Annotated in this window: 31 protein-coding genes and 1 pseudogene (1 of these 32 running past the window's edge); 18 read left to right on the top strand and 14 right to left on the bottom strand. The window is 75.2% G+C overall.

Annotation, left to right across the window (positions count from 1 at the left end; all coding sequences use genetic code 11):
• Nucleotides 1-271, top strand: a pseudogene (locus ACWERV_RS05075) (hypothetical protein); the annotation flags it as partial.
• 184 nt (nt 272-455) lie between these two features.
• Here the strand turns inward: ACWERV_RS05075 and ACWERV_RS05070 are convergent.
• Together ACWERV_RS05070 and ACWERV_RS05065 are read right to left on the bottom strand one after the other, a co-directional pair.
• Nucleotides 456-2,141 carry a carbohydrate binding domain-containing protein gene (locus ACWERV_RS05070; protein WP_452928926.1) on the bottom strand — a complete coding sequence of 562 codons (1,686 nt, stop codon included), beginning with the start codon at nt 2,139-2,141 and terminating at the stop codon, nt 456-458.
• A gap of 242 nt (nt 2,142-2,383) precedes the next feature.
• Entirely contained in the window at nt 2,384-2,764 is a 381-nt protein-coding gene (locus ACWERV_RS05065; RefSeq protein ID WP_452928923.1) for a MerR family transcriptional regulator, read from the bottom strand.
• 54 nt (nt 2,765-2,818) lie between these two features.
• On the opposite strand from ACWERV_RS05065, the gene ACWERV_RS05060 reads away from it, so the two are divergent.
• Nucleotides 2,819-4,003 carry an MFS transporter gene (locus ACWERV_RS05060; RefSeq protein WP_452928920.1) on the top strand — a complete coding sequence of 395 codons (1,185 nt, stop codon included), beginning with the start codon at nt 2,819-2,821 and terminating at the stop codon, nt 4,001-4,003.
• A gap of 9 nt (nt 4,004-4,012) precedes the next feature.
• Here the strand turns inward: ACWERV_RS05060 and ACWERV_RS05055 are convergent, their stop codons facing one another.
• Nucleotides 4,013-4,405, bottom strand: a complete 393-nt coding sequence (locus ACWERV_RS05055; RefSeq protein WP_452928917.1) for an ArsR/SmtB family transcription factor — start codon at nt 4,403-4,405, stop codon at nt 4,013-4,015.
• Between the two features lie 110 nt (nt 4,406-4,515).
• On the opposite strand from ACWERV_RS05055, the gene ACWERV_RS05050 reads away from it, so the two are divergent.
• The 3 genes from ACWERV_RS05050 (at nt 4,516) to ACWERV_RS05040 (ending at nt 9,656) form a co-directional block, all read left to right on the top strand.
• Nucleotides 4,516-5,769, top strand: coding sequence for an MFS transporter (locus ACWERV_RS05050; RefSeq protein WP_452928914.1), 1,254 nt, complete (start codon nt 4,516-4,518; stop codon nt 5,767-5,769).
• A 93-nt stretch (nt 5,770-5,862) separates the two neighbouring features.
• Nucleotides 5,863-7,650 carry an ABC transporter transmembrane domain-containing protein gene (locus tag ACWERV_RS05045; protein ID WP_452928911.1) on the top strand — a complete coding sequence of 596 codons (1,788 nt, stop codon included), beginning with the start codon at nt 5,863-5,865 and terminating at the stop codon, nt 7,648-7,650.
• 239 nt (nt 7,651-7,889) lie between these two features.
• Nucleotides 7,890-9,656 (top strand): ABC transporter ATP-binding protein, encoded by a 1,767-nt coding sequence (locus tag ACWERV_RS05040; RefSeq protein WP_452928909.1) that lies wholly within the window; start codon nt 7,890-7,892, stop codon nt 9,654-9,656.
• A 25-nt stretch (nt 9,657-9,681) separates the two neighbouring features.
• Here the strand turns inward: ACWERV_RS05040 and ACWERV_RS05035 are convergent, their stop codons facing one another.
• Nucleotides 9,682-10,962: an MFS transporter gene (locus ACWERV_RS05035; RefSeq protein ID WP_452928907.1), complete on the bottom strand. Its 1,281-nt coding sequence runs from the start codon at nt 10,960-10,962 to the stop codon at nt 9,682-9,684.
• A 113-nt stretch (nt 10,963-11,075) separates the two neighbouring features.
• Between ACWERV_RS05035 and ACWERV_RS05030 the strand changes: the two genes are divergently transcribed.
• A complete protein-coding gene (locus ACWERV_RS05030; protein ID WP_452928904.1) occupies nt 11,076-11,273 on the top strand; it encodes a hypothetical protein in 198 nt (65 codons plus the stop codon).
• A 129-nt stretch (nt 11,274-11,402) separates the two neighbouring features.
• Here ACWERV_RS05030 and ACWERV_RS05025 read toward each other — a convergent pair whose 3' ends face one another.
• From ACWERV_RS05025 to ACWERV_RS05015, 3 genes are all read right to left on the bottom strand, one after another.
• Nucleotides 11,403-12,614 carry an RICIN domain-containing protein gene (locus ACWERV_RS05025; RefSeq protein WP_452928902.1) on the bottom strand — a complete coding sequence of 404 codons (1,212 nt, stop codon included), beginning with the start codon at nt 12,612-12,614 and terminating at the stop codon, nt 11,403-11,405.
• 93 nt (nt 12,615-12,707) lie between these two features.
• Entirely contained in the window at nt 12,708-13,964 is a 1,257-nt protein-coding gene (locus ACWERV_RS05020; RefSeq protein ID WP_452928900.1) for a ricin-type beta-trefoil lectin domain protein, read from the bottom strand.
• A 229-nt stretch (nt 13,965-14,193) separates the two neighbouring features.
• A complete protein-coding gene (locus ACWERV_RS05015) occupies nt 14,194-15,240 on the bottom strand; it encodes a LacI family DNA-binding transcriptional regulator (protein ID WP_452928897.1) in 1,047 nt (348 codons plus the stop codon).
• A gap of 420 nt (nt 15,241-15,660) precedes the next feature.
• Here ACWERV_RS05015 and ACWERV_RS05010 point away from each other — a divergent pair, with 420 nt between their 5' ends.
• Both ACWERV_RS05010 and ACWERV_RS05005 read left to right on the top strand, forming a co-directional pair.
• Nucleotides 15,661-17,904 (top strand): CBM35 domain-containing protein, encoded by a 2,244-nt coding sequence (locus ACWERV_RS05010; RefSeq protein ID WP_452928896.1) that lies wholly within the window; start codon nt 15,661-15,663, stop codon nt 17,902-17,904.
• A gap of 42 nt (nt 17,905-17,946) precedes the next feature.
• On the top strand, nt 17,947-18,921 hold the full coding sequence (locus ACWERV_RS05005; protein WP_452928894.1) for a carbohydrate-binding protein: 975 nt from the start codon (nt 17,947-17,949) through the stop codon (nt 18,919-18,921).
• A 43-nt stretch (nt 18,922-18,964) separates the two neighbouring features.
• Here ACWERV_RS05005 and dmpI read toward each other — a convergent pair whose 3' ends face one another.
• Both dmpI and ACWERV_RS04995 read right to left on the bottom strand, forming a co-directional pair.
• Nucleotides 18,965-19,153 carry a 4-oxalocrotonate tautomerase DmpI gene (gene dmpI, locus ACWERV_RS05000; RefSeq protein ID WP_398189234.1) on the bottom strand — a complete coding sequence of 63 codons (189 nt, stop codon included), beginning with the start codon at nt 19,151-19,153 and terminating at the stop codon, nt 18,965-18,967.
• A 109-nt stretch (nt 19,154-19,262) separates the two neighbouring features.
• The gene (locus ACWERV_RS04995; protein ID WP_452928893.1) at nt 19,263-20,210 is read right to left on the bottom strand and encodes a LysR family transcriptional regulator; all 948 of its coding nucleotides are present in this window, start codon (nt 20,208-20,210) and stop codon (nt 19,263-19,265) included.
• A 132-nt stretch (nt 20,211-20,342) separates the two neighbouring features.
• On the opposite strand from ACWERV_RS04995, the gene ACWERV_RS04990 reads away from it, so the two are divergent.
• Nucleotides 20,343-20,618 carry a hypothetical protein gene (locus tag ACWERV_RS04990; RefSeq protein WP_452928890.1) on the top strand — a complete coding sequence of 92 codons (276 nt, stop codon included), beginning with the start codon at nt 20,343-20,345 and terminating at the stop codon, nt 20,616-20,618.
• A 19-nt stretch (nt 20,619-20,637) separates the two neighbouring features.
• Here ACWERV_RS04990 and ACWERV_RS04985 read toward each other — a convergent pair whose 3' ends face one another.
• Nucleotides 20,638-21,252 carry a dihydrofolate reductase family protein gene (locus ACWERV_RS04985; protein ID WP_452928887.1) on the bottom strand — a complete coding sequence of 205 codons (615 nt, stop codon included), beginning with the start codon at nt 21,250-21,252 and terminating at the stop codon, nt 20,638-20,640.
• Between the two features lie 178 nt (nt 21,253-21,430).
• Between ACWERV_RS04985 and ACWERV_RS04980 the strand changes: the two genes are divergently transcribed.
• Together ACWERV_RS04980 and ACWERV_RS04975 are read left to right on the top strand one after the other, a co-directional pair.
• On the top strand, nt 21,431-22,225 hold the full coding sequence (locus ACWERV_RS04980) for an SDR family NAD(P)-dependent oxidoreductase (RefSeq protein ID WP_452928884.1): 795 nt from the start codon (nt 21,431-21,433) through the stop codon (nt 22,223-22,225).
• A 95-nt stretch (nt 22,226-22,320) separates the two neighbouring features.
• On the top strand, nt 22,321-23,187 hold the full coding sequence (locus ACWERV_RS04975; protein ID WP_452928882.1) for a sulfurtransferase: 867 nt from the start codon (nt 22,321-22,323) through the stop codon (nt 23,185-23,187).
• A 17-nt stretch (nt 23,188-23,204) separates the two neighbouring features.
• On the opposite strand, the gene ACWERV_RS04970 is transcribed toward ACWERV_RS04975, so the two are convergent.
• The 3 genes from ACWERV_RS04970 to ACWERV_RS04960 form a co-directional block, all read right to left on the bottom strand.
• A complete protein-coding gene (locus tag ACWERV_RS04970; RefSeq protein ID WP_398189252.1) occupies nt 23,205-23,453 on the bottom strand; it encodes a WhiB family transcriptional regulator in 249 nt (82 codons plus the stop codon).
• Between the two features lie 231 nt (nt 23,454-23,684).
• Complete coding sequence (locus ACWERV_RS04965; RefSeq protein WP_452928879.1) at nt 23,685-24,902, bottom strand: serine hydrolase domain-containing protein; 1,218 nt, start codon at nt 24,900-24,902, stop codon at nt 23,685-23,687.
• Nucleotides 24,903-25,106: 204 nt separating this feature from the next.
• Nucleotides 25,107-25,553 (bottom strand): MarR family winged helix-turn-helix transcriptional regulator, encoded by a 447-nt coding sequence (locus ACWERV_RS04960; protein WP_398189258.1) that lies wholly within the window; start codon nt 25,551-25,553, stop codon nt 25,107-25,109.
• An 82-nt stretch (nt 25,554-25,635) separates the two neighbouring features.
• On the opposite strand from ACWERV_RS04960, the gene ACWERV_RS04955 reads away from it, so the two are divergent.
• The 6 genes from ACWERV_RS04955 to ACWERV_RS04930 all read left to right on the top strand — a co-directional run bounded on the left by ACWERV_RS04955 (nt 25,636) and on the right by ACWERV_RS04930 (nt 40,240).
• Nucleotides 25,636-26,055, top strand: coding sequence for an organic hydroperoxide resistance protein (locus ACWERV_RS04955; protein WP_452928876.1), 420 nt, complete (start codon nt 25,636-25,638; stop codon nt 26,053-26,055).
• Nucleotides 26,056-26,385: 330 nt separating this feature from the next.
• The gene (locus tag ACWERV_RS04950; RefSeq protein ID WP_452928873.1) at nt 26,386-27,936 is read left to right on the top strand and encodes a class I adenylate-forming enzyme family protein; all 1,551 of its coding nucleotides are present in this window, start codon (nt 26,386-26,388) and stop codon (nt 27,934-27,936) included.
• A 134-nt stretch (nt 27,937-28,070) separates the two neighbouring features.
• On the top strand, nt 28,071-31,145 hold the full coding sequence (locus ACWERV_RS04945; protein ID WP_452928870.1) for a non-ribosomal peptide synthetase: 3,075 nt from the start codon (nt 28,071-28,073) through the stop codon (nt 31,143-31,145).
• Entirely contained in the window at nt 31,142-31,537 is a 396-nt protein-coding gene (locus ACWERV_RS04940; protein WP_452928867.1) for a phosphopantetheine-binding protein, read from the top strand. The genes ACWERV_RS04945 and ACWERV_RS04940 overlap by 4 nt, the downstream gene beginning before the upstream one ends.
• A complete protein-coding gene (locus tag ACWERV_RS04935) occupies nt 31,534-37,023 on the top strand; it encodes an amino acid adenylation domain-containing protein (RefSeq protein WP_452928864.1) in 5,490 nt (1,829 codons plus the stop codon). Before ACWERV_RS04940 ends, ACWERV_RS04935 begins: the two co-directional genes overlap by 4 nt.
• Nucleotides 37,010-40,240 (top strand): amino acid adenylation domain-containing protein, encoded by a 3,231-nt coding sequence (locus ACWERV_RS04930; RefSeq protein WP_452928861.1) that lies wholly within the window; start codon nt 37,010-37,012, stop codon nt 40,238-40,240. Before ACWERV_RS04935 ends, ACWERV_RS04930 begins: the two co-directional genes overlap by 14 nt.
• 395 nt (nt 40,241-40,635) lie before the next feature.
• Here the strand turns inward: ACWERV_RS04930 and ACWERV_RS04925 are convergent, their stop codons facing one another.
• Nucleotides 40,636-41,982: a condensation domain-containing protein gene (locus ACWERV_RS04925; RefSeq protein WP_452928859.1), complete on the bottom strand. Its 1,347-nt coding sequence runs from the start codon at nt 41,980-41,982 to the stop codon at nt 40,636-40,638.
• Nucleotides 41,983-42,565: 583 nt separating this feature from the next.
• On the opposite strand from ACWERV_RS04925, the gene ACWERV_RS04920 reads away from it, so the two are divergent.
• A protein-coding gene (locus tag ACWERV_RS04920; RefSeq protein WP_452928855.1) for an amidase crosses the window boundary here: on the top strand, nt 42,566-43,663 show its 5' portion. It continues 834 nt past the right edge of the window; 1,098 of the gene's 1,932 nt are visible here — the first part of the coding sequence; the start codon lies at nt 42,566-42,568; its stop codon lies beyond the right edge, outside the window.

The raw sequence follows: 43,663 nt of genomic DNA, 5'->3' as shown, positions 1-43,663 counted from the left end.
CTCCTCCGGCCCCTTCCAGTGGTTCGGCTTCCCCGACCCGCACCGCTGGCGGCGCGACTGGGAGCAGAACGGCATCCTCGGCCCGGACGGCGGCCTCGGCGTCGAGGACGACCTGCTGCGCCCGGACCTGACGACGGGCCGGGCGGCCCCTTCGTCTGGTGAGCATGGTTCCTCCGTGGGGGGAAGACGTGGGGGGACAGGTCGCCGTGCGGGCACTCGCCGGGCCGCCAACTCGCCGCAGCGCCACGGGATTCCACTGTGTCACGAGTGACGCACGGGACACAGGTGGCGTGCATGCGCGAACCCCGTCCGGTCCCGGACACGCCGGTGCCCCCGCACACGGCGGGGGCACCTGAGGAGGAGTGCGCGGCCGGGCCCGGAAGCGGCCCGCGCCCCGGTCCGTGACGCGGAACGTCACGGACCGGGGCGCGCGGCGGGCCTCCCCCGGCGGGGCGTCAGCGTCCCTGGAGGGACCTGACGTTGTCGCCGAAGGTCCAGCCCTTTGAACCGTCCCAGTTGATCGACCAGGTCATCAGCCCCTTCAGCGAGCCGCCGAAGGCGTTCCACGACTGGCCGACCAGGCCGGGCGCCATGTAGCCGCCGCCCGCGCCGGGCTGCGCGGGCAGGCCGGGCACCTGCTTGTCGTACGGCACCTTGACCGTGGTGCCCTGGATGGTCAGCCCGTTGTTGAGGCAGGTGGTCTGGGCGGTGAAGCCCGCGACCGTACCGGCCTCGTAGGAGTCGCCGGAGCAGCCGTACATGCTGCCGTTGTAGTACTGCATGTTCAGCCACCACAGCCGGCCGTTGTCCACGTACTTCTTGACGATCGGCAGGTACGCGCCCCAGATCGAGCCGTAGGTGACGCTGCCGCCGGTGACGTACGCGGTCTCGGGCGCCATCGTCAGGCCGAAGCCCGCGGGCATCTGCGCCAGCACGCCGTCGATGATGCGCTCCAGGTTCGCCTGCGAGGCCGACAGCGTGTTGATGGTGCCGCTGCCGGACAGGCCGGTCTCGATGTCGATGTCGATGCCGTCGAAGTTGTACTGCTTGAGGATCGGCACGACGGTCGCCACGAAGCGGTCCGCGACCGCGCTGGACGACAGGTCGATGCCCGCGGCGGCGCCGCCGATGGACATCAGGATCGTCGCCCCGGCCGCCTTGGCCTGGCACATCTCGGCGGGCGTGGCCACCTTGACGCCGGTGTCCATGCCGTCCTGCCACTCGACGGTGCCGTCCGAGAGGATGACCGGGAAGGCGGCGTTGATGACGTTGTAGCCGTGCTGGGCGATCCGGCTGTCGGTGATCGGCGTCCAGCCGAGGCCGGGGTGGACGCCGTTCGCGGCGCCGTCCCAGTTCTCCCAGTAGCCCTGCAGGACCTTGCCGGAGGGCCGGGGCTTGGTGGCGCAGGTGCTGCCCGGCGGGGTGCTGGTCGGCGGTGTCGTCGTGGGGGTGGTCGGGGGAGTGGTGGGCGGTGTGGTCGGCGGCGTGGTCGGGGGCTTCGTGGTGGGCGAGGTCGGCGGGGTGGTCGTCGGCGAGGTGGGCGGCGTCGTACCGGTGCCGCCGGGGCCGCTGAGGCTGAAGTCGTCGGCGTAGTACGTGGGCTGGCCGTACCAGCCGTGCACGTACACCGTCACGGACCTGGTGCTGGCGCCCGTGGTGAAGGTGGTGCTGAGCTGCTGGTAGGAGGACGCGCCCGGGGTCCAGGTGGACGGGTCGGTGCCGCCGGTGCCGGTCGCGCCGATGTAGACGTAGCTGCCCTGGACGTAAGCGCTCAGCGTGTACGCGGAGTTGGGCTGGACGCTCACCGTCTGCGAGCACTGCGCGCTGTCGGAACCGCTCGGGCTGCCCTTCAGTGCGGAACTGCCCGAATGCACCGGGCTGGTGACGGCGGCGCCGCCGCTGCACGTCCAGCCGGACAGCCCGCTCTCGAAGCCGGGGTTGGCCACCAGGTTGGCGGCGGCCGCGCCGGCCGCCGCCCCGGTGCCGACGAGCGCGACGCAGGCGCCCACGACGGCCGCGGCGCTCACCCCGGCGACGGTGCGGTTCACGGCGGCCGAGCGGCGGCCGGTACGGCTGGTGCGCTGCCCGCCGGCCGGCGGTCGGGCCGGCCGGTCGGGGAGGGACGACCTCCGACGGAACATGCTGTGCTCCCTTCTCGCCACGTGCCAAGGGCATGAGCAAGTGAGTGGGGGGAGGGCGTGACGCCCGCTCAGGGTGACGTGGAGACATGCGCGCGTGTGACCGTCGGGATCGTAGGAGCGGCGGCAGGGCGCGTCAATAGGTCTGGACCAAAAGAGGTCTGGACCACGGGCGGAACGCGCCACGCCCGGGACCTGCGGATCGACGTCCCGTCAGGGGCCGCCGGACACGTCTGCGTCGGCCGTCAGGCCGCGGGACGGCCGTTCCGCGGAGCGTCCGGGCCGCTCGCGATGACGGTGTCGAGCAGGCCGCGCGACATCTGGAGGTCGTCGATGGCGGCGGTGATCCGCTCCCGTTCCCTGCGCAGTTCGGCGACCAGGTCGGAGCAGACCGGCACCAGCGCCTCGCCCTCCTCGCGGACGCACGGCAGCACCCTGGCGATGGTCTCCGTGCCAAGCCCCGCGGTCAGCAGCGCGCGGATCTGCCGCACGGTGCCGACGTCCGGCTCGCGGTACACCCGGTAGCCGCTGGGCAGCCGGTCCGGCATGAGCAGCCCCTGCTCCTCGTAGTAGCGCAGCAGCCGCTCGCTGACCCCGGTGCGCCGCACCATCTCGCCGATCCGCACGGTCCGCCTCCCGGGCTTGACTCTCACACCGATGTCAGACTTTAGCGTGACCGCATGAAACGAAGCTCCGTGATCCTCACGGCCCTGTGCGTGTCCGTCTTCGCCGTGGGGACCTCCGAATACCTGGTCGCCGGGCTGCTGCCCCAGGTCTCCGCCGACCTGGGGGTGTCGGTGGGCACCGCGGGCCAGACCGTCACCGTGTACGGGCTCGGGGTCGCCGTGGGCGGCCCGGCCGTCACCCTGCTGACCGCGCGCATACCGCGCAAGGCCCTCGCCCTGGCGCTGATGCTGCTGTTCGCGGCGGGCAGCGCGGTGAGCGCGCTCGCCGGGTCCTACCGGGTCCTGCTGCTCGGCCGCGTGCTGTCCTCGCTGAGCCACGCCGCCTTCTTCGCCCTCGCGCTGGTCGTCGCCAGTCGCGTCGTGCCCGCGCAGAAGGTGGGACGGGCGACCGCCGCCGTCGTCTCCGGGCTGACCGTGGCGACCCTGCTCGGGGTGCCGCTCGGCGCGCTGCTGGGCGAACGGACCTCGTGGCGTGTGCCGTTCGCCGTGCTCACCGGGGTGACGCTGCTCGGCACCGCGCTGCTGGCCGCCGTCGTGCCCCGGCAGGACGCCGAACCGGCCGGGGCCCGCGCCGAGATCAGGGTGCTGGCCCGGCGCCCGGTGCTGCTCGCCGTCGCCACCACCGCCGTCGGCTTCGCGGGGGTGGCCACGGTCTTCACCTACATCGCCCCGCTGCTCACCGACGTCACCGGCTTCGCGCCCTTCACCGTCTCCGTCCTGCTGCTCGCCTACGGGGCCGGGAGCTTCCTCGGCAACCTCGCCGCCGGACGCCTCACCGACCGGGCGCCGGTCGCCACCCTGCGCGGTGTCTTCGCGGCGCTTGCCGTGGTGCTGGCCTGCACGCCCCTCGCGGTCACCCGGCGTCCGACCGCGGTGCTCGCCGTCCTGCTGCTCGGCCTGTTCGCCACCGCCACGATCGCCCCGCTCCAGGGCCTGATCCTGCGGCACGCCGGGGAGGCGCCGACCCTCGCCGTCGCCGTCAACGTCGGCGCCTTCCAGCTGGCCACCGCCGCGGGCTCGGCGATCGGCGGCGCCGTCGTCGCCGCGGGGGCGCTGCGCTGGACGGGTCTCGCGGGCGCGGCGCTCAGCGCGGCGGGCCTGGCCGTCTCCTGCTGGGCGCTGCCGCGGGCGCGTACCGGGCGGGCGCCCGGACCCGGGGCCGTCGCGCCCGCGGGATGAGTCCGCGGCTCAGGTCCCCGGTGGGGTCCAGGCCGCGACGAGGTCGACCAGGCCGGGGAAGCGGGCGTCGAGGTCGGCGACGCGGACGTGGCTGCGGCGTTCCAGGCCGTACTGGCGCTGGCGGGTGACGCCCGCTTCGCGCAGCGCCTTGAAGTGGTGGGTGAGCGACGACTTGGGCCGGTCGAGGCCGAACCAGCCGCAGGAGTGGTCGAAGTCCTCGGACTCCAGCAGGAGTTTGCGGACGATCGTCAGCCGCAGCGGATCGCTGAGCGCGCCGAGCACGGTCTCCAGGCGCAGCTCGTCGACACCCGGCTCCGGGAGCGGTTCGGGCAGGCCGGACGGCTCGGGCAGCACCTTGACGGCGCGTGCGGCCGCCGCGGTCGGGATCGTGGCCGGGGACATGGGCGACTCCTCGTCGGCGCGAACTGCTTGTACGACTTCAATCGTACTGCATGCTAAGTTCGAATCGACTCGTACTGCTGGAGACCAGCAGCACAACGGGAGGAGCAGTCATGTCCGAAACCCGGACCGGATCCGTCCAGGCCGCCCAGGGAAGGCGCCGCGCCCCGGCCGCCGGGCCGCCCGCCGCACCGCTGCGCTGGGTGTGGCTGGCGGCCTGGCCCGTCACCGCGGTCTTCGTGCTCTCGAACGCGGCGACCCCGCTGTACGTGCTGTGGCAGCGCGACATCGGCTTCTCCAAGGGCACCCTGACCGTGGTGTTCGCCTTCTACATCGTCGGCCTGCTCGGCTCGCTGCTGGTCTCCGGCGTGCTCTCCGACCGCATCGGCCGCAAACCCGTCCTGCTGCCCGCCCTGGCGCTCGCCCTCGCCGCCTGCCTGGTCTTCGCCACCGCCACCAGCGTGGCCGCGCTCATCGTGGCGCGGCTCTTCACCGGCATCGCGGTCGGCGCGGCCGTCTCGGCGGGCATGGCCGCGGTGACCGACGTGGCCGGCCCCGCCCGGCGGCGCACCGCCGCCCTGCTCGCCTCCTGCGCCATGGTCTTCGGCGCCGGACTCGGCCCGCTGCTCGCCGGACTGCTGTCCGAACTCGCGCCCGCGCCCACCGCCACCGTCTTCGCCGTCGAAGCCGTCCTGCTGGCCACGGCGGTGCTCTGCGTGCTGCGGATGCCGGTCGGCCGGCCCGCCGCACGCGGCACCGGCGCCTGGATACGGGTGCCCGGTGTCCCGCGCGGCAACGGCCGCCGACTCGCCCTCGGCATCGCGGTGTTCGCCCCCGGCATCACCGCGACGTCCTTCGTCCTCTCGCTGGGACCCTCGCTGCTGTCCGGACTGCTCGGCACCACCAACCGGATCGTCGCCGGAGCCACCGCCTTCGCGATGTTCCTCGCCGCCACCGGCGTGCAGTTCGCCGTCCAGCGGCTGCGCCGCCGCACCATCCTCGCCGCCGGAGCGGTCAGCACCGCGCTGAGCATGGCCGCGCTGGTCGTCGCCGTGCACACCTCGGCGGTGGCCGTCCTCGTCCTCTCCGCGCTGCTGGCCGGCGCCGGCCAGGGCATGGGCCAGCTCGGCGGACTGTCGCTGCTCAACTCCGGCGTCCCGCCGCAGCGCCTCGCCGAGGCCAACGCGGCGCTCAACGTGGGCGGTTACCTGCTGGCCGGAGCCCTGCCGGTCGCTGCCGGGTACCTCAGCGACGCCGTAGGGCTGACCACCGGGGCCACGGTCTTCGGCGCCGTCCTCGCGGGCCTGGCCGCCCTCGCCCTCGCGACGGTCCTGGCCACCGGCCGCGAGGTGACCGACCCCGCCTGACGAAGTGCCGTCCGGCGTACGCCGGTTCGCCGGACGGGCAGCGTGTTACGGTCGCCCGAGGCGTACGTCACGGCGCGGGGCGGAAGGCGGCCGGTGCGGACCGACACTCAGCAGCCCACCGACACCCAGCAGCCCACCGACACCCAGCAGCGCACCGGGACCCGGCGGCCGCTGGCCGGGCCCCCGGCCTCCGCCGGGCGACTGGTCGGACGGTCGCTGCGGCGCAACGCGCGTGGCCTGGCGGCGGTGGTCGCGCTGCTCTCGCTCTGGCAGTTCTCCGAGGCGATGGTCCCGGTCGTCGTCGGCATGATCGTCGACCACGCCGTCGCGTCCGGCAGCACCCGGGCACTGCCGGCCTGGGGCGGACTGCTGGCGCTGGTCTTCGCCTCGCTGATGGTCTGCTACTTCCACGGCGCCGTCCGGGCGTTCCGCACCGACCAGCGCGAACGCCACCGGCTGCGGGTCGAGATCGCCCGGCACGTCCTGCGGCCGGCCGGCGCCCGCACCGGGGCACTGCCCGGCGCGACGCTGTCGCTCGCCACCGCCGACGCGGAGGGCGCCGGCACACTCGCCCAGCCCGCCGGCTACACCCTCGCCTCGGCGGCGGCCGTGCTGGGCAGCGCGGTGATCCTGCTGCGCATCGACCTGGTGACCGGCCTCGTGGTGCTGCTGGGCATGCCCGTCCTGGTGGCCCTCACCCAGCTCGCCACCCCCGCCCTCGCCCGGCGCAGCCGCGACCAGCTCGACCAGGTCGCCCGCACCTCCGCCCTCGCGGCCGACCTGGTGCGCGGCCTGCGCGTCCTGAAGGGCCTCGGCGCGGAGGACGAGGCCGTCGCCCGCTACCGGGCGAGCAGCCAGGCCGCCAAAGCCGCCGGGATCCGGCTGGCCGCCTCGCACGGCGCCCTCGAAGCGCTCTCCACCGGGCTCGCCGGGCTGTTCCTCGCCGCCGTCACCCTGCTCGCGGGCAGCCGCGCGCTGGACGGCACGATCTCCACCGGGGACCTCGTCGCGATCGTCGGCCTCACCCAGTTCCTCGCGGTGCCGCTGCGGGCGCTGGGCCGCACCGGCGAGCAGGTGGGCTCCGCGCACGCCGCCGCCACCCGTATCACCGCGTTCCTCGGCACACCCCCGCTGCTCGCCGGGGGCGAGGAGGGCGTGCCCGGCGGCGCCGCCGCGGGGCTCTCGCTCCGGGACGTGACCACGGGCGCGCTCGACGGCTTCACCCTGGCCTCCCGGCCGGGCGAGCTGCTGTGCCTCGTCGTCCCCGACCCCGCCGCCGCCGACACGCTCGTACGGGTGCTGACCGGCGAGATCCACGGCGCCGCGCTCACCGGCGAGGTCCTGCTGGACGGTACGCCCCCGGCCGCGCTCGGCCTCCACGAGCGCACCCGCAGACTGCTGGTGAACCCCCGCCACGCCCACCTCCTGCACGGCACCCTGCGCGGCAACCTCGACCCCCGGGGCCGCCACGACGGCGCCGCCCTCGCCCGCGCCCTCGACGCGGCCGCCGCGCAGGACATCGCCGCCCTCGACGCCAAGGGGCTGGACCAGCAGGTCACCGCGGGCGGGACGACGTACTCCGGCGGGCAGCGGCAGCGCCTGGCCCTCGCCCGTGCGCTCGCCGCCGACCCGCCGGTCCTGCTGCTCGACCACCCGACGACCGCCGTCGACGCGGTCACCGAGCAGCGGATCGGCGCCGGCATCAGGGCGCTCCGCCACGCCCCGGAGAGCGACCGCACCACCTGGATCGTCACCACCAGCCCCGCCCTCCTCGGCGCCGCGGACCGCGTCGTCGTCGTCCGCGACGGCCACATCACCGCCGAGGGCCCCCACCACGCCCTGACCGCCGACCCCGCCTACCGCGACCTGGTCCTGCGATGAGGCCACGCGGCGCCCGGGGCGGGCGGGGGCCGGGGGCGCCCGAGGCCGGTGCGCGGAGTCGCCGGGGGACGTGGTGCTGGGCCGGGCGAGGGAGCGGGCGTTCGCGGGGAGGGGCTACGGGACAGGTTTCGCGGGCGGGCGTGTGCCGGGGCGCGGGGCCGTCTGGCGCCGGTGCCGGGACGGACGTCGGGCGGGGGTCGCCGCGGTGAGCGCGGGCGGGTGCGGGGAGGGGGATCGCCGTGGGGGATGACGTGAGCGGGGAGCTGCTGCCGACCGGGGGGCGGCGGGAGACCTACGCCTTTCTGCTGCGTGCCGCGGCGTCGGACCGGTGGGGCACGTCGGCCGCGGTCGGGGCGATGCTGCTGGCGAGCGGCGCCGGGCTCGTACCGCCCTGGGCCGTCGGGACGGTCGTCGACCACGTCGTCTCCGGGCGCGGCGGCGTCTTCCCGCAGGCCGTGCTCATCTGCGTCGCCACCGTGGTCGGCGCGCTCGCCGGGGCCGCGGCGCCGGTGGCGCTGGCCCGGGTCGGCGAGCCCGCGCTCGCCGGGCTGCGCGAGGACGTGCTGGACCGCGCGCTGCACCTGCCCGCCGACCGGGTCGAGCGGGCGACGACCGGCGACCTGCTCTCCCGGCTCTCGGACGACGTCCGCACGGTCTCGCAGGGCCTGCGCGACACCGTGCCGGTGGTCGTGGGTTCGGCCGTCGCCGTCGCCCTGACCGCCGCGGGCACGCTGGCGCTCGACTGGCGGCTGGGCCTGGCCGTCCTGGCTACGGGGCCGCTCTTCGGCGCCGGGCTGCGCTGGTACCTGCCGCGCGCCGCGCCGCTGCGCCGCGACGAGCGGATCGCCCAGGGCCGCCGGGCCGAGGCGCTGCTCGGCGGGATCGAGGCGGCCCCGACGGCTCGGGCGTTCGGGATCGGCACGCTGCTGGTCCGCCGGGTCGCCGACGCCTCCGGCCGGGCGGCCGACATCTCCGTCGGCGTCTACCGCCTGTCGCTGCGCCTGCTCATGCGCCACAACCTCGTCGAATTCGCCGGACTGTCCGGCGTGCTGGTGCTCGGCTTCGTGCTGGTGCGCGCGCACCTCACCTCGGTGGGCGCCGTCACCGCGGCGGCGCTGTACTTCCTGCGGCTGTTCGGCCCGGTCGGCGGGATCCTCTTCAGCTTCGGCCGCTTCCTGGAGATCGGTGCCGCGCTCTCCCGGCTCGTCGGCATCGCGGCGATGCCCGCGCCGCCCGCCGCGGACCCGGCCGCCGAACTCCCGGGCGGCGAGGTCGTCCTGGAGGGCATCACCCACGCGTACGTCCCCGGGCGCCCGGTGCTGCGCGACGTCTGCCTGCGGATCGCGCCCGGCGAGCGGGTCGCCCTGGTCGGCGCCACCGGGGCGGGCAAGACAACGCTCGCGGCCGTCGCCGCCGGGGTGCTCCGTCCGGCCGCCGGCACGGTGACGTACGGGGGCACCCCCTACGATCCGGCCGGGACGGGCGCGCGCTCCCGGGTCTTCCTGGTCACCCAGGACGCCCACGCCTTCGCCGGGACGCTCCGGGACGCGCTCACCCTCGCCCGGCCCGGCGCGGCGGACGAGGAGCTGTGGCACGCGCTGTCCGCCACGTTCGCGGACGGCTGGGCCGCCGCGCTGCCCGGCGGCCTGGACACCGTGGTCGGGGCGGAGGGCCACCGGCTCGCGGCCGACCAGGTCCAGCAGCTGGCGCTGGCGCGGGTCGTGCTGGGCGACCCCTGGTTCGTGGTGCTCGACGAGGCCACCGCCGAGGCCGGGTCGGCGGGCGCGCACGTGCTGGAGAAGGCCGCGGCCGCCGCGGTCGAGGGCCGCTCGGCCCTCGTCGTGGCCCACCGCCTGACGCAGGCCCGGCCCGCCGACCGCATCCTCGTCCTGCACGACGGGGCGGTCGTCGAGCAGGGGTCGCACGACGAGCTGCTCGCCCGCCGCGGCCGCTACGCCGAGCTGTGGCGGGCCTGGTCGGACCAGCACGCCGCCGCGCCCGGGTGACGGGCGGGCCGGGCGCGGATTGCCGTCAGCGGTCGGCGGCCGGCACCGCGGGTCCGGTCGCGCCCGGCGCGTCCGCGGCGGGCTGCCCGGGGCGGGTCCGCCCGGCCCACGCCGCCAGCGGCGGCCCCGCGGCGCCCAGGACGGCGAAGAAGGCACCGAGCAGCAGCCAGCCGCCGTGCCCGAGGGCGAGGACCGCGCCGGTCAGGATCAGCGGGGCGAGTGCCTGGCCCGCGTCGAAGCCGATGCCGAGGAAGCCCTGGTACTGCCCCTGGGCGTGGTCGGGCGCCAGGCCGAAGCCCAGCGCGAAGCCCGCGGACGACTCCCACACCTCCCCGACGCTGTGCACGACGACCGCGGCGGTGGCCAGTGCGGGGGCGACCCAGCGCGGGACGTCCGCGGTCAGGGCCATGAGCGGGCAGCTGACCAGGAACATCAGCCCGGCGAGCCGGAAGGCGCGGCCCCCCTGCCCGGGGGTCTCCACGCGGGAGCCGAGCCTGCTCTGGAGCAGCACGCAGACGACACTGTTCGTCGCGTTGACCGCCGCCACGGACCAGCGCGGCGCGTCGGTGTGGGAGATGAGCCAGACCGGCAGCAGCAGGGAGACGACCTGGTACTGCAGGCCCATGGCGCTGTAGAGGCCGACGAAGGACACGTACGGCCGGTCGGCGAGCACCGACCACCGGCGGTGCTCGACCGGCCGGGGCGGCGGCTGCCGGTCGGGCACCCGCAGCAGGACGATCAGCGCGGACAGCGCGAAGCTCGCGGCGTTGGCGAGGATCAGCGCGGTGTAGGCGGCGCGCGTGTCGATCTGGATCGCGGCGGCCGAGCCGAGCGTGCCCGTGACGACACCGAGGTTGACGAAGGTGCGCAGCCGCGCCCGGAAGGCGGCGGGCCGGTCGCCGCCGACCCGCGCGACCAGTGCCCCGCTCGCGGCGCCGTTCGCGGTGCCCGCCAGCCGGTCCAGCACGGCGACGAGGACGAACGCGGACCAGCTGTGGACGAGGACGAAGGCCGCCATGGTCGCGGCCTGGAGGGCGAGGGTCACCAGCCAGACCGTGCGCGCCCCGTGGCGGTCGGCCAGGTTGCCCGCCGGGACACCGGCCGCCAGCCCGCACAGGCCGGCGATCGTCAGACCCGCCCCGACCTGCGCGGCGGGCAGGTGCACCACGAGCGTGAAGTAGAGGATGGCGGCGGTGTTGAAGAGGCCGTTGCCCACCCGGTTGACGAAACTGGCGGCGATCAGGGCGCGCTGCGCGCCGGAATCCGGCCCTCCGGATGTCCGCTGCCCCGCTCGCTTCCTGAACACGCAGGTCAGGCTAACAGGGGTATTTTCCGATACTGCTCCGCGCCGGTGCCCCGAGGGGCTACGCTCGAATGTCCGGGGCCCGTCGAGCGGGCCCGCCAGGCACGGGGGTGCTCATGACCATGATTCTCGCGGCGGCTGCCGTTCTTCTCGCACTGGTCGCCTGCGTCGTGACGCTGGTCCGTCGCAGTTCGACCCGCGGCGACCTGCGTGCCGAGGCCCTGCACCGCGCGGAGGCGGAGCACCAGCGCTCCTTCCACGACGCGCGCACCGTGCACAACGCGGCGGCGATGGGCGACGGCTACCACCGCTGACCCGCGCGGCACGTCACGCCGTCCCCCCGCCCCGGGATTCCGGGGAGCGGAGGGACGGCGTTCGCGTCCCGGCGGCCGGTCGGTCCGGTCCGGGCGCCGGCCCGGTCCGGCCGGTCCGCCGGGCGGATGTCACCTGAGGGACCAGACCTGGTTGGCCTGGGTGCCGCTGCCGTAGCAGTCCCAGATCTGCAACCGGGTGCCGTTGGCGGTGCCCTGGCCGGTGGCGTCCAGGCACTTGCCGGAGTTCGGGTTGACGAAGGTGCCGTTGCCGTTGACGACCCACTGCTGCGCGGTGTTGTTCAGGCACGTCCACAGCTGGACGATCGTGCCGTTGCCCGTGCGGGCGCCCGAGACGTCCAGGCATTTGCCCGAGTTCGGGTTGACGAAGGTGTTGCCGACACGGTTCCACTTCTGCGCCACGGTGCCGTTGCAGTCCCACAGCTGGACCACGGTGCCGTCGGCGGTGCCGGCCGCGTCGACGTCGACGCAGCGGCCGCTGCCCTGGCCGACGATGGTGCTGCCGGTGCCGCCGCCCCCGCCGTCGCCCGAACCGCTGGTGGTGAAGGTGAAGTTGTCGACGCCGAGTCCCGTGCCGCCCACCCACGGCTCGAAGCCGAACTGGACGCTGGTCATGTACCAGGCGCTGCTCATGTAGCCGCGGCCGGTGATGTCGTCGGTGAAGTCCTTGATGTGGACGTCGAGGCTGCCGGTGGTCTGCTGCCGCACGTAGGAGATCACGTTCCAGGAGATGCCGCCGTTGGACAGCCGGCCCTCCCACACGTCCCAGGTGGCGCCCTCGAGGGTGGCGGTGCCGACCTTGCTCCCGGCGGGCTGCGGCGGGCCGGAGTGGCTGCCCCAGATCATCAGCTCGGCGCCGTTGTTCTGCCCGGCGGGGCTGGGGGAGGAGTCGAACCAGATGTCGTACGCGGCGTCCCAGGAGCCGCCCGAGGTGTGGTAGGCGACCGTGGTCTCCGGGTTGCCGAACGCGCTGACCTGGAGCGGGAGTCCGCTGCCCGAGGAGCAGTTGCCGTAGTGGCAGCCGGCGTAGATCGACGGGTAGGCGGCCGGTGCGCCGTTGGTCGGCACGTTGTGGCTCGCGGTGGTGACGGCGAAGCCGCTGCCGGTGACGTTGATGCACTGCGGGGAGGTGTCCCCCCACTCGTTGTTCTGCACGATGTAGCGCCCGCCGGCGATGGACGTGCTGCCGAACTGGTCGCAGATCTGCGTGTCGGCGCGCGCGGCGGCCGGATGGACCAGGGCCGCCGCCGCGGCGAGCAGCAGCACCGCCAGTGCGGCGGCCGCGCGGCGCAGCGGCCGCGGCAGGTGGACGTTCACGGTCACGGACGGTCTCCTCGGGGTCGGTGGTGGGGCACGGACCGGTCGCCGGCCCTGGCGGGCCGGGCCGGGGTCAGGGGGAGGCGGGCCCGGCGGGCGTCAGCGTGGGGTCCACTTCTGGTTGGCGCCGCCCCAGCAGTCCCAGATCTGCACCGGCCGGCCGTCGTCGTTCTCGCCGGTCCCGCCGGCGACCTCCAGGCAGCGGCCGGACGCCGGGTTGCGTACGGTGCCGTCGCCGCCGACCCGCCACTGCTGGTTGGTGCCGCCGGTGCAGTCCCACAGCCCGACCTTGGTGCCGTTGGCCGTGGCCGAGGGCCCGCCCTGGATGTCGAGGCAGCGGCCGGACACCGGGTTGCGCAGGGTGCCGTCGCCGCCGACCTGCCACTGCTGGTTCGCGCCGCCGTGGCAGCCCCAGATGATGGCGGGCGTGCCGTTCGCGGTGCCGCCGCCGTAGACGTCCAGGCACTTGCCGCTGCCCTGGCCGACGAGCGTGCCCGCGGCGTCCGAGCCGTCCAGGGCGCCGCCGAAGCGGGCGCGGGGCACGCCCTTCGCCCAGGCCGTGGGGCCGAGCCCGAGCGAGCCGCCGGCGACGGCGCCGTTCAGGAAGTCCTTGTACCAGAGGTTCCAGTTGTCGTAGCCGCCCTGCGTCCGGACGTAGCCGTACTCCTCGCCGCAGTGCACGCCGTCGACGTGGCTGGGGTCGTCGGCGCACTGCGGGGCGCGTGAGCGCAGGCCCTTCTCGTCGAAGTAGTACTGCGACAGGCCGTGCAGCCACTCGTGCTTGGTGCCCGCGAGCATGTCGCCGCCGTAGCCGTAGCCGTCCGGCGTGCCGGGGTTGCCCTGGGTGGACCAGGTGACCTGGGCCGTGGTGGTGCGGGCACCGCCGCCCGCGGTGGTGTTGTGGTAGTCGGCGCTCGCGTCCCACACGATCACCGAGTCGTAGCGCCCGGCGGGCTGCACGTAGGCGGCCACGTCCTGCGGGACGTCCTCGGGCCAGACGTTCGGCCACACCGAGGGGTCGTTGCCGCCGCGGTAGCGCTCGTTGGTGGTCAGGTCGTGCGGGACGACGACCACGGTGGGCACCACCCGCACCTGCCCGCCGGTGTAGTCGGCGACCGACTGCGGCCAGGTGGTGCCCGCCGCGGTCTGCGCGGCCGACAGCATCGCGCCGCTGAGGTCGGCGGCCGGCTGGCCGGGAACGCGTACGTGCGGGTAGATCAGGAAGAGCACCTTGAACGTCACCAGCGGGGCGCCGGGCGCGGCGGCGGCCGCCCGTGCGGGCGAGCCCGCCCACGACACCAGCAGGCACAGGGCCGCCGCCAGCAGGGCGGCCGACTTGCGGGCTGCGCGTTTCACGAGGACCTCCACGGTCGGGGACGGTCGCGGCGCGGAGCGTCGCCCCAGGGAGGGGGCGCAATCCGCGAGGGGTATGAATCCATGCCGCCGCGCACCGGGTCAACGGGCCGGGCGGCGTTGAAGAAGTGCACCCCGGCGGCCCGGAAACCGCTTCCCGGGCCCTTCCGTGCAGGCCCGCGGGCGAAACAACCGCGAAACCCGCCCGGCCGTCCGCCCGCCCGCGGGCCCCTCAGCCGGGCGGCGGGGCGGTGCTCTGCCGTTCCACGAGCGGGGTGCGCACCTCCACCCGCGGCGGGTCCACGGTCTCCCCGGCGACGAGCCGCAGCAGCGTCCGGGCGGCGAGCGCGGCCATCTCCCGCACCGGCTGGCGGACCGTGGTCAGCGGCGGCTGGCCGTGCGCGGTCAGCGGCAGGTCGTCGAAGCCGACCACGCTGACGTCGTCCGGCACCCGCAGGCCGCGCTCGCGCAGCACGGTGCACACGCTCAGCGCCTGGTGGTCGCTCGCGGCGAAGATCGCGGTGGGCGGCGGCTGCCCGGCGCGGGCGGCGTCGTCCAGCAGCGCGAGGGCCTGGGCGCGCCCGGCAGCGGTGTCGAAGGCACCGAAGCGCAGCCAGCCGTGCGGCACTTCGTGTCCGGCGCGCTCCATCGCGGTGCGGAAGCCGTCGGCGCGGGCCCTGCTGCTCTGGAAGTGGCTCGGCCCGGCCAGGTGCGCGATGCGGCGGTGGCCGAGTGCCAGCAGGTGCTCGGTGGCGGCGATGGCGCCAGCCCGGTTGGTCGCGCCGATCGTCGGCACCCCGGCGTCCACCGCGCCCACCGGGTCCATGACGACGACGGGCAGGCCGCGCGAGGCCAGTGCGAGGTGCTGGCGCGGGGTGGGCTCGCTGGCCACCAGGATTACACCGTCGCAGCGCCGGTCGCGTAACTGGCCCAGCCAGGCGGCGGTACGGGCGGGCTCCGCCTGCAGGCCGCTGACCGCCATGGTGGCCCCGGCGGCCTGGAGCACCTCGCACGCGCCCGCGACGACCTGGGCCGACCACTGGCTGTCCAGGTCGTTGAGCACCAGGTCGAGGATCAGCCCCGGCGGCGGATGGGACGGCCGCCGGCTGTCCCGGTGCCGTGAGAGCACCTGCTCGACGCGCTCCCGGGTGGCGGGGGAGACCCCGGGGCGGCGGTTGAGCACCTTGGAGACCGTGGCCGTGGACACCCCTGCCTCGACGGCGATCATCCGGCTGGTGAGAAGGGCGTCCCGCTGCCGGGCGCCGGGATAGGGCTGCATACGCGCTCCGCGTCCGGAGGAGTGGGGGGAGAGGGACGCTCGGAAAGTTGCGACAGTTTCCATCGGACCGTAGGGACGCCGGACACCGCCGTCAAGAGGCACGACGCCCCAACTGCCGCTCTCGCTCCAGGACATGACGGGACATGGACCGCGTGCGGGCTGCGGGCGGTGACCGGAAACACTCCGATAGTTCACCGTTCACCGGCCCCTGGACGTCCGCCGGGCCCCGGCAGGCCCGCCCCGGCGGGGGACCCGGGCCGTCCCGTCACCGAGTTTCGCGCCCGCTACCTGCGCACATGCCGTCCGCAACGCCTTGCGGCGTTGCCACCGGTTGAAGACTTCAAGCCGCTCCGGTGCCTTGACCCGGCACCGCGGGACGTGACTTCATACCGGCGACCGGCAGACGACCCGGGAGGGCTCGTGGGATACGTGAGACGCGTGTGGTGGAAGGCGGCCGCGGCCGCAGGTCTCGCCCTGGGCCTGGTGCTCCCGGCCGCCCCCGGCGTCGCGGCGCACCCGGCCGGTACGGCGGCGGCCGCGGCTGCCGCGCCGGAGGTGATCACGGTGGACACCGGCGCGCAGAGCGGACCGATGGCCAAGCCCGGCCTCGGCTCGCTCTTCGGCGTCGCCTCGCAGCCCGACACCCCCGCCTCCCTGGCCGCGCAGACGCAGAATCTGCTGGCCCAGCACGCGAGCCTGGACGGCGACACCTCGTACCCCACCTCCACCGAGAGCGTCGCGGGCAAGCTCGGCGGCACCGGCGTGCGGATGATCGTGCGCTACAACGACCTGATGGGCGGCTGGCCGTACGTCTGGAAGGGCCTGGCCGACTGGCTGGGCAAGGTGGACAGCGCCACCCGGTCCGTCCAGAAGTACCGCTCGCAGGTCTACGCGGTGGCGCCGCTCAACGAGCCGGACAACAAGCTCGGCACCTCGGCGAGCAGCCCCTTCATGACCGACCCGCAGGTCCAGGGCGCCACGTACGACGACAAGGTCAACTGGCTGTGGACGCAGACGGTGCGGCGCATCCACGCGATCGACCCGACGCTGCGCACCATGGGTCCCAACTACGAGCACTACAACCCCTGGGAGTCCGCCGACCGGCAGCCCCGGATGCGCGCGTTCCTGGTCAACGCCATGAACACCGGCACGGTCCCGGACGTCATCGGCTGGCACAGCCTCGGCCCGAGCCCCGGCGACGTACCCGAGTCGCTCACGCACTACTACCGGCCGCTGGAGCAGCAGCTCGGACTGCCGGGCGCGCCGAAGCCGGTGGTCGTCGAGGAGTACGGGCCGGGCAGCGGCGACTTCGAGGGCGTCCCCGGCACGATGGTCAAGCACTGGGCCGAGTTCGCCCGGTACGGCATCGACGCCGCCTCCATGGGCACGTACACCAACGTCGGACTGCTCGGGAACACCCTGCGGCGCACACCGGGCGGGCAGCTGTCGCCCAACGCCGGCTGGTGGTTCGAGAACTGGTACCACCAGATGCAGGGCAACCAGCTCGCGGTCAGCCGCTGGGACACCCGCCACTACCAGGCCGCGGACGGCGTCGCGTCCTTCGACCCCGGCAGCCGCACGGTCACGCTGCTGGTCGGCGGGGAGACCACCGACCTCGACGTGCGGCTGCTCGGCGTCGCCGCCCGCGGCCTGGGCCCCCAGGTGCGCGTCCGGGTGGACGACGCGCACTGGACCGGCGACCCGAACGCGGCCCACGCCAGCGTCGAGCAGGGCGGCGACCCGCAGACCGGCGGCTACCGCGTCCTCGACACCACCATGACGCTCGACGGCTCGGGCAACCTCACCGTGCCGCTGCGCGGCCTGGAGCAGTACGACGGCTACCGCGTCACGCTCTCCCCGGCCGCCGCGCCGGACACCCAGCCCACCACGTACGAGGCCGAGCAGGCGCGCAGCACCGACGCCGTCCTGCACAACGGCTCCGACGCGGCGCTCGCGTCCGGCCACGCCTACGTCGGTGGCATCGACCACCCCGACTCCTCGGTCGCCTTCACCGTGACCGCGCCCTCGGCCGGGATCTACACCATGGCCGTGCGCTACGCCAACGGCACCACGGCGGACGCGACCCACACGGTGACCGTCGACGGCCGCGCCGAGCAGCCCGTCGGCTACCCGCCGACCGGCGGCTGGCTCGACACCGAACCGCACACCGTCTGGACGCGGGTCCTGCTGGACGCCGGGACCAACACCGTCACCCTCGGCAAGGGCACGGGCTACGCCGAACTCGACTCCGTCGACATCCGCCCCGACACCCACCGCTACGAGGCCGAGTACGCCGCCGTCACCGACGCCGGTATCCACCCCTTCGCCTACAACGGCTTCCCGGACTACGTCGGCGGCATCGACAACGCCGACAGCGCCGTCGACTTCGCCGTCACCGCACCGGCCGCCGGCACGTACCGCTTCACCGTCGGCTACGCCGACGGCACCACCGCGGCCGCCACCCACCAGGTCCTGGTCAACGGCGCCGCCGCGGGCAGCATGTCCTACCAGCCCACCGGCGGATGGCTCGGCACCGCCGTCCAGGACCGCCTGGAAGCGCAGTCCTCGGTACGCGTCACCCTCGCCCAGGGCGTCAACCACATCGTGCTGCGCAAGGGCGACGGCTACGCCGAGCTCGACTGGGGAGTCCTCGCCCCCGGCTGACCGTCCGCCGCCCTCCGCCCACCCCCCCACAGGAGGCCGTCCATGCGTCTGGACCGCGCACCCCTGCTCGGCTGCGCCGCACTGCTGCTGGCCCTGACCGGCGGCACCCCCGTCGCCGCCGCCCAGGCCCCGCAGCAGGCGGCCCCCGCCGCCGCCCGCACCCTGCTGCCCCGCCCCGCGAACGCCGACCGCTCGCCCGGCGCCCTCGCCCCCGTGACCGGCACCGTGCCCGGTGCCACCGGCCCGGCCGCCGTCCGGCTCGCGGGGCCCGCGGCCACCGCCTTCGCCCGGCAGCGCCGGACGCACGGCTCCGCCGGGGCGCGGACGTCCCCCGCCGCGGCCGCGCAGGGCCAGCTGCACACCGACTGGGGCGTCTACATGCCCAGCAACGGCCCGAACGGGCTCGTCGCCACGCAGAGTGTCCTGCCGGGCACCCGCCCCGCCGGCGGCGACTACCTCTACGCGCCCACCGCCAAGGCCCCGGGCAACTCCTGCATCGAGCTGACCACGGCCTACGACAGCCAGGGCCCGCTGCTGTGGGCGTGGGACTGGTGCGGCTCGGTCAGTCCGGGCAAGACCGTCGTCATGGACGCGGCCTTCCTCGCCACCTACACCACGACCGTCAACGGCCGCCCCGCCTACACCATGGACGAGGTGCAGAGCGACGCCGCCGCCAACACCTGGACGGTGTACCTGTACAACTACGCGCACCAGTCCTGGGACACCTTCTTCACCAGCTCCGGCACCGACAAGAGCGGCTTCACCTTCGGCTGGGACACCTACGAGGTGTACACCTCGGTGAACCCGGGCACCGGCAGCGGCTACTTCTGCGACGCCACGCACGGCACCGTCGTCGAGAGCAGCGGCATCCAGCTCTACGACGGCTCCTGGACCCCCGCCGGCCCGGCGAACGCCCCCCTGTCGTCCGCCCCGCCGTCCGGCTCCGCCTTCGACTGCCCTTCGCTGCGGTTCGGCGTCCCCGCCGCGAACAGCGACTGGACGGCGGCCAACGGCTGACCCCGGGGCCGGGCGGCCCCGGGTCTCGCCGTCCGGCCGGGCGCTACTTCTTGGTATCCGCTGTGAGCTTGCCCGCCACCCCCCAGCTCTCCGGGCTCGTCTCCTGGATCCACACCTGCACGCTCTCGGCCGGGACCTGGAGCGCGTCCACGAACGCGTCGGTGATCCGGGCGACCAGCTCGCGCTTCAGCTCGATGCTCCGCGGGCCCTGCTGCACGGTGACGATGGGCATGATGTCCTCCTGGGTCTCCGGGTCGCGCCCCGAGTGGCTCGCGACCTCCTGGTGACTCCCAGTCCACACGTTCCGGCGGCCCGCACCCAGCCCCGGTCCGAGCGCGCAGTCATCTCGGATCGAGATCGCCCGGCAGGGGACCGGTGCTCCCACCGGAGTCGGCGCGCGCCACGGCGCGGCAGGCGTCCAGCAGCGGGCGGAGGCGGTGCGCCGGGGTCTCCCCGCGCACCGCCAGCACGCCGGGCAGCGCGAGCCGGTGCCCGGCCGGGTCGGTCACCCGGACGAACGCCACCCGGCTGTGGCGCAGTTGGGCGGCGTGGGAGGCGTACACGACCGTCCACGCCGAACGGCCCGCGCCCAGGGACGCGAGGTTGTCCTGGAGCGAGCCGTGGCTGCGGCCGGGCTGCGGCTCGAACCCGGCGTCGTGGCAGGCGCCGACGACGAGGTCCACCAGCGGCGGGTTGTTCCGCCGCTCCGTCAGCAGCAGCGGCAGGTTCGCCAGCTCGGTGAGGGGGAGCGTGCCGCGCCCGGCCAGGGCGTGCCCGGCGGGCAGCGCCGCCACCAGCTCGTCCTGCCACAGCGGCAGCAGGCGGACGCCCTCGGGCACCTCGACCTCGCCCCGGGCGAAGGCCGCGTCCCACTCGCCCGCGGCGACCCTCGCGAGCCGCACGTCGAGGGGGCCGGAGAACAGCTCGACCGAAGTGCCGGGCGACTCCCGCTGGAGGACCTCCAGCACCTGGTCGAGACGCTCGCCCAAGCCCGCGCTGGTGCCGACCCGGAGGGTGGCGCCGCGGTCGGCGACGAACCGCTCCACGGCCCCCGTCGCGCGCCGGGCGGCCTCCAGCACCTCGCGGGCGGCGGGCAGGAACTCCTGCCCCGCCTCGCTCAGCCGCACGTGCCGGGGCGAACGGTCGAACAGCTCGACGCCCAGCTCCCGCTCCAGCCGGCGGATCTGCGTGCTCACGGCCGACTGGGCGATCACGAGGCGTTCGGCCGCCCGCCCGAAGTGCAGATCCTCCGCCACGGCCACGAAGTAGCGGATCTGGCGCAGCTCCATGCCGCCGCGTCCCCTCTCACCCGACGACGATCTTTCCAGGCTATCCGGCGGAACCGGCGGGCTCCGCCGCAGGTCCTTGAAGGCATCCGCCGGGGGCCGCGGGGGCCCACCGCCTGCCGAGACGAGGTCGAGATGAAGCGCCGTTCGACGAAGTACCTGACCGCTGTCGCGTCGATCGCCGTCGCCGTGGCCGCCCTCACCGGATGCGCCAGCGACTCACGCGGCACCGGCGACTCGCCCGTCGCCGACCACCGGGGCGAGGACAGCCCCGCCAACGTCACCAACTTCCCCGACGGCTTCGCGAACATCGCCACCAAGTGCGTCGCGGGCGCCCCGGGCTTCCGCGCGTTCGTCACCACCCGGGAGGCCGCGCCGATCGTCCTCGCCGACCCCGCCTGCAAGGGCTGACGCCCGTGCGGCGGCGGTGTCACAGGACGTCGTAGGTCAGGTGCGTCGCCGTCGCCGTCACCACCGCCCCGCGCTGGACGAGCGCGAACCCTGCCCCGGCGGGGAAGAGCGGTGTGCCGGCGCCCAGCACGACGGGCGCCAGGTGCAGCGACAGTGTGTCGACGAGGCCGGCCGCGAGCGCCGAGCCGACCGTGGCGCCGCCGCCCATGAGGACGACGTCGAGATCCCGGCCCGCCGCGGCCGACGCCGCCTCGGCGCGCTCCCGCGCGGCGGCCACCGCGTCGGGCAGGCCCGTGGTGACGAACGTCCAGTCCAGGTCGGTGAGCCGTACGGAGGCGGGCGGCGCGCCCGTGACGACGACGAACGCGGGCCGGCCGACCTCGCCGGCGCCGTAGCCGGTCTCGTCGTCCCAGCCGTGCGGCCCGTCGACCACGTCGAAGAGGTGCCGTCCGAGGACGACGGCGCCCGAGCGGACGGTCCCCTCGCCCAGGATCCTGCGGTCCTCGGGGTCGTCGGAGAAGGCCCAGGCGTGCAGGGCCGAGCCCCCGGTGCCCAGCCCGCTGTCCGGGCCTGCGCCGGGGCCGGTGACGAAGCCGTCGAGGGAGACCGAGATGTCGGCGACGATGCGTGTCATACCGGGGTGGACCGGCGGCGGCGCCGGAACTCATCGCCGCGCGCCGGCATCCGTGGCGGAACGCCCGGCGGTCCCGGGCGAAAGCCCCCGGGTGGCCGAGTCCGGGCCGCGGCGGGCCGGGAAGGAGAAACCTGGCGGCCCGGCCCGCGGGCCGCCCGGACCACCGGGAGACACCGGCATGCTCATCGACCTTTCCGGCCGGACCGCCCTGGTCACCGGCTCCACGCAGGGCATCGGCCGCGCGATCGCGGCCGGTCTTGGCCGGGCCGGGGCCCGTGTCGCGGTCAACGGCCGCAGCGCCGGATCCGTGCGGCGGGCGGTCACCGAGCTGTGCGACGAGACCGGGCAGGACGTTTTCCTCGCCGCGCCCGGCGACCTGGCCACCGACGAGGGCGCCCGCCGGGTCGCGGACGCGCTGCCCGCCGCGGACATCCTCGTCAACAACCTCGGCGTCTTCGGCGCGGTCCCCGCGCTGGAGATCGACGACGCCGAGTGGCGCCGGTACTTCGAGGTGAACGTGCTCGCGGCGGTGCGGATGATCCGGACGTACCTGCCGGGCATGAAGGACCGCGGCTGGGGGCGGGTGATGAACGTCGCGAGCGACTCCGCCGTCGTCATCCCCGCCGAGATGGTCCACTACGGCATGACGAAGACGGCGCTGCTGGCCGTCACCCGCGGATTCGCGAAGGACGCGGCAGGCACCGGAGTGACCGTCAACTCATTGATCGCCGGGCCCACCCGCACCGGCGGCGTCGAGGACTTCGTGTACTCCCTGGTCGACCGGGACCTGCCGTGGGAGCAGGCGCAGCGCGTCTTCATGGCCGAGCACCGGCCGCAGTCGCTGCTGCGGCGGCTCATCGAGCCGGAGGAGATCGCGCACATGGCCGTCTACCTCGCCTCCGACTTCGCGACGGCCACGACGGGCGGGGCCGTCCGGGTGGACGGCGGCTATGTCGACTCGATCCTGCCCTGACCCCGGCGGCCCGGGAGGCCTGATCCTGCCCCTCGGGTGTCCCGCATCGTGGACGATATTGGCTCACCATGTGGACGCGCGGCTAGAGTTCCCACATGGCCGATCATGCGAATGTCCCGCCGTTCGTGCGGGTCGAGGAGTTGGACGCGCTGCCCGGACGGGTGGTCCTGGCGGACGTGCGGTGGTATCTCGACGGCCGCTCCGGGCGGGCCGCCTACGAGACCGGGCACCTGCCGGGCGCGGTGTTCGTGGACCTGGATCGCTGGCTGACCGGGCCCGCCACACCGGAGGGCGGCCGCAACCCGCTGCCGTCGCCGGGGGTCTTCAGCCGGGGCATGCGCGCACTGGGCATCGGTGACGAGGACGTCGTGGTGGCCTACGACGACCAGGGCGGTGTGATCGCCGCCCGTCTGGTGTGGATGCTGCGGACCACGGGCCGACGGGCCGCCGTCCTGGACGGGGGCCTCGCCGCCTACCTCGACGCCCGCCCCGGCTCGCTCACCCCGTACGAACCCGCCCCCGCCGAAGCCGTCTTCACCGAACGCCCGTGGCCGGCCGACGTGCTGGTGGACGCCGACGGCGTGACGGGCCGGGACGTCGTGGCGGTGGACGCCCGCAACCGGGACCGCTTCCTGGGCGAGCAGGACCCCGTCGATCCGCGTCCCGGCCACGTTCCCGGCGCGCGCAGCGTCCCGTGCCGGGAGAACCTGGACGACCGCGGCCGCCTGCTGCCGCCCCGGCAGATCCGCGACCGCTTCGCCGCCGCCGGGATCGACCAGGACACCGCGCCGCTGGTCGCCTCCTACTGCGGCTCGGGGGTGACGGCATGCCACAACCTGCTGACGATGGAGCACACCGGAATCGGCCGGGGCCGCCTCTTCGTCGGCGGCTGGTCCGCGTACAGCCGCGACCCGTCACGATCCGTCGAGACCGGGCCCGTCCAGACCGGGCCCGCGCGCTGACGCCCCGCCGGGGGTCCTCAGCTGCGGGCGCGGCGCTCGCGGCGGCGCAGCGTACGGCGCTCCTCCTCGCTGAGCCCGCCCCAGACACCGGCGTCCTGGCCGGTGTCCAGTGCCCACCGCCGGCAGGTCTCCAGGACCGGGCACCGGCGGCACACGGCCCGCGCCTCCTCGACCTTCAGCAGGGCCGGCCCCGAGGTGCCGACGGGGAAGAACAGTTCGGGGTCCTCGTCGCGGCACGCGGCGCGGTGTTGCCAGTCGGGGATCATCGGCTCTCCGTCTCTCGGTCCGCCTTCGGTACGGGAGCGGCCGGCGCGTGCGTGCGGCCGGCGGGCACCTCCCGCTTCCCCTGCGGCTGCCCGCGGACCGTCACGGTGAACACACCGGTGCCGTCCCACCGTTCGCCTTACCGGGACGGCGGAGCCGAACCCGCCGCGATCCTCCGGATGCCGCCGCCCGCCCCGGGCCTGTCCGGTCGTCCGGGGCGGGCGGCGGCGGGATCACGAGGCGGGGTCGTCGCACAGGGCGTGGTCGGTGAGGGTCTGCACCGCGCGGTCGACCTTCTCCTGGTCGATCAGGGCGGTGGTGGTCGTGACGGAGAGCGTCACCGCGCGGCTCCCGTCGGCGGTCACCGCGGGGCGGGCGTAGACGCCGAGGCCGTCGCCCTCGTGCATGTCGTAGGTGCCGCCGCAGGTGAGCGGGACGACACGCAGGCCCAGGCCGTAGCCGCCCTGGGTGCCGGCGGGCGGCACGGGCAGGTCGTCGTAGGGGACCGTGGTGCGCATCTCGGTGAGCAGGGCGGGCGGCAGCAGCTTGCCGGAGACGAGGGCGCGGAAGAAGGTGTCGAGGTCGGCCGGGGTGCTGACGATCCCGGAGTCCGCGGTGTGCTGGAGGCTCTGCTCGGTGAGGTCGGCGGCGGTCCCGTCCGGCAGGGTGACCGTGACGCGCTCGTGCGGCCCGACCAGGTAGGGGTTGGTGCCGGGGACGTAGGTGTGGCGCAGCCCGAGCGGGGCGATGACGCGGTGCGCCACCAGCTCCTGCCAGCTCCGCCCGCCGCCCGCCTTCTCGGCGATCATCGCGGCGAGCAGGTAGTTGGTGTTGGAGTACGCCCACCGGCCGCCGCCGGGTGCGAAGAGCGGCGGGTGGCTCATGGCGATGGCGACGAGCTGCTCGGGCGGGGTGTCGTCGAACCGGTTCTCGTCGAAGTGGTTCACCATGCGGTCCTGGACGTCCGGGTCCTGGACGTAGTCGTAGATGCCGCTGGTCTGCCGGAGCAGGTCGCGCACGGTGACGCGGCGCCCGTCGTTGCCGTGGCCGCGGACGACGCCGGGCAGCCAGTGCTCGACCGTGTCGTCCAGCGACAGCCGGTGCTCGGCGACGAGCTGGAGGACGACCACGGCCGTGAACGTCTTGGTCGTGCTGGCGATCCGGAACTCCGGGTCCCACGGGACGGGCGCCTTCGACCCGAGGCCCGCGGTGCCGAGCCTGGCGCGCAGCGGCTCCTGTCCCGCGCGGTCCACCCGGACGACCACGTTGACGTCCCCGCCGCCGGCCGCGCGGACCGCAGCGAGGTCGCGCCGCAGGTCGGCCGCCGAGTAGCCGCCGCCCCGCGCGTGGCCGTCCGCGGCGCCGCGCGCTCCTGCGGGCGCCGCCGCGAGCACCGAGGCGGTGAGCGCCGCCACCCCCGCCGTCACCGCGACCGCCTGTTTCCTGGTCATCGCCCCGCGCATGGCCCAACTCCCCGTTCGCTGCCGACCGTTGTGCCCGCTGCGGGCACGTGCCGAGTCAACCGCCGGGCGGGCGCACGGCCCATCCGGCCCGCCACCGGGCCGGGGGTGGGGACAGCCCCCGGGCCGTCCCCCGGGACATCCCCCGAGGTGGGCGTCGGGGTAGGCGTCGGGGCGGGCGCCCGGTGCGGGCGGTCAGGTCGCGGCGGGCGACGGGGGTGCGGCGTCCAGGGCGGCGACGAGCCGCCGCAGACCCGCGTGGAGCTGCGCGGCCTCGGCGGCGCTGTAGTCGAGGGCGCCGAAGACCCGCTCCACCACACCCTCGCCGGGCTCCCGGAGCGCGCGGCCCGCGTCGGTGAGCCGGACCAGGACGGAGCGCTCGTCGGTCCTGCTGCGCTCCCGCGTCACCAGCCCGGCCGTCTCCAGCCGCTTGAGCAGCGGCGAGAGGGTGCCGGACTCGAAGCGCAGCGCTTCCCCCAGTTCCTTGACGCTGCGGCCGTCGCGGTCCCACAGCAGCAGCATCGTCAGGTACTGCGGATACGTGAGCCCGAGCGGCCGCAGCTCGCGCCGGTAGGCGTTGTCGAGCTCGCGTGCCGCGACATGGACGGCGAAGCAGGCCAGGTCATCCGGTACGAGTCCCATGCGTCCACGATACAGGTTTGACAGCGCACGATTAAGTTGCGTACAACTGAGTTGCACACAATCAAACGAGAGGACCCTCGTGATGCCGACCTACACCGCCGTCGCCACCTCGTCCGGCCGCGACGGACGCGCCACCACCTCCGACGGCCGTCTCGACCTCCAGCTCGCCATGCCCAAGGAACTCGGCGGCGACGGCGAGGGCACCAACCCCGAGCAGCTCTTCGCGGTCGGCTACGCGGCCTGCTTCGGATCCGCCCTGAAGCTGGTGGCCCGCACCAAGGGGCTGAACGCCGACGACGCGACCATCACCGCCGAGGTGACCTTGTCCAAGAACCCGGAGGGCCAGGGCTTCGTCCTCGCCGCCGTCCTGCGGGTCAAGCTCCCCGCGGGGCTGACGCCCGAGCAGGGCACCGCGCTCGTCGAGGCCGCCCACCAGGTCTGCCCGTACTCCAACGCCACGCGCGGCAACATGTCCGTCGAGCTGGTCGTCGAGCACGCCTGACGCATGCCGCCACGCCGGGCCGGGACGGTGTCCCGGCCCGGCGTTCGTGCGTGGGACCGCCATGGGGCGGCGTGGCCGAAAACCGGCCTGCTCGCGCCGGTCCCGCCGCCGTGTGCGGGGCGCCGCCGGGGCGGAAGGAGCTGCCTGGCGCCCCGTCAGAAATATGTGGCGCACGTCGCGGAGAGCGCCCAGCACGGGCCTCCCGGCGGTTCGCGGCGGAATCTTGACCCCCTAGTTGGTCTATGCCAATCTTTCCGTCAGGTCTGGACCAAGTGTCATGTGTGGGCGCTCGGGGCCGGACGGAAAGGCCCGGGGGAAGTGTCAAGGTCCTTGCAGCACAGAAGAATCGGCGCCCGGTTCGATGCGGCGGCGGAGGCCGGGGACGGCCCGCCGGAACCGGACCCCGCGGACGGGCGGACCGTGCACGGGCTGCTCGACCTGCGGGCCGCGGCGCAGCCGGAGCGGACGGCGATCAGCACCGACACCGGCACCACGCTGACCTTCGCCGCATGGCGGGACCGCTCCGTCGCGGCCGCCGAGGCGCTGGTCGCCCGCGGCGTACGGCCCGGCGACCGGATCGGCCTGGTGTTCGGACTGCGCGACTGGCCGGACTACGCCGTGCACTACTGCGCGGTGACCCGGGCGGGCGCGGTCGCCGTACCGATCTCGGACGGACGCCCCGCCGAGGCGACCGGCGGACTGCTGGAGCACTGCGGAGCCGTCGGCGTGATCGCCGGAGCCACGGGCACGGGCGCGGTGCCGGACGGCCCCTGGTGGGCGGCGGCCACCGCCGAACTCGCCGCCGACGATCCCGGCCCGGCCGGTCTGCCCGTGGTCGGGCCGGACGACCCGGCCCAGGTGCTCTACACCTCCGGCACCACCGGCAGGCCCATGGGCGTGCTCGCCACCCACGGCAACGTCGTGCACGGGACCAGGCCCGGAGCCCGGCACCGGCCGCTGAAACACTCCGAGGAATTCCTGCACGCCTTCGCCGTCGGCACCAACGCGGGCCAGACCATGCTGGTCAACGCGCTCGACGCGCACCCGGCCGCCCTGGTGGCCACCCGCTTCACCCCCGGCCGGTTCGCCCGGCTGATCGAGCAGCGGTCGGTGGGCAGCGTCTTCGTGGTCCCGGCGATGGCCGCCGAACTGCTCAACGCCGGGGTGCAGCAGCGGCACGACCTCTCCTGCGTCCGGCTCCTCGGCTCCACCGCGGCCGCACTGCCGCCCAGCGTGGCCACCGCGCTGACCGAGGCCTTCCCCCGCGCCACCGTGGTCAACTACTACACCTCCACCGAGGCGGCGCCCGCGCAGACCGCGATGGTCTACGACCCGTCCCGGCCGACCGCGCTGGGCCTGGCCGCCCCCGGATCGGTACGGGTGGCCGGTCCCGACGGCCGCCCGCTGCCGCCCGGTGAGACCGGCGACGTCCACCTGCGCTCGCCCGCCGCCCCGCGCGCGTACTACGGCGACGGCGCGGCCGGGGAGCGCGTCTTCCGGGCCGGATGGGTACGGATGGGCGACGTCGGCTACCTGGACGAGGACGGCTACCTGCACCTGGTGGACCGCGAGTCCGACGTCATCAAGTCCGGTGCCTACAAGGTCTCCACGCTCCAGGTCGAAGCGGTACTGCTGGAGCACCCGGCGGTCGCCGACACCGCGGTGGTCGGGGTGCCGCACCCCGTACTCGGCATGAGCGTCGGGGCCGCCGTCGTACCCGTCGACGCGGCCTCCTTCGACCCCGCCGCCCTGCGCACCTACCTCGCCGGGCGGCTGGCCGCGCACGAGATCCCGGGCCGCATCCTCGCCCTGGACGCCCTGCCACGCAACGAGGCGGGCAAACCGCTCAAGCGGGTCGTACGCGAACTGCTCGCGGGCTGACCGCCCCACCTCCACCACTTCACCTCACTTCACCTCTCCTCACCTTTTCCGCGCGGACGCCGCGCCCTCCGGCGATGGCGCACGCCCCGCGCCGCCGCCCCTCACGGATTCCCGACAGCGAAGCGAGTCCTCCCATGCCCGAACCCCGTGCCACCGCCCTCCCGGCAAGCCTCCCGCAGCAGGGCGTCTGGCTGACCGAGCGGCTCGACGCCGCCCGCACGAGCTACCATCTCCCGCTGCGGATCGGCTTCGACCGCGTCGACCCGGCCGCCCTGCGCGCCGCCTGCGCGGCCGTCGTCGCCCGCCACCCCGCGCTGCGCGGCACCCTGGCCGAACGCGACGGGGTCGTCGGACTCCACCGCGCGCAGGCCGACGTCGTCCTCGCCGAGAGCGCCGCCGCCGACAGCCCGGCCGCGCTGGACAAGCTGATCGAGGAGGAGGCGACCCGCCCGTTCGTGCTGGAGACCGGGCCGCTCGCCCGCCTGACCCTCTTCCATCGCCCCGACGGCGGCGCCGACCTGCTCTTCGTCGCCCACCACGCGGTCTTCGACGGCATGTCCAAGGACGTCCTGGTGCACGACCTGGCCGCCGCGTACAACGCGGCCGTCGCGGGCACCCCGGCCGACCTCGGCACACCGGCCCCCGAGGCGCCCGCCGAGCCCGACGCCGCACTGGTGCGCGCCGCCGCCGACTGGTTCGGGCCGCGCTGGACGGACTCCGCCGACCTGCTGCTGCCCGGCCTGCGCCGGGCCGCGCAGGGCGTCGGCCCGGGTGCGGCCACCGCCCGCCGCCTGGACCCGTCCGCGCTCGCCGCGGCGGCCGGGGCCTGCGGGGTGAGCACCTTCGAATTCCTGCTCGCCGCCGTGCACACCCTGTTGCGGCGCTACGGCAACACCGCCGCCCCCGTGGCCCTGGCGCTCTCCACCCGGCCCCCCGGCCCCGCCCGCGAGATCGGCCTCTTCGTCAACGAACTGCCCCACCACCCGCCCGCCGTGGACGCGGACGCCGCGGCGCCCTCCTTCCACGACTTCGCCCTCGGCGTGCGGGCCGGGCTGCGCGAGCTGTACCGCTTCCGCGCGGTGCCCTTCGCCCCGGCCGTCGGCGGCCTCACCCCGCGCGTCGGCCTCACCCCGGTGTCCTTCGGCTACCGGCGCCGCGGCCCGGAACCCGTCTTCACCGGCACCGCGAGCCGGGTCGACTGGATGATGTTCAACGGGACCGCCCGCAGCACCCTGCACATCCAGGTGGTGGAGTCCGCCGACGCTTGCGACCTCAGCCTCCAGTACGACCCCTCGGTGATCCCCCCGCGGACCGCCGAGCGCATCGCCGGGCACCTGGAGACGCTGCTCGCCGCGGCGGTCGCCGACCCGGGCGCGGGGGTGGACGCGCTGCCGCTGCTGGGCGCGGACGAACTGCGGCAGGTCACCGGGGACTGGAACGACACCGCCCGCGACTACCCCGCCGACCGGACCGTGCTCGACCTGTTCGACGAGCAGGCCGCCGCCCGCCCCGGCGCGGTCGCCGTCACGGCCGCCGACGCCGAACTGACGTATCACCAGCTCAGGGAGCGGTCGGTCGAGCTGGCCGGGCGGCTGGCCGCCGCCGGGGCCGGTCCCGGCAGCCTGGTCGGGGTGCACCTGGCGCGCACCTCGACGCTGCCGGTCGCGCTGCTCGCCGTGCTCAGGACCGGCGCCGGGTACCTGCCGCTCGACCCCGGCTACCCGCCGGAGCGGCTGGCGCTGGTGCTCGCCGACTCCGGCGCCGCGCTGCTGCTGGCCGACGGCGAACCCGCCGCCGAGGTCGCCGCCGCCGCGCCCGCCGTGCTGCGGCTCGACCGGCCCGACCGGCCCGCCGCTCCGGCGGGCTCCGCGGACCAGCCGCTGCCCGCGCCGGGCCCGCAGGACCGCGCTTACGTCCTCTACACCTCCGGCTCGACCGGCGGCCCCAAGGGCGTGTCCGTCGGCCACCGGGCCCTGGTCAACCTGCTCAGCTCCTTCGCCGACCGGCTCGGCTCGGCCGACCGGGACCGCTGGCTCGCACTGACCTCGCTCTCCTTCGACATCGCCGGGCTGGAGATCTTCCTGCCGCTGGTCACCGGCGCCCGGCTGGTGCTCGCCGGTGACGGCCTCGCCCTCGACGGACCCGGGCTGGCCGAGCTGATCCGGCGCGCGCAGGTCACCCACGTGCAGGCCACACCGTCCGGCTGGCGGGTGCTGCTCACCGCGGACTCCCTCCCGGCCGGGCTGACCGCGCTCGTCGGCGGCGAGGCCCTGCCGCTGCCGCTCGCCCGCGACCTGCGCGCCCGGGTGGACCGGCTGTTCAACGTCTACGGGCCCACCGAGACGACGATCTGGTCCACCTGCGCGGAGCTGCCGCCGCTGCCGCAGGCCGTCGGGATCGGCCGCCCGATCGCCAACACCCGCGCCTACGTGCTCGACCCACAGGGCCGCCCGGTGCCCGTCGGCATCCCCGGCGAACTCCACCTGGCCGGGGACGGCGTGGCCCAGGGCTACCTGGACCGGCCGGAACTGACCGCCGAGCGGTTCGTCCCGGACCCGTACGGCGGCGGCCGGATGTACCGCACCGGGGACCTGGTGGCCTGGACCGAGGACGGCGAGCTGGACTTCCTGGGACGGCTGGACCACCAGGTGAAGATCCGCGGCCACCGCGTCGAGCTGGGCGAGATCGAGTCCGCGCTGCTGGAGCACCCGGCCGTCGCCGCAGCGGCGGTGGCCGTGGACACCGGGCAGGACGGCGAACCGCGCCTGGCCGGCTACCTCGTGGCTGCGGCCGGAGCCGCCCCCGCCGCCGCCGAGCTGCGCGCGCACCTCGGCCGGACGCTGCCCGGCGCCATGGTCCCGCAGGTCTTCGTGACCCTGCCCGCGCTGCCGCTCACCCCCAACGGCAAGCTGGACCGCCGCGCGCTGCCCGCACCGCCCGCCGAGGCCGCAGCCGAGCCGCGCGAACCGGCCGCCGCGCCCGCCGGGGACCCGGTGGAGGCCGAACTGAGCGCCATCTGCTCCGAGGTGCTCGGCATCCCGGACATCGGATCGGACGAGGACCTCTTCGACATCGGCGCGCACTCCCTGAGCTTCATCCAGATCGCGGCCCGGATCCGCAAGTCCTTCGACGTCGATCTCGACCTGGAGATCTTCTTCGACGTGACGACCGTGGCCGGGCTCGCCGCAGCCGTGAAGGAGCAGCAGTGACGCACGAGTTGAGCACCGCCGCGACCGCGCCCGCACCGTCCCTGCTCGCGGTGCTCGCGGGTATGACGGCCGAGGCGAGCGACGACGCCGTGACCGTCGCCGAACTGCTGGCCGCCCCCGACACCCCGTTCGTCGCGATGGGCCTCGGCTCGCTCGCGCAACTGCGGCTGGTGGACGCGGTGGAGGCGCGCTACGGGGTCTTCCTCGACCTGGACCAGGGCGACTTCCTCGGCAGCCTGGACGCGCTCGCCGCCCACCTGACCGCCGAGCACGGGATTGCCGAGCACGGAGCAGCCGGACACGCGGTCGCCGAACACACGGTGGCCGCCCTCGCGGAGGGCGCGGACACGGTGAACGAGCACGGCTCGTCCGGACCGGGGGAGCGCGGATGAGCGACACCCGGCCGCAGCCCGCGGGCTGGTCCGACACCAAGCGCGCCCTGCTCGCCCAGCGCCTGCGCGGCGCGGCCGCACCCGTCCAGGTGGTCGCCCCGCGCCCGGCGGGCACCGTGCCGCCGCTGTCCAGTGGACAGGAACGGCTCTGGTTCATGGAGCAGTTCGCCCCCGGCGGGGCCGCCTACGCGCTGGCCCCCGCCCGCCTGCTGCGCGGCCCGCTCGACCGGGCCGCGCTGGACGCGGCGCTCACCGACCTGGTGGCCCGGCACGAGGCGCTGCGGATGACCTTCCCCGGCACCGAGGACGGCGCCGCCGCGCTGCACATCGCCGAACCCGCACCGTTCGGCGCGCGGTTCACCGACCTCTCCGGGCTGCCCGATCCCGCCGCCCGCGCCGCCGAGCTGGTCGGCGAGCGGGCCGCCGAACCGTTCGACCTCGCCACCGGGCCGCTGCTGCGCGCCGAACTGCTCCGGCTCGGCGCGCAGGAGCACGTCCTGGCGCTGGTGATGCACCACATCGTCACGGACGGCTGGTCGGTCGACATCCTGCACCGCGAGCTGGACGCGCTGTACGCCGCGCACGCGGACGGCACACCGTCCGGACTCGCCCCGCTGGACGTGCAGTTCGGCGACTACGCGGTCTGGCAGCGGGAGCGGCTGGACAGCGGCGCGCTGGCCGCCGACCGGGCGTACTGGCGGACCGCCCTGGAGGACGTGCCCGCGCTCGACCTGCCCGCCGACCGGCCCCGGCCGCCTGTGCTCACCTTCGCGGGCGCCGCCCACGCCTTCCACTGGGACCGCCGGCTCACCGACCGCATCGCGGAGGTGTCCCGCGCGTACGGCGCCTCGACGTACATGACCGTCCTCGCCGGTTACCAGGCCCTGCTCTCCCGGCTCGGCGGGCAGCGGGACTTCGCGGTCGGCTCGCCGGTCGCGGGCCGGCTGCACCGCGAACTCGAAGGCGTGGTGGGCGCGTTCGTCACCATGCTGCCGATGAGGGCCCGGCTGGAGGAGGGCATGGGCTTTGGCCGGCTGCTGAGCCGGGTGCGGGAGACCACCCTGGACGCCTACGCCCACCAGGAGGTGCCGTTCGAGCAGATGGTCGCCGACCTGGACGTCACACGGGACGTCAGCCGGTCGGCGGTGTTCCAGACCACCTTCGCCTTCCAGAACTACGGCGAGCGGGGAGCCGCCGCACCGGCCGCCGGGACCGAGGGCTTCGGTTACGCCGCCACCTCCACCCACTTCGACCTGGCGCTCTACCTCGGTGAGCAACCGGACGGGCTGCACGGCCTGTTCACCTACCGCACCGACCTCTTCGACGAGGCGACCGTCGTCCGCCTCGCCGAGCGCTTCGAACTGCTGCTGGACGCGGCGCTCGCCGACCCCGACCGCCCGGTCGACGAACTGCCGCTGCTCACCGCGCAGGAGCGGGAGCAGCTGGCCGCCTGGTCGGCCGGTCCCGAACTGCCCACGGGCGGGCCGGACACGCTTCCCCGGCTGCTGGCGCGAGCCGCGCGGGAGTTCCCCGACCGTACCGCGCTGGTCTTCGAGGAACGGTCGCTGACCTACCGTCAGCTCGACCGACGGGCCAACGGGCTGGCGTGGCGGCTGCGCGCCCTCGGGGTCGGCCCCGACGACCGGGTGGCGATCTGCCTGGAGCAGTCGCCCGACCTGGCCGCCGCCCTGGTCGGCGTGCTCAAGTCCGGCGCCGCCTACCTGCCGCTCGACCCGGAGCAGCCGCCCGCCCGGCTGGCCCATCTGGTCGCCGACGCGCAGGCCGCCGTCCTGATCACCGACACGGAGCTGCGCGAGCGCTTCCCCGGCTACGAGGGCGCCGAACTGCTGCTGGACGGTGAGGAGGTCGAGGAGCGGGACGAACCCCCGGCCGAGGTCTGCGGCCCGGACGACCTGGCCTACGTCATCTACACCTCCGGCTCCACGGGCCTGCCCAAGGGCGTCGCGGTGCAGCACCGGCAGATCCTCAACTACCTCACCGGCGTGGGGGAGCGGCTGCGGATCGTCCCCGGCGGCCGGTACGGGCTGCTCCAGTCGCTGTCCTTCGACTTCAGCCTCACCATGCTCTACCTGGCCCTCGGCAGCGGCGGCACCCTCCATCTGCTGCCGCGCCGGATCTCCGGCGCCGAACTGGCCGAGCAGGTCCGGTCGCTGGAGCTGGACTACCTGAAGATGACGCCCTCGCACCTGGCGGCCCTGACCGCGGACGCGCCCGCCGAGCGGTTGCTGCCGCGCCGCGCGCTGGTGCTCGGCGGCGAGGCGTCCAACTGGGCCTGGGCCGCCGAACTTGCCGCCACCGGGCGGTGCGCGGTCTTCAACCACTACGGGCCGACCGAGGCCACGGTGGGCGTCTCGGTCTTCGAGGTCGGCCCTGTGCCCGGCCCCGGCAACACCCCCATCGGCACCCCGCTCCCCGGCGCCCGCTGCCTGGTCCTGGACCGCGCGATGCGCCCGGTCCCGCCCGGTGTGACCGGCGAACTCCACCTGGGCGGCGACCGGTTGGCGCGCGGCTACCTGGGCCGCCCCGACCTCACCGCCGAGCGCTTCGTCACCGACCCGGAAGGCGGCGGCCGGCTCTACCGCACCGGCGACCTGGCCCGCTGGCGCCCCGACGGCACCCTGGAGTACCTGGGCCGCGCCGACGACCAGATCAAGGTGCGCGGCTACCGCGTCGAGCCCGGCGAGATCGAGGCCGCGCTCGCCGAACTGCCCGGCGTCAGCCAGGCGGTGGTCGTCAGCCGCGGCGAGGGCGTACGGCAGAACCTGGTCGGCTACCTGGAGCGCCCCGGCGGCCCCGAGCCGCTCGCCCCGGCCGACGTGCGGGCCCGGCTGCTGGAGGTGCTGCCCGACTACATGGTCCCGGCACGCTACGTGGAGCTGGAGCGGCTGCCGCTCCAGGCGCACGGCAAGGTCGACCGCAGGAAGCTGCCCGAGCCCGAGGAGGCCGCCGCCAGCGGCGAGTACGTCGCGCCCGACGGCGAGGCGGAGGTCCGGGTCGCCGCCATCTGGACCGAGCTGCTGGAGATCTCCCGGGTCGGCGCGCTGGACGACTTCTTCGAACTCGGCGGGCACTCCCTGCTCGCCACCCAGGTGGTCGCGCGGATCCGCCGCGCCTACCCCGACCTGCCGGTCCCGGTCGGCGTCATGGACATCTTCCGCTTCCCGACCGTGCGCGGGCTCGCCGGGCTGATCAGCGACCCCTCGGCGGACCGGGGGCCGGGCGGGCTGCTGCACCGGCTCACCCCGGAGCGCCGCCGTACCACCGCGAGCGTGGTGTGCGCACCGTACGGCGGGGGCAGCGCGCTGATCTACAAGCCGCTGGCCGACGCGCTGCCGGACGACTGGGCGCTGCACTCGCTCGCCGTCCCCGGCCACGAGCTGGGCGAGCAGGCGATGCCGGTCGAGGAGGTGGCGGCGGCGTGCGCCGAGGAGATCCTCGCCGGTGTGGAGGGCCGCCTGGTGCTCTACGGGCACTGCGGGCTCGGCGTGCAGCTCTGCGTCGAGATCGCCCGCCGGGTCGAGGCGGCCGGACGCGAGATCGAGGCCGTCTACCTCGGCGGGATCTTCCCCTTCGCCCGTCCGCGCGGCCGCGGCGCCGCCCTCGCCGAGCGCTGGTCGGAGCTGGCCGAGCGGCTGCGCAGCGACCAGGGCATGGTCAACGCCCTGGCCGCGGCCGGACTGGACACCGAGGATGTCGATCCCGAGCAGCTGCGGCTGATCATCCACAACCGCAGGAGCGGCACCAAGGAGGCGGAGCGCTACTTCACCGAGCTGTTCGAGACCGAGGGCGGGCGGACCCTGGACGCCCCGGTGATCGCGGTGTGCGGCGAGCGCGACCCGGCGACCGAATTCCACCAGGAGCGCTTCCTGGAGTGGCACCGGATCACCGGCACCGCCGCCGCGGTGGTGCTGGCCGAGGCCGGGCACTTCTACCTCAGATACCGGGCCGAGGAGCTGGCCGACGTCGTCACCGGGGTGCACGAGGCGCTCGCCGACGGCACCGAGGAGCGCTACCGGCGCACCGAGGAGTCCACGTGGTGGCTGGACGGGATCTCCCGCGATCCGGCGGCCCGTACCGGCGCCCCGGCCGACGGCGAGGTCCGGCCCAGCATGGGCCGCTTCCTGTCGGTGGCCGCCGGTCAGCAGGTGTCGATGATCGGTTCGGCGCTCACCGAGTTCGCCCTGCCGATCTGGATCTACCTGCGGACCGGGTCGCTCGCCCACTTCGGGCTGCTGGCCGCCTTCGCCCTGGTGCCCGGCATCCTGGTGGCGCCGCTCGCGGGCACCGTCGTCGACCGGCACGACCGGCGCAGGACCATGCTGATCGGCGACCTCGCCGCCGGTGCCACCCAGGCGGTGATGCTGGTACTGGCGCTCACCCACCGGCTGGAGGTCTGGGAGGTCTACCCGCTCATCTCCGCGCTCTCGGTCGCCCTGGCCTTCCAGCGCTTCGCCTGGGGCTCGGCGGCCGCCCAACTGGTGCCCAAGCGCTTCCTGGGCCGGGCCAACGGCGTGGTCCAGCTGGCCTTCGGCTTCGCCCAGTTCCTGGTGCCGCTGTTCGCCGTCGGCCTGCTCGCGGCCATCGGGCTCGGCGGCATCCTCGCCTTCGACGTGGCCAGCTACGTGTGCGCGGTCGCCGTCGTCGCCCTGGTCAGGTTCCCGCGGGCGATGGCCTGGCACCGGCGGGAGTCGGTCGCCGAGGAGATACGGGCCGGGTTCCGGCTCGCGCTCGGCAGCCGGCACTTCCGCGCCATGCTGCTGTTCTTCGCGGTGCTCAACATCTTCCTCTCCCCGCTCTTCCTGCTCACCACCCCGCTGGTGCTCTCCTTCAGCCACCTGGCCGCCACCGGCTGGGTCGCCATGGGCGGCGGCGCCGGCGCCATCGCGGGCGGGCTGACCCTGCTGGTGTGGGGCGGACCGCGCCGGGACCGGCTGCGCGGTGTGCTGCTCGCCGCCCTCGCCCTGTCCGCCGCCTGCCTGCTCACCGGCCTGCGCCCGGCGCTGCCGCTCGTCGCGCTCGGCGCCTTCGGCATGGCCTACGCGCTCGCGCTCGTCAACGGCGTCTACGCCACGATCATCCAGACCAAGGTGCCGCAGCGCTTCCACGGCCGGGTCATCGCGGTCAACACCATGGTCGCCTGGTCCACCCTGCCGGTGGGCTTCGCCGTGGTCGCGCCCTTCGGACCGAAGCTGCTCCAGCCCCTCATGGACCCCGGCGGCGCGCTCGCCGGCTCCGCCGGGCACCTCCTCGGCACCGGCCCGGGACGCGGAATCGGCCTGCTCTACGTGCTGTTCGGCCTGGCCATCGCGCTGCTCGTGACGATCTCGCTGCGGCTGCCGGTACTCGCCCGCTTCGACCGGGAGGTGCCGGACGCGCCGTCCGACGACCTCGTCGGCCTCCAGGCGCTCCAGACCCGGACCGCCGTCCGAACCACCACCCCCGAGGTGCCCCGTGACCAGCCCTGACCCCGTGCGCCACTACCCGCTGACGGTCGAGCAGCGCCGCCTGTGGTTCCTCCAGCAGCTCGACCCGGCCGACGCCAGCTACAACATGTACATCGCCTGGCGCTGGCGCGGCCCGCTCGACCTGGCCGCGCTGACCGCCGCCCTGGACCGGCTGCGGGACCGGCACGAGGTGCTGCGCACCCGCTTCGACCTGCTCGACGACCAGCCGGTCCAGCTCGTCGGACCGCTCCAGCCCCTCGCGATCGAGGAGGTGGACGTCGCGGTGCCGCCCGGCGCGGACCCGGCGGAGATCGCCCGGCTCGCGGCGGAGGCCGCCGGTGCACGCGTCAACGCCCCCTTCGACCTGGCCGCGGGCCCGCCGCTGCGGCCCGCGGTGCTCCGGCTCGGCCCGGACGACCAGCTGTTCTGCCTGACCGTCCACCACATCGTCAGCGACGGCTGGTCCGCCCGGCTGCTGTGGTCGGAACTGCTCGCCTGCTACCGCGCGGAGCTGACCGGAGGGGAGCCGGGACTGCCGCCCGTGACGGGGACGTTCGGCGACTACGCGGTCGCTGAGGCCGAGCGGCTGCGCGGGCCGCAGGCCGCCGCGGAACTCGACTACTGGAAGGAGAAGCTGGCCGGGATCGCCCGCCTCGAACTGCCCACCGACCGCCCCCGCCCGGCCCGCCCGGACCGCCACGCGGTCTTCGGCGACGTACGGATCGACCCCGGACTGCACGCCGAGGTCGAGCAGCTGGCGCGCAAGGAGCGCTGCACCCCGTTCATGGTGCTGCTCGCGGCCTACCAGATCCTGCTGGGCACCTGGGCCGGGCAGCGGCACTTCGCCGTCGGCGTCCCCGTAGCCGGGCGCACCGAGGTCGACCACGAGTCGCTGCTGGGCTACTTCAGCAAGACCGCCGTCGTCCGCGCCGACCTCTCGCCCGTGACCGCCGACGGGACGGACACCGAGGCCGACTTCCGCACCGTGCTGCGCCGGGTCCGCTCCGCCGCGATGGGCGCCTTCGGGCACCAGGACGTCCCCGTCGAACGGCTGGTCCCCGCCCTCGGACTGCCGCGCCAGGCGCACGTACCGCCGCTCTTCCAGACCCTCTTCGTGCTCCAGAGCCAGAACGACCTGTCCACCGAACCGGCCGCCGACACCGTGCCGGGCGTCGCCCTGGAACCGGCCGACGCCGGATTCGCCCAGGCCAAGTTCGACATCCTGCTGGACCTGTGGCGGGCCGCCGACGGCGGGCTGCACGGCGCCTTCTGCTTCGACGGCGAGCTGTTCGACCGGGCGACCGTCGAGAGCACGGCCGCGCGCTACGAACAGATCCTGCGCGCCGTGGTCGCCGACCCGCTGCGGGCCGTCACCGGCGACCTGCTGCTCACCGCCGCCGAGCGGGACCGGGTGCTCGCCCTCGGCACCGGGCCCGCCCTGCCCGCCGAACTCCCCACCGCGCTGGAGCTGTTCCGGTCCACCGCCGCCCGGCACCCGGAAGCGGTGGCGCTGGAGTGCGCCGGCGACACCCTCGGCTACGGCGAACTCGACCGGCTCTCCACACTGCTGGCCGAACGCCTCGGGCCCCGCCCCGGCGCCGTCGTCGCGGTCCGGCTGGACCCCTCCTTCGACCTGGTCACCGCGCTGCTGGCGATCTGGAAAGCGGGCGCGGGCTACCTCCCGCTGGACCCGGCCCACCCCGCCGAGCGGCAGCGGCTGCTGCTCGCGGACGGCCGGGCGGAGCTGCTGATCGCCGCCGAGGACGACGAGGACGCCGCCGGGCTGGGCGTCCCCGTGCTCGAACTCCCCGCGGCCCGGCCCACCGGCGCACCGCGGGGCACCCTGCCCGCGGTGCCCGCGTCGGCGCCCGCCTACCTGCTGCACACCTCCGGCTCCACCGGCCGCCCCAAGGGCGTCCTGGTCGACCACGCGGCCCTCGCCGCCCGGCTGCACTGGATGGCCGGACCCGACGGCTACCGGCTCCAGCCGTCCGACCGCGTCGTGCAGTTCGCCTCGATCGGCTTCGACACCCACGCCGAGGAACTGTGGCCCGCGCTCGCCGTCGGCGCGCGCTGTGTACTGCTGCCCGGCGGCGGGCGCATGCTGCCCGACCACCTGCGCACCCCGGCCGCCGCCGGGATCACCGTCCTCGATCTGCCCACCGCCTACTGGAGCGAGCTGGTGGACCTCGGCGACGACCTGGGGTGGCCCCCCGCGCTGCGGCTGGTGATCCTCGGCGGCTCCGAGGCCACGGCCCGCTCCGTCGCAGGCTGGCGGGCCCGGCACGGCGACACCGTACGGCTGGTCAACACCTACGGCCCCACCGAGGCCACGGTGATCGTCACCAGCGCCGAGCTGACCGCGGCCGACACCGCCGCCCGCCCGCCGCTGGGCCGCCCGCTCCCCGGCGTGCGCGCCTACGTGCTGGACGCGGGACTGCGGCTGCTCCCGGCGGGCTTCGAGGGCGAACTCGCGCTCGGCGGCGCGGGCCTGGCCACCGGCTACCACGGACGCCCCGACCTCACCGGGGCGAGCTTCGTCCCCGACCCGTACGGCACGCCCGGCGCCCGCATGTACCTGACCGGCGACCGGGTGCGCTGGCGGGCCGACGGACAGCTGGAATTCCTCGGCCGCACCGACGACCAGGCGAAGATCCACGGCCGCCGCGTCGAACCCGGCGAGATCGAGGGCGCCCTCGCCGCCCACCCCGGGGTGGCCCGCGCCGCCGTGGTCGTCCGCGACGGCACCCGGCTGGTGGGCTACGCGGTCCCCAGGACCGGCGCCGTCCTCGAACCGTCCGCGCTGCGCGAGCACCTGGCGGCCCGGCTGCCCGCCTTCATGGTGCCCGCCGCCTTCGCCGTGCTGGACACGCTGCCGCTCACCGCCAACGGCAAGCTCGACCGGGCCGCGCTGCCCGACCCGGGGCCGGACGCCACCGGCAGCCGCGAGTACCTCGCGCCGCGCACCGACGCGGAAGTGCTCGTCGCCGGCATCTGGCAGGACGTGCTGGGGGTGGAGAAGGCGGGCGCCCTCGACCACTTCTTCGAACTCGGCGGCGACTCCCTCCTGGTGACCCGGGTCGCCGCCCGGATCCGCGCCGCCGTCGGCCTGGAGGTGCAGGTGCGGGACGTCTTCGAGGAGCCGACGCTCGCGGGCCTCGCGGCCCGGGTCGAGGACCTGCTGATCGCCGAGATCGACGCGCTCAGCGAGCCGGAGGCGGCCCGCCGCCTGGGCTGACCCCCGCGGGGGTGGCGGCCGCGAAGGGCAGCCGCCACCCCGGGGCTGTGCCCCCGGCCACGGACGACGGCCCGCGCGCCCGGTCCGACCCGCCCGGTCGCGGATGCTGGAGCCGGACCGCGCCCGTGGGTTCGTCCTCCGGTCACGGACACGGACACGGACACGGACGTCGGACGCCGGGCCGCCCCCGCAGCGGCGGATGCCGGACGACGGATCGCGTCCCCGGTCCGTCCCCCGGACGCGGACGCCGGCCGCGGATGCCGGACGCCGGACCGTGTCCCCGGTCCGTCCCCCGGACGCGGACGCCGGCCCGCCCCCCTCAGCGGCGGCTGCCGCGACGCCGCATCCCGCCGCCGGTCGGCCGCCCCGCCGGCCCCGCTCCCCGGTGGGCGCCGTCAGGCGAGGGCCGCGGCGACCACGCGCTCCTCCACCGCGCGCAGCAGCGGTTCCACCCCGGAGGCGGGCACGGAGCGGGTGTCGACCAGCAGGGTGGCGCAGGTCCGGCCCGCGACCTGGCCCAGGCCGAAGAAGAACCGGCAGTCCTGCCGGGCCCAGCGCGAGCGCCAGCGGAAGCCGCCCGGTTCGGCCGCGGCCAGTTCCGCCGAGTCGGGGGCGGCGGCGCCGTGCTCGGTCTCCCGGTGGTCGTTGAAGAGGGCGTTGAGGTCGAGTGCCGCGCCCCGCCGCTTCTCCTCGGCCGTGACGGCGTCCGCGAGCGCCCCCGGGTCGTAGTGGCCGTGCCGGGACGTCTGGAGCTGGGCCCGCCACGCCTTGCGGGCCAGCTCGTCGAACTCGCCCGAGCCGCCCAGGACCACCAGCCCGTTCTGTGCGAAGGCGCCGACCGCCGTGCGCTGCTCCTCGGCCACCCGGTTGCCCAGGATGACCTTGAGCGGCACCGCCGCGAACCCCGTGCGCTCGGCCAGCTCCTGGCCGAGCGCCGCCAGGACGACCGCGCTCGGCGAGGTGCCGGTCCTGACCGCGGCCAGCCTGCTGGCCAGGTCCATCCGCGCGCAGCCGAGTTCGCCCTCCCACCAGCGCACCTCCTCGCCCGGCCCGGCGTCCTCGGGCCACAGCGAGGCCGGGATGCCGGTGAGCTGACGCGACCACAGGGCGACCGCCGCTGCGCTGCGCGCGGTCGCCTGCGGCCCGGCCTCGTACGCGGCCTGTTCGCGCGGCTGCCGTCCCGGCACGGGCGGCGGCAGCACCCCGGGGCGGCGGCGCCGCTGGGCGAGCAGCCGGCGCAGGTCGTCCAGCACCACCTGGGCGCCGGTCCCGTCGGCGGCGATGTGCGCCACCGTCACGACCGCCCCGGCCACCCGGCCTTCCGTCAGGACCGCGGTCACCCGTACCGGCAGCCCGTCGCCGAGCAGGTCGAAGCGCACCGCCTTGTCGGCCGCGGCCTCCCGCTCCAGCACCGGCGCGAGCTGCTCGGCGGCGTCCGTCTCGACCAGGCGCACCGTCAGCGTCCCGGCGCCGCCCAGCCGCTGGCGCAGTCCGCCGCCGTTCTCCAGCCGGTAGACGGTGCGCAGCGACTCGTGCCGCGTGAGCAGGGCGCGTATCACCTCGGCGAAGTCGGCCGGAGGGACCGGATGGCGCAGGGGGAGGGTGAGCGCGATGTTGAAGTAGTGGTCGTCCGGCGCGTACCAGGAGATCGGCTCCCAGATCGTCCGCTGCCCCCAGGTGGCGGCCCAGCTCCCTTCCGCCAGCCCCTCGAACCGGACCTCCAGCCCCGCGCTGCCGTCCATCGGCGCCCCTCCGCTCCCCGCAATTGGTACAGACCAAGGGGATCCTAGGGCTGCCCGGGGCGCGGGGCGAGGGATTCGCCGAGATCCGCGCGGCCCCGCCCGGCCGGGGTGTGGTCCGGCCCGCGCCCGCCGCTCCCGGTCCGCCGCGCGCCACGCCTCCGGAATGAATTCCCGCCGGAAATACTCGCCCTTTCCGGGACGCCGGACGCCCGCCGTGAACCATGGGCCGGAAGTGGCCCGGTGTGCGCTCGCGTACGCACCCCCGGGAGTGTCTCCCGCCGTGTTTAATGTGCGTTGCGCGCGCCTCTCCCGCAGCGGGTGAAGGGCCGTTCAGCTGCGCGGGGAAGGCCGGTTGGGCCGGATTGACGCGCTTTTGGCGGGGCGTCGAATGTGATGTCCAGGACACCCGGCGGAAACAATTCCATGAAGTGAATTCATCGTGCACGAAAACGGCTTCCCGTGTCTTCCGTATACCGACCCGGGCGGCCTAGAGTCGTCCGCGGGACGCGAATGCGAAGCACCGGTCCTTTTCACCTCCCTCCCGCAGAGGACAGGAAAGCCGTCCATGACGCCAGAACGTGCCATGTCCACCCGACCCTCCCGCTCCGGCCCCGTTCCCGACGGCGCGGCCGACGCGCCCGCGGGCGTGAGCCGCCGGGCCGTGCTCGGCGGGGCCGCCGCGGTGGGCGGCGCCGCCGCCGTCTCCGCGGCCGTCGCGACACCCGCCTCGGCCGCCCCGCAGGCCACGGGCCCCACCGGGGCCGACGCGACCGCCCGGCTGCTGGCCGCCCTGCCGCCGGTCTCCGCCGTCAGAAAGCGCGCCCGGCTGGTCGACTACGAGGTGGTCGAGCTGGCGGCGCTGATGCGCGCCCGGGTCGTCACGGCCGTGCAGGTCACCAAGGCGTACCTGGACCGTATCGACCGCTTCAACGGCCCCTTCGAGACCTACGGCGACAACGGCCTGTACAACGCCTTCGTCCGTATCGACCGGGAGGGCGCGCTCGCCCAGGCGGCCGCGGCGGACGCGCGCTTCGCCCGTGCGCGGCACACCCACGAGGTCCTGCCGCCGCTGCTGGGCATCCCCTTCGGCATCAAGGACTCCGTCGCCGTCGAGGGCCTCGACGCCAAGGACGGCAGCCACGCCTTCGACGGCAACACCGCGCTGCGCGACGCGACCGTCGTGCACCGGCTGCGCGAGGCCGGCGCGGTGATCCTCGGCCACACCGTCTGCTCGGCCTTCTCCGGCTCCATCACCGGCACCTTCGCCGGCAACGCCTGGAACAAGGACTACGTGCCCGGCGGTTCGAGCCAGGGCTCGGGCGTCGCCCCGGTCGCCCGGCTCGCCGCGGCCTGCATCGGCGAGGAGACCGGCGGCTCGATCATGATGCCCTCGGCCGCGAACGGCGCGAGCGGCATCAAGCCGTCGCTCGGGACGAGTTCGGTGGCCGGCCTGATGCCGCTGTCGCCCGGCTACGACGTGCTCGGCCCCATCGCCCGCTCGGTGCGCGACGCCTCGCTCGTCCTGTCCGTCATCCTCGGCCCCGACCCGGCCAACGACCCGCTGACGCTCGCCGCGCCCGAGCCCTTCCCCGCGATGCCGCTCACCGCCCGCAAGGGCCGCCGCCCGCTGGCCGGTGTCACCGTCGGCGTCCCGCAGTCCGACTGGATGCGCACCGGCCGC

Source organism: Streptomyces sp. NPDC004031 (assembly GCF_053604375.1).
Note: the sequence above shows the minus strand (reverse complement) of the source record. Positions and strands in the feature narration are given on the sequence as shown.

Excerpts from the sequence above, each read along its gene's own strand:
- ACWERV_RS05070 (WP_452928926.1), bottom strand. The coding sequence starts at position 2,141 with ATGTTCCGTCGGAGGTCGTCCCTCCCCGACCGGCCGGCCCGACCGCCG.
- ACWERV_RS05060 (WP_452928920.1), top strand. The coding sequence starts at position 2,819 with ATGAAACGAAGCTCCGTGATCCTCACGGCCCTGTGCGTGTCCGTCTTC.
- ACWERV_RS05055 (WP_452928917.1), bottom strand. The coding sequence starts at position 4,405 with ATGTCCCCGGCCACGATCCCGACCGCGGCGGCCGCACGCGCCGTCAAG.
- ACWERV_RS05050 (WP_452928914.1), top strand. The coding sequence starts at position 4,516 with ATGTCCGAAACCCGGACCGGATCCGTCCAGGCCGCCCAGGGAAGGCGC.
- ACWERV_RS05030 (WP_452928904.1), top strand. The coding sequence starts at position 11,076 with ATGACCATGATTCTCGCGGCGGCTGCCGTTCTTCTCGCACTGGTCGCC.
- ACWERV_RS05015 (WP_452928897.1), bottom strand. The coding sequence starts at position 15,240 with ATGCAGCCCTATCCCGGCGCCCGGCAGCGGGACGCCCTTCTCACCAGC.
- ACWERV_RS05005 (WP_452928894.1), top strand. The coding sequence starts at position 17,947 with ATGCGTCTGGACCGCGCACCCCTGCTCGGCTGCGCCGCACTGCTGCTG.
- dmpI (WP_398189234.1), bottom strand. The coding sequence starts at position 19,153 with ATGCCCATCGTCACCGTGCAGCAGGGCCCGCGGAGCATCGAGCTGAAG.
- ACWERV_RS04995 (WP_452928893.1), bottom strand. The coding sequence starts at position 20,210 with ATGGAGCTGCGCCAGATCCGCTACTTCGTGGCCGTGGCGGAGGATCTG.
- ACWERV_RS04990 (WP_452928890.1), top strand. The coding sequence starts at position 20,343 with ATGAAGCGCCGTTCGACGAAGTACCTGACCGCTGTCGCGTCGATCGCC.
- ACWERV_RS04985 (WP_452928887.1), bottom strand. The coding sequence starts at position 21,252 with ATGACACGCATCGTCGCCGACATCTCGGTCTCCCTCGACGGCTTCGTC.
- ACWERV_RS04980 (WP_452928884.1), top strand. The coding sequence starts at position 21,431 with ATGCTCATCGACCTTTCCGGCCGGACCGCCCTGGTCACCGGCTCCACG.
- ACWERV_RS04975 (WP_452928882.1), top strand. The coding sequence starts at position 22,321 with ATGGCCGATCATGCGAATGTCCCGCCGTTCGTGCGGGTCGAGGAGTTG.
- ACWERV_RS04970 (WP_398189252.1), bottom strand. The coding sequence starts at position 23,453 with ATGATCCCCGACTGGCAACACCGCGCCGCGTGCCGCGACGAGGACCCC.
- ACWERV_RS04965 (WP_452928879.1), bottom strand. The coding sequence starts at position 24,902 with ATGACCAGGAAACAGGCGGTCGCGGTGACGGCGGGGGTGGCGGCGCTC.
- ACWERV_RS04960 (WP_398189258.1), bottom strand. The coding sequence starts at position 25,553 with ATGGGACTCGTACCGGATGACCTGGCCTGCTTCGCCGTCCATGTCGCG.
- ACWERV_RS04955 (WP_452928876.1), top strand. The coding sequence starts at position 25,636 with ATGCCGACCTACACCGCCGTCGCCACCTCGTCCGGCCGCGACGGACGC.
- ACWERV_RS04945 (WP_452928870.1), top strand. The coding sequence starts at position 28,071 with ATGCCCGAACCCCGTGCCACCGCCCTCCCGGCAAGCCTCCCGCAGCAG.
- ACWERV_RS04935 (WP_452928864.1), top strand. The coding sequence starts at position 31,534 with ATGAGCGACACCCGGCCGCAGCCCGCGGGCTGGTCCGACACCAAGCGC.
- ACWERV_RS04925 (WP_452928859.1), bottom strand. The coding sequence starts at position 41,982 with ATGGACGGCAGCGCGGGGCTGGAGGTCCGGTTCGAGGGGCTGGCGGAA.